The following is a 48,040-nucleotide window of genomic DNA, read 5'->3' as shown; positions in this document are numbered from 1 at the left end:
GGCCGGGGCCGCTGTCGGAACGGCCGTCGGGGGCGGAGCCGCCGTCGGGGCAGAGGCCGGTGTGGGGACGACCGTAGGGGCCGGAGCCGGGGCCGGTGGGGCCGGCGGCTGGGCCGGCTGCCTCGGGAGCGGGGGCGCGAGCTGGAAGCTGCCCGTGGCGGACAGCGACGGCCGCTGCGGGGCGCCGGCGCTCGGCACGCCGTATGGGCCCGGAGCGCCCCCGCCGGGGGCGCCCAGGGGGCCGTCAGGACCGAAGCCCGGGGGCAGCGGGCCGAGATGGTCGAAGACCTCCACCCGCTCCTGCTCCGCGCTGCCCTCCGGCAGCAGCTCCGCCGCCGCGGCGAGCGCCTTGCGCGCGCCCGTGGCCGTACGGAACCGGGCCTGCGGGTCCGGCTGGAGCAGGGTCGCCAGCACCTGCCACAGCGGCTCCGGCACCTCGGGCGGCGCACTCGGTACGCCGTGCGCCACGAAGTGCTCCACGAGCTCCTGGGAGTCGGGTTTGCGACCGGTCAGCAGATAAAGAGCGACGAGCCCGACCGCGTACAGATCTGCGGGGAAGTCCGGCTCGGCGCCCAGCATCTGCTCGGGGGCGAAGTAGCCGGGCGTACCCACGATGTAGTGGGTCTCGGTGAGCCGGGGCTCACCCTTCCGCATGGATATGCCGAAGTCGGAGAGGCGCAGATGCGGTCGCCCGGTGCCGGTGGCCTCCAGCAGGATGTTGGCCGGCTTGATGTCGCGGTGGACCACGCCCTCGGCGTGCACCGCCGTCAGACCGGACAGCAGCTGGTCGAGCAGGGTGTGGACGAAGCGGGGCGGCAGGGGCCCGTAGTCCCCGATGAGATGGGCCAGCGAGCCGCCGCTCACCAGGTCCATGGTGAACAGCACCTTGTCGTCGTCGGCGGCCCAGCTGGCCGGGGCGAGCACATGCGGGTGGTCGATCCGCAGGGCCTGCTCGCGGACGAAGCGGAGCAGGGTGTGCGCGTCGCTCTGCAACAGCACCTTGGCGGCCACGTAGCGGCGCCGCCGGTGGTCCCAGGAGCGCCAGACGGCGCCCGCTCCGCCGCGCCCGATCGGATCGATCAGCTCGTACCGGCCCGCGAAGACCTCACCCATGGCGCTCGTCCGCCCCCTGCCCCGTTGTGCCGTGCTCGTACTCGTACTCGTGGTGCCGTGCTTGTGGTGCCGTGCTCGTGCTGTGCTCGTGCTGTGCCGAAGGCCGTACGCGCGCGGGCTGTTGTCTCGATACGGGCCGCGGCGCGGGTGCTCGGACGGCCCTCGTGCGCCGCGGCCCTGGTGCGTCGGCCCGCCGGGCCTCAGCCCTGGTGCGCCTCGTAGTGCGCGACGGCGTCCGCGGTGCGCCCCGCGCCGTACACCCGCAGGAACTCCGCCAGTTCGGGCTGACTGGGGGCGAGCAGATCGGCGGCCTCGATGATGTCGCCGGCCGCGGCGACGGACCGCAGCAGCGACTGGATCTCCCGCACGACCCTCCGTACGGTGGGCGCGCCCGTGCTCGACGAGGACTGGGTGGTGGAGTTCAGTACGGAGCCGCCGGAGGACCGCTTGATCTCCTCCATGCGCTCGGCGGCCTCCGCGGCGCTCACACTGCCGTCCGCCACCTGGCCGGCGAGCTCCTGGAGCGCCTGGACCCGCTGCACCACGGCAGGGTTGCCGATCTTCGCCCGCTGGCCGCTCATGAGCTGGGACAGCATGGGAGCGGAGAGCCCGAGGACGGCGGCGAGCCGCGCCTGATTGAGCCCGAGGTCGTCGATCAGCCGGCGGAAGAGCGCTCCCAGAGGCTCGCCGTACCAGCTCCGTTGCAGCTCCCGGGCCCGGGCGGTGGCTTCCTGCTGTGTTGCGTCCATGACGACTCCCCTTCGCTGCTGCGAACCTCGCGCGCCATCCTACGGAGAGTGATGGGCTATAGGGACCCCCAACCTTTTGCGACAGCCCCCGGGGGAACCGGTACTCTGGTCTGCGGCAGTCCCGGCGAAGAAGATCGCCGGCACGAGCCCACCCTCGGGGCCTTAGCTCAGTTGGTAGAGCGCTGTCTTTGCATGGCAGATGTCAGGGGTTCGACTCCCCTAGGCTCCACAAGACCAGACCCCCTGGCCTGCGGAAACGCGGCCAGGGGGTCTTTTTGTGCCGGTTTCCACGCTGCTCGGCCCGGTGCGGACAGGGCGTATACAGGGCTGTATACTCGACCCATGTCCGATGCCATGATCCGTGTGCCCGCCGAGGTGCGAGACCGCCTGGCGGTCATCGCGGAGTCGCGGGGAACGTCGATTCGTTCGCTGGTGCAGGAGTTCGCGGAGACGACGCTGACCGATGAGGAGCGGCGCGAGCGGGCGGAGCGGACGCGGTCCTACCTCGCGGAGCACTTCGGGGTCGAGGTGAGCGACGAGGAGAGCGCGGCAATGGGTCGCAGGCTTCGGGAAGCCTACGCGCAGCCTTCGCGGGACGCCGCCGCGTGATCCAGCACCATCTCGTGCTGGACACGCCGACCATGCTGGCGCTGGCGGGGAACCGGCAGGTGTCGGCGCTGGTGCATCGGGCTCACTTCGAGCCGGAGACCAGGCTGTGGGCGCCGGTTCTGTCGGTCCTGGAGGCGGATGCAGAGCATCCGGGGATGGCCGAGCACATTGGCCAGCTCGACGTCATCCACGCCGTCGACCTCGACTACTCGGACGTGCTCGCGATCGCGGAACTGCGTCGGGACGGGGTGCCGGCGGGCATCGCTGCGGCGATTCACGCGGCGCGACACCTGCCGGAGTGGGGAACGGACGGGCTGGTCGCCACCGTCGCCCCGAAGGCGTACGAGGGGCATGACGTCCCCGTCCTCGACCTCAACCGTTGATCGGTCGTTTCCGGCCCGCCGGTGCGCCTTCCGCGGGGCTCCCGCAATGGCACGTGGCCCCACCCTTGGAGGTGGGGCCACGTGGGGCTGGCCGGGTGCCATGTGCCGGCCCGGTCCAGGCCGTGCGGCTGGTGCCTGGACTCGTCCCATAGGGGCGGGAACCTCCCGCCCCGGTTGCTTTTCTTCCGTGTCAGGCAGAGAAGAAACGCATACGGATTCGCCGGGAGCGGATCAGTTGTGAACGGTGCCCAGGAGCGGCAGCGCGGGGGCCGACGAGCTGTCGTGGACCTTGGACTTCTTACGGATCTGGTTGCACTGGAACGTACGCGCCTCGTCCAGGACCTCGATCGTCAGGATGTCGATGTCCTGGAGGGTCGGGCAGAGGTCGCGGATGAGCTCGAAATTCTGCGAGTAGTGGCCGTGCACCTCGTCGTTGGCCGCTGCGGGACTGACGGCCATACCCGTCGCCGCAAGAGTCAGCATCGACCCGGCCAGTACCTTCTTGGCGTTCATTTGCTGATCGCTCCCTCGTAGAGGACATAGCACCCCATGCGGGTGCGGACATCGGACCTAACTCTTCATCGGCTCCGAGGTTGCGCCACAGAAGAACGGTTCACCCGGTTGTCGCCCCGCACCGCCTGCCATTTGGCCGCACCGGAACCTTCATAAAGCCATACCGGGTGCGGTAACCGAGTGATTGTGAGCCTTCTGGAGGAACCCGGGAAGGAGCGGCCCGTTCTTGTTGGTGCTGGCGCACTCACCGGGAGATGCCCACAGACGCAAGGAAGGTCCACACCATGGGTGTGAAGAAGCTTGTCGCCGGTTCCATGCTGACGCTGACCGCTACCGGCATGACCGTGACGCCGGCTATGGCCAACGACGAGGCCCACGGCCACTACTCGCAGAACATCGAAATCATTCGGGACATCTGCCCGACCATCCAGGACATCGACATCCTCACCATCGAGGTCCTGGACGAGGCCCGCACCTTCCAGTGCAACGAGATCCGCGAGAAGTCGAAGGTCAGTGACGACTCCGGCGCTCCGGCGCTGCCGCTCCTCGGCCAGGTGGTGCGCCGGTAGAACTCCCTCATCGAGGGGATGGGCCCCGAGCCGGCGATCACCGCCGCTCGGGGCCCATCGGCTTTTCCGCTCCATTTCTCCGGACGTATCCGGGGAAATGTGTTGCTGCAAAGGGGTGAACGCGTATTTCCGATCGAAACCAAGGCGGCGGGCCCGAAGTTAGAGAAACCGTCGACGCTCACCACTAAGCGTCGCAGCTACCGGACGCAAGGAAGGCGCTTTCCCGTGAACCGAAAGAAGATTCTCGCCGGCTCGATGCTGACGCTGGCCGCTACCGGCATGACGGCCACGCCGGCTATGGCCAACGATGAGGTGCACGGTCACTACTCGCAGAACATCGAGATCATCCGCGATGTTTGCCCGACCATCCAGGACGTCGACATCCTCACCATCGAGCTCCTGGACCAGGCTCGTGCGTTCCAGTGCAACGAGATCCGCGAGAAGTCGAAGGTCAGTGACGACTCGGGCGCTCCGGCGCTGCCCATCCTCGGCGCGGTCATCGACTGAGTCCCGTCGCTCCGGCGGTAGATGAGGCACTACGGCGAACGCCGGGGCCGCTGTCCCATTCAGCGGCCCCGGCGTTCCGCTTTTCCGCGGGCTTTTCCGTGGCCCACGGAACGCCGTTCACCGACGGACCCGGGACCTCACCCGTCGACGTTCCCGAACGGCACAGGCCCCGCACGGCACACGCCCCGCACGGCACAAGCCCGGAACGGCACAAGCCCCACGACACAATGAGAGACCCCTGCCCTAAGGGCAGGGGTCTCATCACGTGGCCGCGATCGTTCAGCGCTTGCCGTAGTGCTTGCCGGTGCCGTAGTGCTTCCCGGCGAGGAACGCGCCGTGGTGGCCGGCGCCGCTGTAGATGCCGGTGCCCGAGGCGGTTCTGAGGTCCTGGTGCTTGCCACCGCCCCAGGCGGCGCCGGCGATGTAGCCGCGCTCCTTGTAGCCGCGCTCCTTGTGGTCGCAGGCGTGGGCGGCGGTGGAGGCGGCACCGACCGCCATGAACGCCGCGACGGCAGCCGCGCAGGCAAGGCTCTTCTTGAACATGTTCTTCTCCCGAGTCGTACGCCGTGCCTCCCCGTACGTGGGGAGGCATCTGCGGCGATCGTCTCCCGCGCCCCCTGCGGGCGACGTCAACGGCGTACGCGTCTCACTCTTTCGAGAGTGCTCCTGTGGCCCGTTTGGTTGTGGTTGTTACGCCGCAGGGGACTGGCGCGATCGCAGCGACTTCGCCGCCTCGCGGCGCTCGGGGGACGTGATGTCGACGGGGGTGCCGGCGCCGTGGGCGGGGCTCTCGGACCAGGCGCGCAGGGTGGCCGCCACCGTCGCCAGGCGGGCGTCGCCGGGCTTGACGTCGATGGAGAACAGGGCCTCGTCCGGCTTGCGGTCGTCGCCGCCCCAGCGCACGACGCCCCGGAGTTCGGCGAGGATGTCGCGGATCACCACCAGCTGGAGCGGGGTGAAGCCGCCGCGGGCGCCGGAGGGGTAGTGGCCGGGGCGGATCTGCACGGCCGTGCCGGACGCCTGGTTGGACTCCGGCAGACCCTTGCGCACGGTGCCCGGGGAGCGCCAGCCGACCACGTCGCCCCGGCGGAGCTCCTCCACCTCGTAGTGGAAACGGCGGATGACATGGACGAGGACGGTCTCGACATCGCCCATGCGCACCGCGACGCCGGCCAGCGGGGTGCCGGGCACGGGGCGGGTGAAGATCGAGCCGCCGTCGTCGGCGACCCGCTCCATCTCCCAGCCGTTGTGCGAGGGCGTGCCGGTCAGCACGCGCTTCTGGCGCTCCTGGGCCCGCCGTACGGCCTCTCTGACCTCCGCCGGAATCGGGTCCTGACCGGCCGCGTGCGCCCGGCCGGTCAGGAACTGGGAGGCGGGGAGCGAGACGGCGATCGCCGCACCGGTGATCACGGCGGCGCGGGCGAGCACCGTACGGCGGGACAGGTGTGAGGCGCGCGGGGCTTCCGAGGCGCCGGGGGCCTGCGAGGCGCCCGGGGTCTGCGAGCCCTGCGCGAGGGACGGGCCCTGCGCGGCGGACGGGTTCTGCGGAGTCTGCGACGTGTTCAACTGGAGCTCTCTTTCCTGAGATGTGCCCGGGTGCGGTACTCCGATGCGAGGCCCGCGAGGACGCCGAGCGCGACGGCGGCCAGCGCCAGCCCCACCCAGGCGGGGTTGACGTAGCCGGGGACGGCGGTGGTGGCGTGGAGGACGTCGCCGTCCGCCCGGCAGCCGAGGCGCGGGGGGAGGTACGAGACCTCGTAGCCGTCGACGGCCGCCGCCCGCTCCGGCCCCAGCGCGGCCCGGCACGCCTGGGCGAGCATGGACTCGTCCATGACCAGGTGGCCGGCGCCCCACACGTACACGGCGGCCGACGCCGCGGCGGCGAGGCCGGCGAGGCCGCGGAGCACGGGCCCCGCCCCGGAGCGCCGGACGCCGTGCCGGGCGAGGGTGGAGCAGCCGTACACCGCGAACGCGCCGGCGACGGCCAGCCCGATCAGGGGGACCAGCAGGGTCAGGAGGACGTTCGGCCCGCTGTTGCTCATCGGGCCGCGCTCACAGGTTGCGGACGATGCCGTTGTACTTCTCGAAGGTGTGGTAGAGCGCCATCCGCTTGCCGGCGTGCTCCTCCGCCTCGTTGCCCCAGCCCTGGTAGCGGCGGAGCACCTCGAAGACCTCCAGCTCGGTGTAGTCCAGGCGCATGGACCGCAGGGTGGTCTCGCCCGCGGGCGGGTTGCTGCCACCGGGCTTGCCGGCCGCGCCCCACAGGTGGATCAGCGCCACGGTCCGGACCGCGTGCGCGTGGTCCTTGTTGACCTTCTGCCACATGGTCCAGATGTCGGCGTCCTTGGCCGGGTCGAGCTTCGTGCCGGAGACGTGGCCCTTGTCGATGCAGTGGTTCCAGGCGCGGATGCCGACCTCGCCGCTGATCTGCGCGATGCCCGTGGACGAGTCGCGCTTCGGCGTCATGCCGCCGCCGACGCCGGTGTGGTAGTACGCCACCGCGTGGTCGACGGCCTGGTCGACGAGGTCGTAGTGGCGCATCTCCCAGTACGTGGAGGTCTGGATGAGGGCCTTCCGCATGGCGTACTGGTTCGACAGCTGGGTGATGAGCTGGTCCTGGGCGAGGACCGTCTCGAAGCACTGGGTGTGGGTGAAGATCCGGTTGCCGCCGTCGTTCGGGAAGCCGATCGACTGCATGTACTTGCCGATGTCGTCGTGCAGGGCGTTCAGGAAGCGGCCGTCGAAGCGCACGTCGGGGACCATGCCGCGCGGCTTGTTGAAAGAGTTCTCGCCGATGTCCCGCCCGGAGGCGATGTTGTTGTCGATCTCGATCGCCCCGTCGCCGGAGCCGACCCAGCGGGTGACGATCTGGTCGTAGGCCCAGTCGGCGGGCAGCGGGTAGCCGTAGTTGCCGGAGAACCCGGAGGACATGTCGGAGACGAAGCTGGCCGTGGAGTGCCCGGCCTCGCCGACGCGGGTGCAGACGTTGCGGGGGCCGTAGACCCCGATGCGATACGGGTTCCCGGAATTCGCCATCGCGTCCTGGATGCCCTTGAAGTGGGGCAGGACGTTATTGGTTATCTCATGGTCCAGGGCGTCGAAGTCGACGGCGAAGAAGATGCGCGCGCCGTTCTTGAATCCGTGGTCCTGGGCGGCGTTGACGGCGGCCAGGCCGGCGGCGTTTCCCGCGGCGTAGCCGAAGTCCGAGGCGTCGCGGCCGTAGGTCTGGTAAATCGGGAAGCAGCGCAGCCCGTTCTCGGCGATGACCTGGAGCTCGCCGGGCTGAATGGCCTTTTCCGGCAGCTTGGTGGCGCTGGGGTTGGTGAGATAGCGGCCGACGTAGGTGATGCCCTCCGCCTTCAGGGCCTTGGCGCGCGCCGGGGTGATCTTGGTGACGCCGTCGCAGGCCTCGCCCTTGCGCGACTGATCGCCGTAGGAGACGAGGAGGGAGGCCCACGTCTGGAAGTCGCCGTTGCCGGTCACCGGGAGCTTGGTGAACGACTGGAAGGCGCGTACGGCGTCGGCGACCTCGCCGTTGAAGGTGCCGGCGAAGGAGATGGGCCGCTTGTTGAGAATCATGGCCGCGGAGAACAGGGACACCCAGGTGCCGCGCGACTGGAGGTAGAGGGTGTGCTCGCGCAGGCCCGCCTGGGTCCCGGGGCCGAACACGCCGTTCGCGGTGCCGTCGGCCATGCCCAGCTCGTACTGGATCGCCAGCAGCATGGACTTGGAGACATCGCGGGAATTGTGGCCGTCGCACGGGATGATGGCGAAGTCCCGGCGGTTCACATAGCGGCCGTTGAGCCAGCGCTGCACCTCGCGAATGCTCTCCGCGCCGCCGTTGACGGTGACATAGGCGTCCATGTTGAGCAGACCCTTGAAGACCTTGGGCGTCAGATCGCCGCCGGGAAAGGCGAGATCGACGCCCATGTCCCGCTTCAGGGCGCTGATCGAGGACGCCACGCGGGAGTTGTACTTCCCGTCGATGTCGCCGCCGTCGTAGCCCTTGCAGTACAGGGCCGACTGAATGATCATGCAGAAATTGGCCGACGGCACGGTGGAGGCGTTGAGCTTCGGGAATTTGGTGGTCAGCGCGGCGAGCGTGCCGGGGCCGAAGCTGTTCGACAGCGGGGAGATGCCCAGCTCGTACTGGAGCGCACGGGTCAGGGCGTACATGGTGTCCCAGCCCGTTTTCCCGTTCTCGTCCACCTTCATGCCGATGGCGGCGCCATAGGTGGTGTTCACGAATCGCTGTGCGCGTCTTACCTGCTCATCGGCCACGGGACATGCCTCTTTCGTTATGTGCTCGCTCGGTGTCGCTCGGTGCGTACGCGGTGCGGGGTGTGCGCGGTGCGCGGTGCTCGCGGTGCGTGGTGCGCGGTGCTCGTACGAGGGCGGGCCGGGCTGCGGTGCTGCGGCCGAGGTACGGCTGCTGAACCCTATGCACTGGGCAAAGGTTCGATAAAGATGCTTTTTTCGGCGCCGATGGCCGGGTGGCGCAAAAACGGCCCGGCGGCCGACGCCTTTGCGCCGACACGCCGGACCGCGTGAACTGGGCCTATACAAAAGGCCGAAGAGAAAAAACGTCGTGAATGCGGACCTCCGGTTATGAGCGGAATGGCTGATTCTCGTAGGCTCCGAAGCGACTGGAGGGACGGGATCGCGTCAGTGGGCGGGCGAGGGCGAGCACTACGTTGTGGCCGCCGAAGGCGAAGGAGTGGGAGAGGACCGCGTCCACCCGTGCCTCCCGGGGCGCGCCCGCGACCACGTCCAGGCCCAGGGCCCGGTCCGGGCTCTCCTGGTTCGCCGTGGGCGGGATCACGTCGTGCGTGAGGGCCTGGACGGCGGCCACCGCCTCGATCGCGCCCGACGCCCCCAGGGTGTGCCCGGTGAGGGACTTGGTGGCCGTGACCGGAACGCGGCCGGCGGCCTCGCCCAGCGCGCGGTGCAGCGCCCGGGCCTCCGCCTCGTCGTTGAAGGTCGTGCCCGTGCCATGGGCGTTGACGTGCGAGACGTCCCCGGGGGCGAGCCCGGCCATGTCCAGCGCCGCCGTGATCGCCCGGGCGGCCCCTGCCCCGTCCGGACGCGGAGCGGTGACGTGGAAGGCGTCCGAGGACCGCCCGTAGCCGAGGAACTCGGCGAGCGGCACGGCGCCCCGGGCGGCCGCGTGGCCGGCCTCCTCCAGGACCAGGACCGCCGCGCCCTCTCCGAGGACGAAGCCGTCCCGGTCGGCAGCGAAGGGGCGGCCGGCCCGCTCCGGCTCGTCGTTGCGAGTCGACAGTGCCCGGATCTTGGCGAACCCGGCCACCATCGGCCCCACGAGCGGCGCCTCGGTGCCTCCGGCCAGGACGACGTCGGCCTCGCCGGTGACGATCATCTGGTGGGCCGCGACCAGGGAGTCCGCGCCCGAGGCACAGGCGCTCACGGAGGCGACGCAGGGGCCGGTGAGCCCATACCGGATGCCGATCCAGGCCGCGGAGCTGTTGACCATCGACGCGGGGATGAAGCGGGCGGACGGCCCCGAGCGGCCGCCGCTGTCGTAGAGGACACGCAGATTGCGCTCGGTGGTCTCCGAGCCGCCCGCGCCCGAGCCGATGGACACGCCGATCCGGGACGGGTCCTCGGCCGCCAGGTCCAGTCCGCTGTCCACGAGGGCCAGTTCGGCCGCCGCGGCGGCGAGCCGCGTGGTCCGGTCGGTGGCCCGGACCTCCCGCGGGGAGAGCTCCAGCTCCGGCGGCAGGTCGACCTCGGCGGCGATCCGGACCGGCAGCCCGGAGGCGTCGAAGCGGCTGATGGTCCGCACGCCGCCGCGGCCCTCCAGCTGGCCGGCGTGGAACCGTTTGGCCCCCACGCCCACGGCGGTCACCGGGCCGAGCCCGGTCACGACGACCCGGCGCTCCCTCACGCGGCCGCCTCGGCGTCGCCCCGGCCGGCCGCGTCCGCTCCGGCCCGGTCCGCGGTGCCCGTCCCGGCGGCGGGGTCCTCGCCGGCGCCGGCGCCCCGCTCCTCCAGGTAGGACACCACGTCCGCCAGCGACTTCAGCCGCTCTGCGGCGCTGTCGCTCACCTCCACCTGGAGCTCCCCCTCCATGAGGGAGACCAGTTCCACCATGTCGAGCGAGTCGAGCTCCAGATCCTCCTTGAAGCGGGCCTGCGGGGTGATCTCCTCGGGAAGCAGGCCGAGCCGGTCCACCAGATAGTTCACGATCTGCTGCTGAAGAACGGTGCTCACCGTGGTGTCCTTCCAGGGTCGGTCGAGACGGTCGATGCGGTTGATGCGGGCGCCGTGTTCGTCGCGGTCGCCGCGGTCGGGTCGAAGAAGTCGTGGAAGCCGTGGGAAGCCATGGGAAGCGATGCCGGGCCCGGGCCCGTACGGCGTGCTCACGAGGCCGCCGGCCGCCAGGCCCCCAGGTCCGCGTGGAGCGCCAGCCCCGCGCAGACGGCGGCGACACTGTCGGCGAAGCGGTCCGCCTCCGCCGTCTCCAGCACGAGCGGCGGCTGAATCCTCAGCACCCGGTTCTGGTTGGCGGTGACGAAGGTGAGTATCCGGTGGTCGCGGGCGAGGCTGCCGACGAAGCGCAGGCACATCAGGTCGCCGAGGGTGGTTTCCAGCGTCCGGCCGGCGTGGGACAGCGCGCCGCGCAGGTCGTCGGGCAGCCAGTCCACCAGCGCGCGGAGATCGCCGGGAAAGCGGGTGAGCACCTCCTCGGAGAAGGCCGCGGCCGCGCCCGAGAAGTCGCCGTCGAACTCGACGGCGGTCATCAGCCCGACGCCCCGCACCTCCTTGACGAAGCCGTACGGGGCCGTGACCTCGCGCAGCCGGGCGCGCAGGTGCTCCCCGACCTTGCGGGCGTGCTCCGGGAGGTTCCGCCCGGTCAGCACGTCCAGCGTGGCCAGCCCCGCGACGGCCGCGAAGTTGCCGCCGCCGAACGTCGAGGAGTGCAGCATGGCGCGGTCGGAGCTGCCGTACGCCGCGTCCCACAGCTCCGACCGGCACAGCGTGGCCCCGATCGGCACCAGCCCGCCGGAGAGCGATTTGGCCAGGCACAGGATGTCGGGCTCCAGGCCGTCGTGGTCGGCGGCGAACAGCGCCCCGGTGCGGCCCAGCCCGGTCTGGATCTCGTCCAGGACGAACGCCGCCCCCGCCCGCCGGCACAGCTCCCGCGCGGCCCGCAGATAGCCCTCCGGGGGCAGGACGACCCCGCCCTCGCCCTGCACCGGCTCCACGATGAACGCGGCGGCGCCCGTGATCTCCCGCTCCAGGGCCGACAGATCCCCGTACGGGACCGCCGCCGTGTCCGGGAGCAGGGGCGCGAACCGGGCGCGGTGCCCCTGCCGGCCGGTCACCGACAGCGCGCCCAGCGTCTTGCCGTGGTAGCTGTTCTCGGCGTACACGAGCCGGGTGCGGCCGGTGCCGGCGCGGGCCAGCTTGAGCGCCGCCTCCACCGCCTCCGTGCCGGAGTTGCTGAAGAAGACCCGCTCCAGCCGGCCGGGGGAGACGGCGCTGAGCCGCTCGGCGAGCTCGGCGGCCCGCGTCGGCATGGAGACGTACTGGACGAAGGTGGGCGTGCCGGCGTCGAGGAACGCGCGCAGCCGGGCGGTGACCTCGGGGTGGTTGTGGCCGAGGTTGAGGCATCCGTAGCCGGCCACGAAGTCGAGGTACTCGGTGCCGTCGGCCGTGGTCAGCGTGGTGCCGCGGCCGCCGGTGAACACCCGGTCCAGGCCGTGGGCGGCGAACAGCCGGGCCATCGGCGGGTTGATGTGCCGGGCGAAGCGGCGCGGGGTGAGGCCGGTCTCGGCTGTCGGTGACGCGCCGGCCCCGGCGGCGAGCGGCTCCCCGGACCCGGCGCCCTCGGCGTCGACCGGCTCACCGGCCCCGGCGGCGAGCGATGCGCCGGCCGGGCCGCCGGAACCGCTGCCCGCCGCGGTCCGCCGCCCCCGGTGGTATCCGCTCAGCCGCTCGATGTCCGCTTCGGCCAGCACGCGCCCGTACGACGCCGGCGGCGTGGGAAGGAAGCCGTGGCGGGCGGCCAGCGCGCCGATGGTGCGCACCCGCTCCAGGTCCAGTTCCCGCCCGAGCGAGAACGACTCGGCGCGGCCCTCCAGGGCGAGCACGATCGTCTCCGCGAGGCAGCCGTTGAGCTGCTGGGCCGGGCTCGGCAGCGTGCCGTCGCCGATCCGCACCCCGGCCACGGCGCTCACCAGGCCGCCGTCGATCACCACGACGTCGCTGCCGGGCCGCGGCGGGCCGGTGACGTCGCGCGGCAGCGCCACGTCGATCACCACCGAGCCCGGCCGCAGCGCCTCCGGGTCGATCACACCGCCCACCGAGGAGGCGGTGACGAACAGCAGGGTGCCCGCCGCGCAGTCGGCGACGTCGTCGACGAGCCGCACCCGCTCGCGGTGGTCCGGGTCGAGATGGCGCAGCAGCCCCTCGGTGGAGCGGGCGGCGCGCCGGCACACCAGGTCGAGCGCGAAGCCGTCGGCCAGCAGCAGCCGGGCGACGGCCAGCCCGATGGAGCCGGGGTAGCCGACGACGGCGACCCGGGTCCGCTCGGGCACCAGGTCGAGCAGCCGCACGGCGTGCCACAACTCCTGGTGGGCGGCGTACACCGTCAGGGAGTTGCCGCTGGTGACCGGCACCCCGACGCGCCCGGCCGTCCAGACGCCGCGGTCGCCGACGATAGAGGTGGCTCCGCCCAGGCCCACGAGCCGGGCGCTCGCCTCCTCGCGCAGCGCGGTGACCTCCTCGACGACGAGATGGCGCGCGGTGGTGGGGCGTCGCAGCAACTGCTCGGCGGTGTAGGGAAGCTGGCGCACCTCTCCGGTGCACACGGCGCCGGTGAGCGAGGTGACCGAGGACAGCAGGGGTACGGGGACGTGGTGGCGGGTGGTCGGGGGCGGCGTGGCGCCCCGGTGGTCGTCGTACAGGCGGGTCAGCAGGTCGAGGCCGCGGACCTGATTGCGGTGCCCGGGGCTGATCGGATGGGCGAGGAAGCCGAAGGTCACGGACAACAGAAGGACTCCGTTCGGGACGGACGTGAGGAGACGCGGTGGGGCGGTGGGGCGGCGGCACGGTGGCGCGGCTCAGCCGCCCCCGGGGGCTTCCCGGTGCGCGTGGGCCATGGCGAAGGTCAGCTCGGGCAGTTCGTCGCGCTGCCAGCCGAGCGAGGACAGCAGGCTCAGCCCGTCGCCCTCGTTGTTGTGGGAGAGCGGGACCGAGCAGATCGTGACGGTGGACCCCTCCCGCAGCCAGCCGCGCAGATCGGCGCGCCCCGCGTCGGTGAGATGGCGGTGCCGCACGGTGAGCGGGCCGTGGACGCGGGTCCACTCCGGCTCCAGGAGGTGCAGCACCTGTGTCTGCCGGCTGGCCTCCGCCCCCGTACGGCCCTCGTGGTACGTGCGGATGACGGAGTGGCCGCCGTCGATCAGCCGGAAGACGGTCACATTGCGGCGCAGCGGCCGGCCGTGCAGCGCGGACTGCTGGATCAGCGTGGGCAGGATGTCGGGCACCAGGGCGGACGCGCCGTCCCCGACGAAGGCGAGGACGTTGTCGTCGCGGGTGAGCGCGAGGGCGGGGACGGCCTGCAGCGCGTCGCCCATCAGCGCCCTGCCGTACCAGCCGGAGAACCCGGGGCCGGTCCTGGGCAGGTTGCGGATGGCGGACAGGCCGCCGCGGCCGACGTCGAACACCCCGGTATAGGTGTAACCGTCGGCGGTGATGAGCTCGTCCAGGACGTCGTGGAGCCGGCGGAAGAAGTAGTTGGCGCTCATCGGCAGCACCGGCAGCCGGTGCAGGACGTCCGAGACGCTGTCCCGGGCCCGCACGATGGCCTCCCGGCGGCCCGCGAGCACCCGCGGGTCGACGTCCAGGCCCTCCCGTACGGCCCTGAGGAACGCGAGCGCGTCGGCGTGCACGGGGTGGTCGGCGAACGGGGCCAGGTGCTCCCGCTCGTGGGTGATCTGCACGATGCGCAGCCGGCGGGCGAGCACCCGGGGCGAGAACGGTGTGGCGGCCTCGCCGATCCGGCTCTTGAGGAAGAACAGCGCCTGCTCGGTGCGGGGGCGCAGCCGGCCGCCCTCGTGCAGATAGGAGTGGACCCGGGCGGAGAAGGCGTACATGCCCAGCGTGCCGAGGTACTCCGGGACCACCGAACCGCGGCGGTGGCGGGCGACGGTGCCCGGCCGGGTCAGCGAGTCGGCCAGGCCGATGCCGGCCCGTGCGGCGATGTCGTGGACCAGGTCGGACTCCTCGGCGCCGAGGTGGCCGCACTGCCAGAGCAGCCGTGCGGGCTCGTTGTTGACGAGCCGGCGCACGGGCTCCAAGGCGCTCTCGGTTACCTGGACGGGGGTGTGGCGGGGCCGGACGTCCTCGGGCCGGTTGAGCGCTGCCGCGCCGCCCGCTGCCGCGCCGCCCGTCGCCGCCTCGCCCCTCGCTGCCTCGGCCGCCGTGCCGATCGCCGTGTCGAGCACGGCCGGCGTGGCGAGCAGCACGACGGGACCGCGCCCGGCGTGGTAGGCGGCGTACGCCTCCTTGAGGCCTTCCGCGAGGCGGCCGGGGTCGTCGAGGTGGACGCACGGGACGCCCCGGGCGGCGAACACGGCGCGGGCGTCCTCGGCGGCGTGCGTGGTGCCCTGGAAGGGGAACCAGGCGTTCGACGGCGTCTCGGCGCACAGGATGAAGCCGCGGGCCCGTGCGTCCCGCAGGTTGGCCAGCGTGCCGCGGAACTCGTCGACCATGCCGCTGGTGACGACGATCAGGAACGGTGCCCCGTCCAGTTGCCAGCGGGCCAGCGCGCCGCAGGCCAGGCTGTGTTCGCTGGGGCCGCGCAGCACCGGGTTGCCGGAGGCGGTGGCCAACCGGTCGAGGTCGGCGATGGTGCCGGAGACCACCGAGCCGGTGTAGTAGTGCAACCCCCACCGGTCGCCGCCGGGTTGCCGGCCGAGGAAGGCGTGCAGCGCGGCGGCGAGCACCGAGCGGCCGGTCCGGGTGGCGGCGCGCAGGGCGGAGCCGCCGTGTCGCAGTTGGACGTGGTCGGTGAACGCGCAGATGACGTCGGCGGAGAGCACCCAGTCGTCGGCCGGCAGCCGGCGCACGGAGAAGGGGCGGGCCACCAGCACCTGTACGGCGTCGGGCGTGGGGTGCGCGGCCGACGCGGGGTCGGTGTAGGCGAGGGTGCCGTGGGCGGAGAGCGTGACCCTCAGGGGCTCGGGAAGCTCCTCCGCGAGAGCGGCGAGGGCCTCCGGGAGCGAGCGGTCGAAGGGGTCGGCGCTCAGCCCGGCCCCCTCCACGTCGACGAGCACCAGCGGCACGGAGGCGCCCGCGTCCGGTGGCGGCAGGGCGCGCACGGCACGTCCGGCGGCCCGGGCGGTGTCCGCGGTGACGAGGTGGACGACGGCCGCCGGGAGCGCCCGGTCGAGAAAGCGCAAAGACTTCCCCAAAATCTGCGCATAGCTTTCCCGGGGGCCGGCCGGATTCTTTTCGCCGGCCCCTTCGAGATCTCCTTCAACAGGCCCTTCGAAATCCCCCACGAGGTGTCGCGACGAGCCGTTCGTCAGGTCGGCGAGCGCGCGGGCAACCGCCGCGTGGAAGGCGGGGTGCTTGCCGATGGAAAGAATGATGAAATGGTGATCCGGGCCTTGTGGAGCGTGGGCGGGCACGGTGTGTCGCCTCCGTTCTACCGGATAGGTAAAATGCCATGAAAAGCCTTTCGAGCGTGCCGCGGCGGACCTGCGAAGGCGAAGCGTGAAAACGCCTGGAACGCCGCGGAGAGCGCGTCGGGGCATGGCGGGTCCGACGCGTGGCGCTCATGGAAAGGGTGGCTCGGCCAATGGTCCGCCTGGGGTGCCGCGCTGTGCGCACAACGGTGGGCGCACGCGTCTGGGCTGCGGATTCACAACAAATGGCCGGCATTCGGCCGATGGCCGAGAAGCGTCCGCCGGGTGCCCCGGCGGGTGAAAGCGTGTGATCTAGTCGATGCTGTGGTGCATATGTCCCCCGTTGGTCACCCGTGCGTCCCCCGTGATCGGTCCATGCTTTTCGGGCGTGGTCCTGCGCACCCTGGTTCATCGCCATCATTCAGGGTTGGTCGCGGCCCAGTCAAGAAAAAATTGGCACCCGGCGGGTGACGAGGGTCACGCATGCGCCGTTTTAAGCCGTCGTAATCGTGTCGTCGAATCGCGCCGTCGAATGATCGATTTACGTGCCGGTAGCGCGGAATTAATCGATCCATGATTGATTCGCCTGGCGTACCGGCCGCTTTATTGTTCTCATGGGGTCATGAAGGAGTTAACAGAAGTGAGCGAGCCGCGCGGGGGCCGGGTGCTGGTCCTCGGCGGATACGGCGCCGTGGGCCGGCACACCGCCCGCGCGCTGGCCGAACGGCTGCCCGGAAAGGTGGTCGTGGCCGGCCGGGACGGCGGGCGGGCCGCGCGGCTGGCCGCCGACAGCGGCGGGGCGCTGCTGGCGGCACGGGTCGATCTCGGCGATCCGGCGTCACTGCGCCGGGCGCTGGAGGGGGTGTCCCTCGTGATCCTCGCGGTGGAGCCGCGCACCCCCGAGGAGCACCCGGCCGGGCTGCTGTTCGACCACGGCGTCGACCTGGTCGACGTCACGGCCACCCACCGGATGGTCGCGGAGGTGGAGGGGCACGACGGCCGGGCGCGGGCCCGGGGGGCCGCCGCGGTGCTCAGCGTCGGGGTCGCCCCGGGGCTGACCAATCTCCTGGCCCGCCGGGTGCATGACGACCTCGGTGGCGCCGACCGCATCGACCTCTCCGTGCTGCTGGGCACCGGGGAGGCCCACGGCCGGGACGCGGTGCGCTGGACCGTGGGCCGGCTGGCCGACGTGGGAGCGGGGCCGGACCGCCCGCTGCGGATCGGCATGGGCCCCGTCCGGGGCCCGCGCACCCTGCACCCGTTCCCCTTCTCCGACCAGTACACGCTGCGCCGCACCCTCGGCGTGCCCCGGGTCACCACCCGGCTGGGGCTGGACTCCGGCCCGCTCACCGGCCTGCTCTTCGGGCTGCGCCGGGCCGGTGCGTTCGCGGCCGCGCGGTCGGCTGGGCTGGAGGACGCCCTCGTCGCCGGCTTCGGCCGATTCCACACCGGCGGGGAGGAGTTCGTGGTCCGGGCCGACGCCCACCACCGCGGCCGGCACGCCGCGCGGGCCCTGACCGCGAGTTCTCAGTCCCGCTTCACGGGCCTGGTGGCGGCCGAGGTGGCGGCTCGGGTGTACGGGGGCGGGCTGCCCGCCGGGGTGCACCACATCGAGGAGTCCGACGTGTTCGCCGACCTCCCGGAGGTGCTCGCCAAGGGCGGCCTGCGATCCTGGACCGTCGCGGCCGGAGCGCCGGCCCGCACCGCGCCCGCCGGGTGACCCGAGCCCGGCCCGGGGCCCCGTACGGCACCCGGGCCGGGCAGCGCACCGGATCAACGGACGGCCCCCCGCTGCCCCGCCTCGCGCGAGCCCTCCTCGTACGGGCCCTCCTCGTGCGGGCCCGCCCCGCCCGAGCCCTGCTCGTACGGGTCGCCTGCGAACGGACCTGCCCCGCCCCGCCGTTCGGCGGCCTTCTCCAGGGTCACCCCCACCGTCCCCCCGGAGGCCCGCAGCCGCGCGGCGAGCCGCTCGCCCTCCATGTCCACGTCGGGCACGACCCGGTCCAGGGAGCGCGGGAACCACCACGCAGCCCGCCCCAGCAGCGCCATCACCGCCGGCACCAGCGTCATCCTGACGACGAACGCGTCGATGATCACGCCCACCGCCAGCGCGAAGCCGATGGGCTGCACGATCGGGTCCGGGCCGAAGGCGAAGCCCGCGAAGACCGAGATCATGATCAGGGCGGCCGCCGTCACCACGCGCGCGCCGTTGCTGAAGCCGGTGATCACCGCCTGCTTCGGCTTCGCGCCCCGGGCGCTCTCCTCCTTCATCCGGGAGACCAGGAAGAGCTCGTAGTCCATGGCCAGGCCGAAGAGCACGCCGATCAGCAGGATCGGCAGGAAGCTCACCACCGGCCCCACCTTCGGCACCGGGACGATGTCGGTGAGCCAGCCCCACTGGTAGACGGCGACCACCGCGCCGGTGGAGGCGGCGATGCTCAGCAGGAAGCCGGCGACGGCCTTGAGGGGCACCAGCAGCGAGCGGAAGGCGAGCGCCAGCAGCAGCAGCGAGATCCCGACGATCACGGCGACGAACGGCGGCAGCGCCTCGCCGAGCTTCCGCGACACATCGATGTTGGCCGCCGTGGTGCCGGTGACCGTGAGGTCCACCCCGGACGCCGCGAGCTCCCCGCGCTGGTCCCTGATGTCCGCCACCAGATCCTCGGTCGCCCGCGAGTCGGGCCCGCCGGCCGGAATGACGGGGATCGCCGCGAGCGTGCCGCTCCTGTCGAACGAGGGTGGCAGCAGGGTGGCGACCCCGGGCAGCCGGCCCAGCCGGTCCGCGACCTGCCGCACGGCCTGCCCGGCCTGTTCGGGTCCCGCCTCGGCGGCGTCGGCCACGGCCACCAGCGGACCGTTGAAACCCGCCCCGAACCCCTCGCTGACCAGGTCGTACGCCCTGCGCGCGGTGGTGCTTTCGGCGTACGAGCCATTGCCGGGCAGCCCCAGCCGCAGATCCTTGGCGGGCACGGCCACCGCGCCGATGCCCACCAGGCACACGAGCAGCGCGATCACCGGGCGCCGGACCACCTGGCGCACCCAGCGCTCGCCCATCGCCGGCCCGCCCCGCGCGCGCCGGGCCCCGCGCCGCCCCGGCCCCAGCCCCGGCACGCGCAGCCGGTCGACCGAGCGGCCGGCCAGGCCGAGCAGCGCGGGCAGCAGGGTGACGGCGACCAGCATGGCGATGATCACCGCTCCGGCGGCGGAGAGCCCCATCACGGTGAGGAACGGCACCCCGGCCACGGCCAGCCCGGCCAGCGCCACCACCACGGTCGTACCGGCGAAGATCACCGCGCTGCCGGCGGTGCCGTTCGCCCGTGCGGCGGCCTCCCGCGGCTCCATTCCCTGGGCGAGGTTCTGCCGGTGCCGGGAGACGATGAACAGCGCGTAGTCGATGCCGACCGCCATCCCGATCATCAGTGCGAGCACGGGCGCGGTGGAGATGATGTCGTACGCGCCGGTGAGCGCGAGCAGCCCGGCCATGCCGACGCCGACCCCGACGAGGGCGGTGGCCATGGAGAGCCCGGCGGCCACCAGCGATCCGAAGGTGATCAGCAGCACGAGCACGGCGACGCCGACGCCGATGGCCTCCCCGCCCTCCACTTCCACGGTCGGGGTGTAGGCGTCGCCACCGAACTCGACCTGCAGGCCGGCCGCGCGGGCGGTGCCGCCGGCCTCGCGCACGGCGTCCCGCGGCCCCTCCCCGAGGTCGGTCAGCTTCTCGTCGAAGACGACCTGGGCGAAGGCGATCCGGCCGTCCTCGGAGACCGCCCCGGCGCCGAACGGCTCGACGACCGCGACGACGCCCTTCGCCCCGCTGATGGCCGCGGCGGCGGACTCGATCGCCGCCCGCCGCTCGGGGGTGGCCACCTGCTCGCCGGCCGGCGCGGCGAACACCACCTGGGCGGAGGCGTTGGCGTACTCCGGCAGCCGGTCCGCGATGCGGTCCAGCGTGGTCTGGGCCTCGGTGCCCGGCACCCGGAACTCGTCGGTGGTCTTCCCGGCGAAGGCCGCCGCGGCCCCGCCCACCGCGATCAGCAGCACGAGCCAGACGGCCAGCACCGTCCCGCGGCGCCGGTGGCACCACCGGGCCAGTCGATAGAGAAGTACGGCCATCAGGGTGCCTCCCGTGGGCGCCAGCTGTCTCCGACCCTCCCCATGCTTGACTTGGTCGACTGACAAAGTCAAGTGATTCGGTCGCTTGAGAAAGCCGCTCGACCGAGTCGATACTCTGGTGCCATGGCCCATGTCCCCGCCGCCGAGCGGCGCCCCCAACTCGTCCAGGCGGCAATCGAGCTGATGGCCCGCGAGGGGGTCGACGCCGGGAGCACCCGCGCCATCGCGGCCGAGCTGGGCGTCGCCCAGGCGACGGTGCACTACACCTTCGGCACCAAGCGCGATCTGTACCGGGCCGTCATCGAGCAGCTGACCTTCGAGCTGGTGGAGCGGGTACGGGGGGCGGCCCCGGCCGGCGGCGACTTCGAGGAGTCGCTGCGGCTGATGGCCCGGGCGCTGTGGCGGGGGCTGCGTGAACAGCCGGGGCGGTACCTCCTGTTCATCGAGCTCACCACGTACGCGCTGCGCAACCCCGAGCTGACCGAGGTGCTCCGCCGCCATCAGCGCGATCTGGAGGCGACGGCGGCGGGGCTGATCGCGGAGGTCGCCGAGCGGGCCGAACGGCCGCTGGCCACGGAGCCGCCGGCCCTCGCCCGCTTCTTTCTGGAGGGCTTCGACGGGCTGGCGCTGCGCCACCTGGTGACCGGGGACGACGTCTCCGCGACGGATCTGGAGCGGCTGATCTGGGCGACGCTCGTGCTGGCGGGGGCGACGTCTCCGATCGGCGATCCCGTCAGTACTCCCGCACCAGGAGCTTGAGGCCGGGGCAGCCGAACAGCGAGGCGAACCGCCGGCCGCGGTACTCGGCGCGCACCTCGAAGCCGTTGCGCTCCCAGGCGCGTTGGGCGCGGGCATTGCCGTCCAGGCAGAGGATCTGCGCGTGTTCGTGCCCGCGCCGCCGCCCCAGCTCCAGGGCGTGGGCGAACAGGGCGTCGGTGACGCCCGTGCCCCGGTGCCGGGGGGCGACGGCCACGTTCTCGATGCCCCAGGAGTCGGGGTAGTCAGCCGGCACGCAGGACTGGAAGACGCGCCGGCGCTCGCCGACGCGCTCGGCCGCGGTGAGTTCGGAGCGGGTGTCGGACCGGCGGCCGGCTGAGGCGCGGTCGCCGCCGGCCGCGGCCAGTTCGGCGTACTGCTCGACGAGCGCGGCGTTGCCCTCGGTCGCCGGGTCGAACGCGGTGAGCGCGCCCGCCCGCTCGCCGGCCACCTCGGCCACCCAGAAGCGGGACAGATGGCACCAGTGCGGCCGGGGCGAGCGGGCGAGTGCGCGCAGGACCCCGCGGACCCGGTCCGGCGGCTCGTCGAGCAGCACCTCCCAGCATCCGCGGCTCAGATGGGAGCGGGCCGCCGTCTCCATGGTCCGGACGAGGAAGTCGAGGTCGCCCTCGTCGGCTCGGCGCACCGTGACGACCGGGGGCGGGGCTGTGCGACCACGCATGGGACACCTCCGGGACCGGACTGTACGGGAGGTGGTCGCCCGACCATGTCACCCGAACAAGCCAGCGTGCGGCGCCCCGGGGCCGCCGCGCGGCTTTCGGGCCGCGGGGCGGACGGCGGGCTGCGGCCGGGACACCCGGGGTGTCCGGGCTACGGCCGGGGTCCCGGGGTGCCGCCGGCCTCCACCGTGGGGTGCGGCGCGGAGCCCGCCGGGGGGCTCGCCGCCGGCGCGGGCGAGGGCTCGGGCGCCGGCTCGGACAGGACCAGGGTCAGCAGCCCCGGGAAGCGGGCGTCGAACTCCTCGCGGCGGAGGCGGTTGTAGCGCTTCGCGCCGCGGTCGCGCTGCTCGATCAGGCCCGCGGCGCGCAGCACCGCGAAGTGGTGGCTGAGGGCCGCCTTGCGCACCGGTACGTCGAAGGTGCCGCACGCCCGCTCCCAGTCGCCCGCCGCCGCGATCTCGCGGATGAGCGTCTGGCGCACGGGGTCGGAGAGCGCGGCCAGCGCGCTCGTCAGGGTCACATCCCGCGGGTGCGTGTGCTCCGGCGGCGTGCGGTGCCGCGGCGGCGCGGCGGCCGGGCGCGTGGTCATGACGGACTCCCCGCTCTCCCTTGTTGAGTGTTCGATCATTTGCGTACACTCCTCGGTGTTCGCCTTACGTCGAACAGTCTATGTGGACCCGGGGAGACCCATGCCTCCGTACGAACCCTCCGCCCCTCGCCGCCTGCCGACCCTGCTGGCCGCCTGTCTCGGCTTCGTCGTCGTGATCCTCGATGTCAGCGTGGTCAATGTGGCGACCGACGCGCTCGGCCGGGAGTTCGGTGGCAGCCTCACCGGGCTCGAGTGGGTGATCAACGGCTATACGCTCACCTTCGCCGCCTTCCTGCTCACCGCCGGCGCGCTCGGTGACCGGTTCGACCCCCGCCGGGTCTTCGTGGCCGGATTCGCGCTCTTCGCCCTCGCCTCGCTGGCCTGTGGCGCGGCCACCGGGCTCCCGCCGCTGATCGCCGCGCGGATCGCCCAGGGGGTGGGGGCCGCGCTGATCGTGCCGGCCTCGCTCTCGATCGTGAACAGCGCCTTTCCGGACGCGGTCGAGCGCACCCGCGCGGTGAGCCTGTGGGCCGCCGCGGGCGGCGCCTCCCTCGCGCTCGGCCCGGTGGTGGGCGGCGTGCTGATCTCGCAGTTCGGCTGGCGCTCGATCTTCCTGGTCAATGTGCCGATCGCCGTCGCCGGCATCTGGCTCACCCGGGCCGGTGCGCCGCGCACGGCAGCGGCTCGTACGGGTTCGGGCGCGCCCGCGGCTCGTACGGGTTCCGGCGCGCCGGCCGCTCGTACGACTCCGGGCGTCGGCGCCCCCGCCGCGCCCCGCCGCTCCCTCGACGTGCCCGGTCAGGTGCTCGCCGTCGTGGGCCTGGGCGCGCTGACGGCCGCCGTCATCGAGGCCAACGGCCTCGGCTGGACCTCCCCGTTGGTCCTCGGCTGCCTGGCCGTCTTCGCGCTCGCCCTGGCCGGCTTCGTCCTCGTGGAGCGGCGGGGCAGCGACCCGATGCTGCCGCTGGCGCTCTTCCGCCGCCGGGCCTTCGGCTGCACCGCGCTCATCGGGCTGACGCTCAACTTCTCCTTCTACGGCCTGATCTTCGTCCTCAGCCTCTACTTCCAGCAGATACGCGGCTACTCACCGCTCGCCACCGGACTCGCCTTCCTGCCCATGACCGCGACCATCATGGCCGCCAATCTCGCCGCCGGTCCCCTGGCACGGCGCTTCGGCGCGCGGGCGGTGCTGATCGGGGGTCACCTGCTGGCCGCCGCCGGCTATCTCGTCATGCTGGCGGCCGTCGGCTCCGGGTCGTATCCGCTGCTCGTCGCCCCGTTGCTGGCCATCGGCGGCGGGCTGGGACTGGTGGTGCCGGCCATGACCAACGCGCTGCTGGGCGCGGTCGACCCCGCGCACGCCGGGATCGGCTCGGGCGTGCTGAACGCCTCGCGGCAGGTCGGCGGGCTGCTCGGGGTGGCGGTCATGGGCCTGCTGGTCGGCGGGTCGTTCCTGCCGGGGCTGCGCACGGCGCTCCTGCTGGCCGGGGTGCTGCTGGCGGTCGGCGCGCTGCTGAGCGCGCGGGGCGTCGGGCGTCAGCCGAGCGCGGCCCGGCCGGTGCCGGCCGCCCCGGCGGCCTCGGACCTCGCGGCCACCCCGGCTGCCGCCGCCCCTGCAACCCCCGCCGCCGCCGTACGCAGTGTCAGCGCGGCCAGTGCCTCCGGCGCGCCGGACTGACCCCGGATGCCCGGGAACGCGTTGATGTCGACGATCAGCGGGGTGCCGGCCGGGTCCAGGACGTCGACGCCGTAGACGTCGAGGGCGAAGACCTCGCCCACCCGGTGGACGAGGTCCACCAGCGCGGCGGGCAGCTCGTCCAGCGGTACGGTCCGGGCTGGCCCGGGGGCGCCCGAGGCCGTCGCCAGCTCCGAGCGGCGCTCCGCGGCGAACACGCGCTCCCCGACGGCCCACAGCTTGAGGTCCCAGCCGTTGTTGGGGACGAAGTCCTGGACGACCACGGGCTCGTCGGGCCACGCCGCCAGCAGCGGGCGCAGCGCGGCCGGGCCGTCGACGCGGGCGACCAGGTCACCGCGCCGGCTGTGCCGGCTCTTCACCACCACCGGTCGCCGCACGGGCACCGCCGCGCAGTCCGTCAGCGTGGCGAAGGTCTCCGTCGCCGCGAAGGGCAGCCCGGCCGCGCGGGCGACCTCGGCCATGGCCGTGCGGTCCTGGCACAGCTCGGTGGCCGCCGCCGAGTTGAGCACGGGCACGCCCCGCCGCTCCAGCCGGCGGGCGAGCGCCAGGGCGCGCGGCGTACGGGCCTTGAGCAGGCAGACGTCCGGCGGCGGGCCGTCGTCCATAAGGGCCGTGAGGTGCTCGTCGGCCGCCGTCGGGTCCAGCCACCGCACCGTGTGGCGCGCGGCCAGCAGTTCGGTGGTGGCCGCCAGCAGCGGGTGGTCCGGCTTCGGCGTCAGCAGACAGATTTTCGCGCCGCCCGACCCCGACCCCGATCCCGTACCCGCACCCGCGCCCGTACCCGAGCCCGTGACGTCCCCGCGCACGGCCGTCAGCCCCGTCCCACGGGGGCGGCGTACGGCAGCAGTCCGGCCCGCGGCCGGGGGAGCGCCCTCGGGGTGGTGCCCGTACGGGCCAGGTGGAGCACCGCGCGCGCCACCCGCGCCACCGCGTCCGGCACCTGACGGAAGCTCGGGAAGTCGTTGATGTCGACGACGACGGGGCCGTCGGGCCCCAGCAGGACGTCGATGCCGTACAGATCGAGCCCGAACACCTGGCCGATCTCCTCGGCGATCCGAGCCACCTCGGCGGGCAGCGGCACCCGGCGCTCGCGCACCGTCCGGCCGGGGTGGAGGGGCGAGCAGCGCTCGGTGGCGTACAGCTGCCCCGCGACGCTGTAGACCTTGAGGTCGGTCCCCGAGTTGGGGACGTAGGGCTGGGCGATGAGCATGCCCTCGGTGGTCGGCTCCCCCGCGAGGCAGGCCAGCCGGTCCGGCGTCGGCACCAGGCGCACCGCCCGCCCCGAACTGCCGTCGGCCGGCTTGACCACCAGGGGGAAGTCGGCCTCGGGTATCTCCGCGAACCGCTCCGGGCGGGTCGCCGCGTAGGTGACGGGGACCGGCAGGCCGTGGCTGCGGGCGATGGCGGCGGCGAGCGCCTTGTCCCGTACGCCCCGTATGGAGCGGGCGTCGTTGACGGTGGTCAGGCCGACGGCCGCGGCGGCCTCCAGCAGGGTGAGCCCCGGCCCGCCGGACACGGTCTTGAGCACCCAGGCGTCGTGGCTGCCCGCGTGCACGGCTTCGGACATCCGGAGCAGCGAGCCGCCGGGGCGGACGACGTCCACCCGGTGGCCCCAGGCGGCGAGTTGGCGGATGACGTCGAGCGGCATGCCGTCGTGCCGGTAGTGCTCCTCCACCAGGAAGCAGAGTTTCATCGGTGTGCCCCGTCTCGGCCGGACATCCGCCGTTTGGTCCGGCAGAGTTCTGACGGCTCAGGATGTCATGGGGCACGGGGCGAAGATCGCCCGGGTTGTGGGCCTCGCGGGGGTTCCGTACGGGCGGCGAAACGGCCTTCCGCCCGCCGGGGGCGGGCGAAAGGCCGTTCAACAACCGTCTTCCGGGGGCCGGTCACGCCGTGTCGGGCCGTGCGAGCCCGCGGCGTCACTTCTCCTCGTCGCGGTCCTTCCCCTCGGCCTCGGCCTCCGCCTGCTTGGCCTGCACCTCGGGGTCGAGCACCGCCTCGCCCGTGCCGTCGACGGCGGTGAGCGGGGCGCGCTCGCCGACCTCCGTGGCGGCCGGCGGCTCCACCAGCCAGTCCGGGTTGGTCTGCTTGTCCCACCACTTCCAGGCGGCGTAGGCGGCGCCGGCCACCACGCCCACCAGGACGACCTTCTTGGCCGCGCGGCCGGCCCGGCCGCGCCGGTTCCGGCGCCGCACCAGCTTCTCGATCTCGCGCATGCTCACCTCGCCGCGCAGCGCGGCCAGCGCGGCGGCACTGCGCGCCACCGCTTCCCCGCGCACCGGCTCGGCCTTGGCGCGGACGTCGGCGACCGCGTGCTCCACCCGGGGCACGGTGTAGTCGGCGGCCTGCCGGGCGGCCCTGCGGCAGCGCACGGCGGTGCGCCGGGCGGCGGCGTCGACCTGGGGCGGCAGGGCGCCGCGGGCCTGGGCGATCCGGGGATGGAGGTGCGCGTCGTACTGGTGACGGGCCTGCTCGGCGGCCAGTTCGGCCGCGTGCGACACCTTGGGTGCCAGCCGGGCGCGGGCCTCGTGTGCGTAGTGCACGGTCGCGTCCTTGGCCGTGCCGGCGTAGGGCGCCACGACTTCCGCGGCGTGCAGCACGCTGTCCTTGGCGGTTCCGGTCGCGGCGCGCACGCTGTCCATGCGGGTCACGTGATCTCCTCCTCCTCGGCGGCGTACGGTATTCGCCTTTCCACCCTTTTCGAGATCATGCCCGCTCGGGACGGCCACGGCATGTGCGGACGGGCATCCGGGTGGCGCGTGGGGCCTTCCGTCGGGGATGTCCCCGAATGAGCGGACGTTTCGGGAGTGCGATGCTGACAATGCCATGGTTCGCCGCTCCGCGTGCGGGTTCGCCGGTACTCGGCGCGCAACCGTCCGTGCGAGGATCGGAAGAGTCAGTGAAGACTTATGGAAGGTAGATCGTGGCTGAGCAGCTCTACGCCACCCTGAAGACCAACCAGGGCGACATCAACGTCCGGCTCCTGCCGGACCACGCGCCCAAGACGGTCAAGAACTTCGTCGAGCTCGCCAAGGGCGAGCGGGAGTGGACGCACCCGGAGACGGGCAAGAAGACCACGGACAAGCTCTACGACGGCACCGTCTTCCACCGCGTGATCCAGGGCTTCATGATCCAGGGCGGCGACCCGCTGGGCAACGGCACCGGTGGCCCGGGGTACGAGTTCGCGGACGAGTTCCACCCCGACCTGGCGTTCACCAAGCCGTACCTGCTGGCCATGGCGAACGCCGGCCCGGGCACCAACGGCTCGCAGTTCTTCATCACCGTCTCGCCGACCGCCTGGCTGACCGGCAAGCACACCATCTTCGGCGAGGTCGTCGACGACGCCAGCAAGAAGGTCGTGGACGCCATCGCCGCCACGAAGACCAACCCGCGCACCGACCGCCCGGTCAACGACGTGGTGATCGAGTCCGTCGTGGTGGAGACCCGCTGACGACCGGTCCCGCACCGACGGGAACGACCTGTCCCGCACCGACGGGAACGACCTGTCCCGCACCGACGGGAACGACCTGTCCCGTGCCGACGGGAACAACCGGCCCCGCTCGTCCGTAAGGGAGAGCGGGGCGGTTCCGCCATGTGGCGCGGGCGGCCGACGGGGGACATCAGACGCGGACGGAGACAGGACATGGACCAGGCGCCGGGAAGCCCTCAGACTCCCGCGGCGGCGGGCGGCCCGCCCAGGTGCTACCGCCACTCCGACCGCGAGACCGGCATCACCTGCACCCGCTGCGAGCGCCCGATCTGCCACGAGTGCATGGTCGACGCCTCGGTGGGGTTCCACTGCCCGGAGTGCGTGCGCGGCGGCCCGGCGGGCGGCGGTGGGCCCGCGCGGCGGGCGGCCCGGCCGCGGACCCTCGCGGGCGGCGCCGTGGCGGCCGACCCCCGGCTGGTCACCAAGGTCCTGCTGGGCCTCAATCTGGCGATCTGGCTGGCCGTGCTGTCGGCCGGCCAGGAGCTGGTCCAGGCGCTGGAGCTGATCGGCCGGGTCCGCTTCGATCTGTTCGGGCCGATCGAGGGCGTGGCCGAGGGGCAGTGGTACCGGCTGCTGACCGCCGCGTTCCTGCACGAGCAGCCCTGGCACATCGGCCTCAACATGCTGTCGCTGTGGTGGCTCGGGCCACCGCTGGAGCAGGCGCTGGGCCGGCTCCGCTTCGTGGCCCTCTATCTGTTGTCCGCGCTCGGCGGCAGCGCGCTGTCCTATCTGCTGGCCGCGCAGAACCAGGCCTCGCTGGGCGCCTCCGGGGCGATCTTCGGGCTGCTGGGCGCCACGGCCGTGCTGATGCGCCGGCTCAACTACGATCTGCGGCCGGTCGCCGCGCTGCTGGTGATCAACCTGATCATCACCTTCGCCTGGCGGGACACCATCGCCTGGCAGGCCCACATAGGGGGTCTGGTGGTGGGCGCCGTGGTGGCCTACGGGCTGGTGCACGCGCCGCGTCGGCGGCAGGCCCTGGTGCAGGGCCTGACCTGTGCGGGGACGCTCGTCGCGCTGCTCGTGGTGGTGTGGGTACGCACCGTTCAGCTGCTCGGCTGAAGGCCCTCGGGCCGGCTCCGGCTTGACTTGTCCACAGCAGGTCGCGGAGTGCGCACATCCCGCCGCCGGACCGGGCGTGGGCCATGGCTTTCCGCGTTTTCGCTGGAAGGAGGGGGTGACGGGCACTACGCCAGGTGCGCGGCCAGTCACACCGGCGTCAACCGGTCATGCGTTATCCACAGATCTTCGGATTCTTTTCCCCATGTGGACAGCCCTGTGGATAACTTCTCTACGCGCTGTGCGGCTCAGGGCATGGCTCGGGGGCTCCGGGGGTGCCGGAGCCTTCCGTGCGCACCGGGCGAGGGACCGTTACTTCCACTGCGTGGAGACGACGAACCCCACCGCGATGAACCCGAAGCCGACCACGATGTTCCACTGCTTCCAGGACTCGACCGGCAGGCTGCTGTCCGTCACGTAATACATCACGATCCAGGCGAGCCCGATCAGGAACATCGCCAGCATCAGAGGGGCGACCCAGCGACGGCCGCTGTCCAGCTTGATGGCCGTGCCGGCCTGCTTGGCCGGCGGCGGCGTGAAGTCGGCCTTCTTGCGGATACGTGACTTCGGCACGAGGGACTCTCCTGTCGATGCGCTGCGTGACCGCGCAAGTGTTCTCGGACTGGCCCGGGGCGGGGGGCGATGGGGAGCGCACCTCTCCCCCAGGCGTCCGTTAGCGTAGTGCTTCCGTGGCTCGGAAGGAGATAAGGGTACGGTGAGCAATTCCGCGGACACCCCCGCCGGGGCGGCCCCTCCGTCCGTTCCGCGGCTCGCGCCCCTTCCGCGCCCTGCGCCCCGTACGGCTGCTCAGCGCGGCGATCTTCGCGCTGGCCGGGCTGATCTTCTGGATGAGCTTCAACACCGCCCAGGGCACCAATCTGCGCACCGACGACTCGATGCTCCGGCTCTCCGACCTCATCCAGGAGCGCAGCAGGAAGAACGCGGACCTGAACGAGTCGGCCGCCGCCATGCGCTCCCAGGTCGACACCCTGGCCCAGCGCGACGACGGCAGCACGGAGGCCGAGGACCGCCGGCTCAAGGCCCTCCAGACGGCCGCCGGCACCCAGCCGCTCAGCGGCTCCGGCCTGACCGTCACCCTCACCGACGCGCCGCCGGGCGCCACCGCCCGCATCCCCGGCGTCCCCGAGCCGCAGCCCGACGACCTCGTCATCCACCAGCAGGACCTGCAGGCCGTGGTCAACGCGCTCTGGCAGGGCGGCGCCGAGGGCATCCGGGTCATGGACCAGCGGCTGATCTCCACCAGCGCGGTCCGCTGCGTGGGCAACACCCTGCTGCTCCAGGGGCGGGTCTACTCCCCGCCGTACAAGGTGACGGCCGTCGGCGACACCCGCAGGCTGCGCCAGTCCCTGGACGGCTCCCCGACCATCCAGAACTATCTGCGGTACGTGAACGCGTACGGGCTGGGCTGGAAAGTCGACCAGCACGACGCGGTGACTCTGCCCGGCTACTCCGGCACAGTGGATCTCCACTACGCGAAGCCGGCGGCGTAGCGCGGCGGGTCCCGGGCGGCCCGCCGCGCCGAACCGGGGGAGGGGCGGCGGACGTGACCGGGACCGTGCGGACGATCGTCAGGACGCTCAGCGAACTGTGCCTCACGGCGGGGGCGCTCATCGTGCTCTTCGTCGTCCACGTGCTCTTCTGGACCGGTGTGCGGGCCGACGCCGCGATGGAGCGCCAGCTGGAGCGGCTCAGGGAGCACTCCGCGGCCGCCCCCCGGAACGCCGGCGGCCCGGGCGGCCCCGATGGCCCCGGCGCGTCGGCCGCGCCGTACGCCCCCGGGGCGCCCTTCGCCCTCATGCGCGTGCCCCGCCTCGGCGCGGACTGGGTCAAGCCCGTCCTGGAGGGCACCGACCCCGGCACCCTGCGGAAGGGCCTCGGCCACTACCCCCGTACCGCCCGGCTCGGGGAGACGGGGAACTTCGCGGTCGCCGGGCACCGCCGCACCCACGGCGACCCCTTCAAGGACTTCCCCCGGCTGCGCCCCGGCGACGCGGTGGTGCTCGGCGACGGCGTCACCTGGTACACGTACCGCCTGATCCGCGCCCCGTACCGCACCCTGCCCACGGACACCGGGGTGGTCGACCCCGTGCCGCGCGGCTCCGGGGTCACCGCCCCCGGCCGCTATCTGACGCTGACCACCTGCGACCCCGAGTGGGGCCACAGCCACCGGCTGATCGCCTGGGCCAGGCTGGCCGCCACCGAGCCGGTCGGGGCGGGCGAACCGGCCGCTCTGCGCGAACGACCCGCGGACTGACCCCCACGCCCCGCCCGCGGCCCCTTACTCTGTTCGTGCGCGCGCGGCGCGCGCCGACCGGAAGGGACAGAAGGACGACGGCATGTACGGCTGGATCTGGCGGCATCTGCCGGGCAACGCGTGGGTACGGGCGCTGATCTCGCTCGTGCTCGTCCTCGCCCTGGTCTACGTGCTCTTCCAGTACGTCTTTCCCTGGGCGGAGCCACTGCTTCCGTTCAACGATGTGACGGTCGACAACGGTGGAGGACCCCCAGCCCGATGAGCGCACGCATCCTCGTCGTCGACAACTACGACAGCTTCGTGTTCAACCTCGTCCAGTACCTCTATCAGCTCGGAGCCGAGTGCGAGGTGCTCCGCAACGACGAGGTGGAGCTCCGGCACGCCCAGGACGGCTTCGACGGCGTGCTGCTCTCGCCCGGCCCCGGCACGCCCGAGGAGGCCGGGGTCTGCGTCGACATGGTGCGCCACTGTGCCTCGACCGGCGTGCCCGTGTTCGGCGTCTGCCTCGGCCTGCAGTCCATCGCCGTGGCCTACGGGGGCGTCGTGGGCCGGGCGCCGGAGCTGCTGCACGGCAAGACCTCCCTGGTCAGCCACGCCGACGAGGGCGTCTTCCAGGGTCTGCCGACGCCGCTGACCGCCACCCGCTACCACTCCCTCGCCGTCGAGCGGGACACCGTACCCGCCGAGCTGGAGATCACCGCCTGGACGGACAACGGGCTGGTCATGGGGCTGCGCCACCGCGATCTCCCGGTGGAGGGCGTGCAGTTCCACCCCGAGTCGGTGCTCACCGAGGGCGGCCACCGCATGCTCGCCAACTGGCTCGTCGCCTGCGGCGACGCCGGCGCCGTCGCGCGCTCGTCCGGGCTGGCCCCGGTGGTCGGCAAGGCCGGGGCGTGACGAGCCCCCTGCCGGGGGCCTCGCCGGCCGCCGCGCCCTTCGGGCGCGGACCGCTCCCGCCCGTGGCCGGGGCCCGGCGCAGGGGCGCGCACGCCCGGGGCCGGCACCGCCGCGCACGCCGGCGGGAGTCGCCCGCGGTGGTGGTCAGCAGGCTGCTGGGCGAGGCGTTCATCACCGTGGGCGTGGTGATGCTCCTCTTCGTCGCCTACCAGCTGTGGTGGACGAATGTGATGGCGCGCCAGCAGGCCGGCGGCGCCGCCAGCAGCCTGGAGCAGCGCTGGGGCCAGGGCGGCGGCAAGGACCGGGACGCGGGCGTGTTCTCCCCCGGCGAGGGCTTCGCGATCATGTACATCCCCAAGCTCGATGTGAAGGTGCCCATCGCCGAGGGGATCGACAAGCACAAGGTGCTCGACCGGGGCATGGCCGGCCACTACGCCGAGGGCAAGCTGAGGACGGCGATGCCCTGGGACCCCCGGGGCAACTTCGCGGTCGCGGGCCACCGCAACACGCACGGCGAGCCGTTCCGCTACATCAACCGGCTGCGGCCGGGGGACCAGATCATCGTCGAGACGAGCAGCACCTTCTACATCTACGAGATGGCGCGCATCCTGCCGCAGACGCCGCCGTCGAACGTGGCGGTGCTCGGCGCGGTGCCGGCGGGCTCCGGGTTCACCGGGCCGGGCCGCTACATCACGCTGACGACGTGCACACCGGAGTTCACCAGCACGTATCGGATGATCGTCTGGGGAAGGATGGTCGACGAGCGGCCGCGCTCCGAGGGGAAGCCGGACGCGCTGATGGGGTGAGCGCACGGCGCTCACGGGCGGGACACCACGGACGGGACACAACGGGTGACAGTGAGGACCGGGCAGCGGCGGGACGCCGAGGAGCCGGGGCCGGGCGCGCCGCCGCGCTCGCGCCTGCGGGGGCGGCTGGCGACGGCCATCGGCGTCTTCGGCGAGCTGCTGATAACCGCCGGACTGGTGCTGGCGCTGTTCGTCGTCTACTCGCTGTGGTGGACCAACGTCCTCGCCGACCGGGAGGCCCGCGCCCAGGGTGACGGGGTGCGGCAGACCTGGGCGGCCAGCGGCCCCGGGGCGCTGGACACCAGGAATGGCATCGGCTTCCTCCATGTGCCGGCCATGGGCAACGGCGAGGTGCTGGTGGCCGAGGGGACCGGCAGCGACCGGCTCAACCACGGCGTGGCCGGCTACTACACCGAGCCGGTCCGCTCCGCGATGCCCTGGGACAAGCAGGGCAACGTCACCCTGGCCGCGCACCGCGACGGCCACGGCGCCAAGTTCCACAACATCCACAAGCTGCGCCGGGGCGACCCGATCGTCTTCGAGACCCGGGACACCTGGTACGTCTACACGGTCTACGCCACGCTGCCGGAGACCTCGAAGTACAACGTGGACGTGCTGGACCCGATCCCCGAGGAGTCCGGGAAGACGGCGCCGGGGCGCTATCTGACGCTGACCACCTGTACGCCGGTCTACACCTCGCTGCACCGCTACGTCGTCTGGGCGGAGCTGGCGCGCACCGAGAAGGTCGACGCGGCCCGCACCCCGCCGAAGGAGCTGCGCGGGGCGTAGCGGTCACCCGCGGCCCGTACGAAGGCGACGGCCGCGCGGTCAGGCCCCGTACGACGACGGCCCCCACGGTTCCTGCGAACCGTGGGGGCCGTCGTGTCGTGCCGGTTCGGGCGCGGGGCCCGCGGGGGCGTCAGTGGCGCCGGCCCCACATGCCGCCGAAGAAGCCGTCGTCGTCCCCGTCGTTGTTGTTGCCCTGGCCGTTGTTGCCCTGGCCGTTGCCGGGCGCCGTGGTGAGGCTGACGGAGTCGCCCTTCTTCACCGGCGTCCCGGCGGCCGGGTTGGTGATCACCACGATCGCGTTGTCGTCCTGGGCCGGGCCGATGCTGCCGATGGTCAGCCCAGCGTCCTGGAGCGTCTTCTTGGCGTCCTTGAGCTTCTGCTGGATCACGCTCGGCATCGCGAACTGCTGGTTCGGCTTGGCCACGGTCAGCCGGACCGTGGAGCCGGGCGCCACCTGGCTGTTGCCGGCCGGGGTCTGCGCCACCACGGTGTTCTCCGGCACGTCGTCGCGCGGCGAGTCCTGCGTGGTCACCTGCAGACCCAGCCCGGTGAGCTGGCTCTTGGCCTGGTCCAGGGGCTTGTTGGTGACATCGGGGACGCCCACCTTGGGCGACTCCTTGGCCACCGACAGGGTGATCTTCGTGCCCTTGGCGCGCTCCGTGCCGGGCGCGGGCGACTGCTCGGCGACGGTGCCCGGGGTCCGCTCGGAGACCACCGAGGTGGTCTCGATGTTGGTGAAGCCCTTCTCCTGGAGCAGTTGCTTGGCCGCGTCCTGCTTCATGCCCCGGACGTCGGGCACGGCGATCTGCTGGGCGCCCTTGGAGACCACCACGTTCACCGTGCCGTCCCGCGCGACCTCGTTGCCGGCCGGCGGGTTCTGGCTGCAGATCTTGCCCTTGTCCTGGTCGCAGAACTCCTGGCCGCTCTCCTGGACCTTGAAGTTGCCGTTGTCGCCCTGTTTCCGGGCGGCGTCCAGGGTGACGCCCACCAGGTTGGGCACCTTGACCGTGGCCGCGGTCCGGTCGCCGCCGAACAGCTCACGGCCGATGAAGATCGCCCCGACCAGCACCAGCAGACCGGCCACGACCAGCAGGATCGTGGAGGTGCTGCCCTTGCGGCCGCTGCCCCCGCGCCGCCGGTCCGGGCGGTCGTCGTAGCCGTAGCCGCCGTCGTCGTCGCGCATCGGCGGCAGCATCGTGGTCTGGCCCGCGGCGTGGTGGTGGTCCTGGGGGCGCAGCGCGGTGGTGGGCTGGTCCTCGCCGTAACCGCCGTAGCCGGCGGCGCCCAGCCCCGCGGCGGCGGCGACCGGCTGGCCGTCCAGGGCCGCCTCGATGTCGGCGCGCATCTCGTCGGCCGACTGGTAGCGGTAGTCCGGGTCCTTCACCAGCGCCTTGAGGACGATCGCGTCCATCTCCGGAGTGATCTCCGGATCGAAGTTGCTGGGCGGCTGGGGCTCCTCCCGGACGTGCTGGTACGCGACGGCCACCGGCGAGTCGCCCACGAACGGCGGGCGCACGGTGAGCAGCTCGTAGAGCAGACAGCCGGTGGAGTACAGGTCGGAGCGGGCGTCGACCTGCTCGCCCTTGGCCTGCTCGGGCGAGAGGTACTGGGCGGTGCCGATCACGGCCGCGGTCTGCGTCATGGTCATGCCGGAGTCGCCCATCGCGCGGGCGATGCCGAAGTCCATGACCTTGACCTGCCCGGTGCGCGTCAGCATGACGTTCGCGGGCTTGATGTCGCGGTGGACGATGTTGTTGCGGTGCGAGTACTCCAGCGCCTGGAGGATGCCGATGGTCATCTCCAGCGAGCGCTCGGGCAGCAGCTTGCGCCCGGAGTGCAGCAGCTCACGCAGGGTGGAGCCGTCGACGTACTCCATCACGATGTAGGGGATGGAGACCCCGTCGACATAGTCCTCGCCGGTGTCGTAGACCGCGACGATCGCCGGGTGGTTGAGCGAGGCCGCCGACTGGGCCTCGCGCCGGAACCGGGCCTGGAAGGACGGGTCGCGAGCGAGATCCACCCGCAGCGTCTTCACAGCCACGGTGCGGCCGAGGCGGGTGTCATGGGCGAGGTACACCTCGGCCATGCCACCGCGGCCGAGCACCGAGCCCAGCTCGTACCGGCCGCCGAGGCGACGCGGCTCTTCCATAGCTTCCAGCCCTTCCGTTTTCCCGACCGCACCGGTGTGGGGTCCGGCGGTGCGCTGCTCGGGCATACCGTACCCGGCGCGCCGTGCGTGACCCGGCTGTGACCGTCACCCGATATCCGACCGGTATCACTAGTCGCACGGATGTGCATCCATCGTGCACGGCCTGTGTGCGGGTCGGATCGCTCACGGGGTGATCGGAGTCACTTCGCGCCGTTCAGTACCGCCTCCATCACCTTCTTGGCGATCGGCGCGGCCAGCCCACCACCGGAGATGTCGTCCCGGGCGGCCTCGGAGTCCTCGACCACCACGGCGACGGCCACGGGTGAGCCCTTGGCCGTCTTCGCGTACGAGATGAACCACGCGTACGGCTTCTCGCTGTTGTTGACGCCGTGCTGCGCGGTGCCGGTCTTGCCGCCGACGGTGACCCCGTTGATCCGCGCCTTGGTGCCGGTGCCCTCGTTGACCACCGTCTCCATGATCGACTGGAGCTTCTGGGCGTTGCCGGGCGACAGCGGGCGGCTCATCTCCCGCGGCGAGTGCTGCTCCACCACGCTGAGGTTGGGCGCCTGCAGCTGATCCACCATGTACGGCTCCATCAGCTTGCCGTCGTTGGCGATCGCGGCGGTGACCATGGCCATCTGCAGCGGCGTGGCCGAGGTGTTGAACTGGCCGATCGCGGACATCGCGTTGCCCGGCCGGTCCATGTTCTTGGAGTAGTTCGAGGCGCTGACGCGCACCGGGACGAACAGCTCGTGGTCGCCGCCGGAGTTGTTGAAGCCGAACTTCTCGGCCGTCTCGCGCATCTTGTCCTTGCCCAGGTCGTCCCCGAGCTTGCCGAACACGGTGTTGCAGGACACCCGCAGCGCCTCCCGGAGGGTGGCGTTCTCGCACGGGATGTTGCCCTCGTTCTCCAGGTTCTTGGTGGACAGCGGCAGCTTCCACGGCAGCGGCGAGTCGGTCTTCGCGTCGACGTCGGTGACCTTGCCGTTCTCCAGCGCCGCGGCGGCGGTGACCACCTTGAAGGTGGAACCGGGCGGGTACGTCTCGCGCAGCGCCCGGTTGAGCATCGGCTTGGACTTGTCGTCGTTCAGCCGCACCCAGGCCGCGGTGTCCTTGTTGGAGTTCCCGGCGAACTCGGAGGGGTCGTAGCTCGGCGTGGAGGCCAGGGCGAGGATCGCGCCGGTCTTGGGGTCCAGGGCGGCCACCGCGCCCTTCTTGTCGCCCAGGCCCTTGAACGCGGCCTCCTGCGCGGCGGCGTTCAGGGTGGTGACCACCCGGCCGCCCTTGCGCTCCTTGCCGGTGAGCATGTCGATCGTGCGGTTGAAGAACAGCCGGTCGTCGTTGCCGGTGAGGAACTGGTCGTAGATCGATTCCAGCTGGTTGGCGTCGAACGCCTGCGAGGCGTAGCCGGTGACCGGGGCCCACATCGGGCCGTTGACGTAGGTCCGCTTGTACTTGTAGTCGGTGCCCGAGGTCTCGGCGTGCCCGGTGATCGCCTCGCTGCCCACGATGATGTCGCCGCGCGGCTGCTGGTAGCGGGCGATGGCGACCCGGCGGTTGTGCGAGTCGTTGGCCAGCGCGTCCGCCTGGAAGAACTGCACCCAGTTGATGCGGATCAGCAGGGCGAGGACGAGCAGCCCGGTGAAGATCGCCACACGGCGCAGGGGCTTGTTCACGGCCGGACCACCTGGGTCATCTCGGCGTCGGGTGACGGTGCGGGGGCGGGGGCCGGCCGGCGCGCGGTGTCGCTGATCCGCAGCAGGATGGCCACCAGGGCCCAGTTGGCGATCACGGAGGAACCACCCTGGGCGAGGAACGGCATGGTCATACCGGTCAGCGGGATCAGACCGGTGACACCGCCGGCGACGACGAACACCTGGAGCGCGAAGGCGCCGGCGAGGCCGACCGCGAGCAGCTTGCCGAACGGGTCGCGGGCGGCGAGCGCGGTGCGCATGCCCCGCTCGATCAGCAGGCCGTAGAGCACCAGGACCGCCATCATGCCGGTCAGGCCCAGCTCCTCGCCGACGGTGGCGAGGATGTAGTCGGACTTGGCGCCGAGGCCGCCGATGAGCCGGGAGTAGCCCTGGCCGAGGCCGGAGCCGAGCATCCCGCCGGAGCCGAAGGCGTAGTACACCTGGGCGGTCTCGGTGACCCCGCCGTTGGAGAGCGCCAGCGGGTCGAGCCAGTTGTCGACGCGGCTGCCCACGTGCGGGCTGAACGAGGCCACGACCACCGCGCCGCCGACCGACAGCAGCAGACCGAAGACGATCCAGCTGGTGCGCTCGGTGGCGACGTAGAGCATCACCACGAAGAGGCCGAAGAACAGCAGCGAGGTGCCCAGGTCGGTCTCGAAGACCAGGATCATCATCGACACGGCCCAGATCACCAGGATCGGGCCGAGGTCGCGGCCGCGCGGCAGGTACAGGCCCATGAAGCGCCGGCTGGCCAGCGCCAGGGCGTCCCGCTTGACCATCAGATAGCCGGCGAAGAACACCGTGATGATGATCTTCGCGAACTCGCCGGGCTGGAGGCCGCCGACGCCCGGGATGGTGATCCAGATCTTGGCGCCGTTCACGGCCGGGAAGAACATCGGGGAGATCAGCAGCACCAGCGCGGTCACCATGGAGATATAGGTGTAGCGCTGGAGCACCCGGTGGTCCTTGAGGAACACCAGGACCGCGATGAACAGGGCGATGCCGAGCGTCGACCACATCAGCTGGCCGGCCGCCTTCGGCCCGTCCACCAGGCGCTCCTGGTCGAGCCGCCAGATCAGGACCAGACCCATGCCGTTGAGCAGGGTGGCGATCGGCAGCATCAGCGGGTCGGCGTACGGGGCCCATTTCCGTACGACGAGGTGCGCGATGCCCGCCAGCAGGCCCAGGCCGATGCCGTAGCTCAGCAGGCCGCCCGGGATCGAGCCCTCCTTGGCCAGTCCGACGTTGGCGTAGGCGAAGACCGGGATGACGACGGCGAAGACGAGCAGGGCGAGCTCGGTGTTGCGCCGGCTGGGCGCGCCCATCATGCCGATGGTGGTCGTGTTGGAAGTACTGCTCATCGTTGGACGGCCCCCTACGGCTGCTACTGCTGGGTGCTCTCGCACTGCTTGGCCAGCTTCTGCTCTTCCTCCGAAAGGCTGGGGCCGGGCGTCGGAGCGGCTGCGCTGCCTGCGGTGGCTGTGCTGTTCCTGTCGGTCTTGTCGTTCTTGTCGGCGGACTTGCCGTCCGCGGCCTTGTTGTCGCCGGCGCGGCCCACCGGCTCGTTGCCGGCCTGCCCGCCCGCCTGCTGCTCGGCCTTGGCCCGGTCGCGCTCCGCCGCCTGGACGGCCTCGCGCTTCTCGCAGGCGCCGGCCTGCTTGCCCAGCTCGGCGACCTTGTCGCGGGCCTGCCCCAGGCTGTTGACCGTGATGGTCTCCTTGACCTGGTTCCGCTGGTAGGTGGGCAGGTACTTGAGTTCGATCTCGGGGTGGTCCTCGTGGACCTTGTTCAGGCTGAACCACGCCAGGTCCTGGCTGATGCCCTGGTAGAGCGCCACATGCTCCCCTTTGGCACCGACGTAGTACTGGTTCTGGGTCCAGCGGTAGCCGCCGTACAGACCGCCGCCGACCGCGCCGAGGACCAGCACCAGCAGCAGCGAGCGCTTGATCCACACACCGCGCCGGCGGCGCGGCTTGACGAAGTCGGTGTCGGCGTACGCGCTGAAGCCGCCCTCGGGCAGCCCGCCGATGCCGGGCTCCCCGCTGCCGGGCGGGCCGAAGCCGCCGGCCGGCTCGGCCCCGGGGGCCTGCGGGGGCACCGCGCGGCCCAGCTCGGCCGCCCGGCCGGCCGGGGTCTGCATGGCGCGGTGGTCCCCGAGCGGCACCTGGTTCTCCGCGACCGCGCCGACGACCACCGGGGTGTCGTTGAACTGCACGGCCAGGGTGTCGCCGTCGTCGACGTCCAGGACGTCCGCGACGATGCAGGTGATGTTGTCGGGGCCGCCGCCGCGCAGCGCGAGCTGGATGAGCTCCTGGACCGTCTCGTGCGGGCCCTGGTAGCTGGCGAGGGTCTCCTCGAGCGTCTGGTGGCTGACGACCCCGGAGAGGCCGTCGGAGCAGATCAGATAGCGGTCGCCGGCGCGGACCTCACGGATGGAGAGGTCCGGCTCCACGTGGTCGCCGGAGCCCAGCGCGCGCATCAGCAGCGAGCGCTGCGGGTGCGTGGTGGCCTCCTCCTCGGTGATCCGGCCCTCGTCGACCAGCCGCTGCACCCAGGTGTGGTCCTGGGTGATCTGGGTGAGCCGGCCGTCGCGCAGCAGATACGCGCGGGAGTCGCCGACGTGGACCAGGCCCAGGCGCTGGCCGGTCCACAGCAGGGCGGTGAGCGTGGTGCCCATGCCCTCCAGCTGCGGGTCCTCCTCGACCATGACGCGCAACTGGTCGTTGGCGCGCTGCACGGCCGTGCCGAGCGAGGTGAGGATGTCCGAGCCGGGCACGTCGTCGTCGAGCTGGACGATCGTGGAGATCACCTCGGAGCTCGCGACCTCGCCGGCCGCCTGGCCGCCCATGCCGTCGGCGATGGCGAGCAAGCGGGGGCCGGCGTAGCCGGAGTCCTCGTTGCCCTCCCGGATCATTCCCTTGTGCGATCCGGCGGCGAAGCGCAGTGACAGACTCATGCGCACCTCGCCAGTCGGCTCCGGGTACAGCCCCTTACCCACCACGCTGCCCACCCTCCGGTCGTCATGGTCGTACTACTTCCGCAGCTCGATGACGGTCTTGCCGATGCGGATCGGCGAGCCGAGCGGAATCGGGGTAGGGGTGGTGAGCCGGGTGCGGTCGAGATAGGTGCCGTTGGTGGACCCGAGGTCCTCGACGATCCACTGGCCGTCGCGGTCCGGGTAGATCCGGGCGTGACGGCTGGAGGCGTAGTCGTCGTCCAGCACGATGGTCGAGTCGTGGGCCCGGCCCAGGGTGATCGTCTGGCCCTGGAGGGCCACCGTGGTGCCCGCGAGGGTGCCCTCGGAGACCACGAGCTTGGTGGGGGCGCCGCGCCGCTGGCGGCCGGCGGCCCGACCACCGGCCGCGGGCTGCTGCCGCTGCTGGGGCGGCTGCTGCCGGCCCTGCGGGGGGCGGTCCTGCCCGGCACCGCGCCGGGCGGCGCGCTGGGTGACCCGCGTGCCGAACAGATCGCTGCGGATGACCTGTACGGCCACGATGACGAACAGCCACAGTACGGCGAGAAAACCCAACCGCATGACCGTCAGGGTCAGCTCTGACATTGCCCCCGCTTCACCCTTCGGCTTGCCGGTAAACGATGGTGGTGCTGCCCACGACGATCCGCGAGCCGTCGCGGAGCGTAGCGCGGGTGGTGTGCTGCCCGTCCACCACGATGCCGTTGGTCGACCCCAGATCCTGGATCGTCGAGGGCGATCCGACCCGGATCTCGCAGTGCCGACGGGAGACACCGGGGTCGTCGATCCGCACATCGGCGTCGGTGCTGCGGCCCAGCACCATCGTCGGCCGGGAGATCTGGTGGCGGTTGCCGTTGATCTCGATCCAGCGGCGGGTCTGACCGCCCGGCAGCGGCCCGGCGCTCGGGCCGGGCGGCCGGGTGGCCGGGGAGGGGCCCACGCCGGGCGGCGGGGCGGCGGGCATGGGGGGCGCGCCCGCGGGTTGCGCGGGGTAGCCACCCGGGTGCGGGGCGGCGGTGGTCCGCCGGCCCTGCGGCTGCTGCGACTCGCTGCTCGCGAGGGTACGGCTGCGTACGCGGTACAGGCCCGTGTCGAGATCGTCCGCCTTCTCCAGGTGCACCTTGATCGGCCCCATGAAGGTGTAGCGCTGCTGCTTGGCGTAGTCGCGCACCATCCCGGCGAGCTCGTCACCGAGCTGTCCGGCGTAGGGGCTGAGCCGCTCGAAGTCCGGAGCGCTGAGCTCGACGATGAAGTCGTTGGGGACGACCGTCCGCTCCCGGTTCCAGATCGTGGCGTTGTTGTCGCACTCGCGCTGGAGCGCGCCAGCGATCTCGACGGGCTGCACCTCGGACTTGAACACCTTGGCGAAGGTGCCGTTGACGAGACCTTCGAGTCGCTGCTCGAAACGCTTCAGTACTCCCACGGGGCACCTCCTTCCTTGATGCTTTCCTCGAAGTGGTCCTGGTACTGCTTCCGTACTGCTTACTGATCGTATCCACGAGCGGCAAACACGGCTGGTTCCCTTTCCAGCCCCGGCCGTCGAGTGTCGCCCCTCACAGGATCGTAGAGGCGGCCTCATGACAGTGTCCCGCAACCGGAGCGGTAGCCGACCGGCCGGGTGCGGAGCGGGGCCGGCGGGGCGCCGCGCGCCCTCCCGGGGTGCCCGGGGAAACGGCGTGTGAACCCACCCCCGGGGGCGTGCTAATGTTCTGCATGTCGGAAGGCGCTCCACCGGGAGCCGGACCGGATCGGTCCGGATCTCACAGGGAGCAACCAACGGCGACACCCATGCGCGGGTGGCGGAATAGGCAGACGCGCTGGATTCAGGTTCCAGTGCCCGAAAGGGCGTGGGGGTTCAACTCCCCCCTCGCGCACTCATGAGGTACCGATGCGGGCCTCTTCACGGTGACAGCAGTCACGTGAAGGGGTCCGTTTCGCTTTTCCGTACGGCGTCCTTCCGGGCGGCGGTCGCAGGCGTGCCGGTCGTACGCGTGCCGGTCGTACGCGTGCCGCTCCTTTGTACGGGGCCGTGGCCGGGCGGCGATCCCTGGTGCGGCTCCGGTGCCGGACCGGCAGGACCGGCCGGGCCGGCCCCCGTGGTGGTGGCGGCCGGCCCGTGCGCCGTGCCCGGGGGCTACTCCTCGCCGATCATGCGCCGGGTGAGCCGCACCTGGGCCTCGGAGAGGGCGACCACCAGCCGGGGGCCGATGAACAGGGCCGCGACCCCGCCCGCGAAGTGCAGGGACACCGCGCCGAGCGGGGTCGGGCCGCCCCAGGCCGGGTTGGGGTAGGGCGCCCAGCCCCAGATCGGATACGTGAGATTGCGCGCACAGACGATGATCACGCCCGCGGCCAGGGCGAAGGCCAGGCTGCTCAGCAGCAGGTTCGCGAAGAAGTAGCCCACCGTCCGGCCGGGCCTGCGGGCGCGGCGCGGCTCGATGCGGACCCCCAGGAACCACCGGGCGCGCGCCCGTTCGAAGGCGTTGCTCAGGAACACGGCGGCCACGGTGACGGCGAACGCGAGGGCGATGCCCAGCTGGGGCAGATCGTTCTCCTCGGCGAGCCGCATGGCGTTCACGGCGGCGAAGAACCAGGCCAGGCCGAGCGGCGCCAGCAGGGCGTGCAGCATGTGCCGCCAGGTGCGGCCGCGGAACGGCGTGCGCAGCAGCTCCGCGGCGGCGCCGCGGGTGCCGCCGCCCTGCGCGGCCGGGGTGGTCCGGGGGGCCATCATCTGATCATCTCCCGTAGGGGTCGGGTGCGAAAGGGGAGCGCGGCTAGGTGACGCTCCCCGCGGTCGGGCCGGTCGGGACGGCCTCGGCTGGGACGGCCTGCTCGGTCGATCCGGCCTGGCCGGTCGGTGCGGGCGTACGGGCCATGGCGGGGGCCATGGCCGGGGCGGACCCGGCGCGGCGGCGGCGCAGCCGGTCGCGCGTCCAGGCGGCGGCGCCCAGCGTGACGGTCGCCACGGTCGAGCCGATGACCTGCACCCGCGCCGAGTCGTCGGTGAGCATCAGCACCAGCACGGCCGCCACCCCCGCCAGCGCCAGCCAGGTGACGTACGGGAAGCCCCACATCCGTACGGTCAGCGCCTCGGGGCGCTCCCGCTCCAGTCGGCGGCGCAGCCGCAGTTGGGACGCCGCCACCAGCAGCCACACCACGAGCAGGACGGCGCCCACCGAGTTGAGCAGGTAGAGGAAGACCGTGTCCGGCCACAGCAGATTGAGCAGCACGGAGAGGAAGCCGAAGGCCACGGACGCCAGCACCGCGCGCCAGGGCACCCCGCCGCGGCTGACGGACAGCAGCGCCGCGGGCGCCTCGCCGCGCTCGGCGAGCGAGAAGATCATGCGGGAGGCGCCGTAGAGGTTGGCGTTGATGGCGGACAGCAGCGCCACCACCACGACCACGCTCATGATCCGGCCCGCCGCGGGGATGCCGATGTGGTCCAGCACCGCCACGTACGGGCTGGTGCCGATGGCCGAGTCGTCCCAGGGCAGCAGCGTGACCACGACGGCCAGCGAGCCCACGTAGAACAGCAGGATGCGCCACACCGCGCTGCGCACCGCGCGCCCCACGGCCCGCGCCGGGTCCTCGGACTCGGCGGCGGCGATGGTGAGGACCTCCAGGCCGCCGAAGGCGAAGGTGACGGCGAGCACGCCGGCGACCACTCCGCTCCAGCCGTGCGGCAGGAAGCCGCCGTGGCCGGTGAGGTTGTCCAGGCCCGTCGGCTCCGTGCCGGGCAGCACGCCGAGGACGGCGAGCAGGCCCAGGACGAGGAAGCAGACGATCGCCCCGACCTTCAGGGCCGCCGCCCAGAACTCGAACTCGCCGAAGTTGCGCACGGAGGCGAGGTTGGTGGCGCTGAAGAAGGTGATGAACAGCAGCACCCATGCCCACTGGGGCACCGCGGGCACCCAGGTGGCGGTGATCGCGGCCGCTCCGGTCGCCTCGACCGAGAGCACGACCACGAGCATCAGCCAGTAGAGCCAGCCGACGGTGAAGCCCGCCCAGCGGCCGAACGCCTGCTCGGCGTGGACCGAGAACGAGCCGGGGGTGGGGATCGCCGCCGACATCTCGCCGAGCATCTGGAGCACCAGCAGCGCCAGGGTGCCGGCGATGAGATACGAGATGAGGATGCCGGGGCCGGCCAGCGCGACGCCCGCGCCGGAGCCGACGAACAGCCCCGCGCCGATCACACCGCCGAGGCCCAGCATGGTCAGATGGCGCTGCTTGAGCGCGGTGGACAGGGGGCGTTCGCCCTCCGCCCGGGACGCGGAGCGCGGCGGCGGGGCGTGCCGCCCGCTGCCGACGGTCGCGGCGGGAAGAGTCACTCAGGTCTCCTGCGGGTGTCGGACCGGCGACGGGGAGGCGGCGTTCGATCGCGGCGGTCTCCCGGTGTCGTCGACCGGCGGTGGACGACGGGCACGGCGAACCTAAGGACGGGGGTTTTTGCCTCGTTATCGAAGTCCTTATGCGGGGTGTCCGGGGCGAGGTCGGCAAGGGGGCCCGGTGGCTTCGAGGGGGCCCGGGTGCGGGAGCGCCCGCCGGGCCGGCTCAGCCGGCCAGGCGCAGGGGGCGGGGCCGCTCCGAGCCCTCCGCGCGCAGCAGCGCGAGGTGCTCGGACGGGGTGATCTGCGGCAGCGCCAGCGACCACAGGGGCGCGATCCACCGCTCGGGCGCGCACTCCGCCTCCGGGCCGCGGTCCGGGCCCGAGCCCGGCCTCGATCCCGCTCCCGGGCCCGGTCCGGGGCCGGCGGGGGCGCCGTCGCGGGAGAACAGCTCCGTGCCGGCGACGATGTAGAGGGCGAGCGCGGCGACGGACGGGATGTCCGGCTCCGGCCGCAGGCTGCCGTCGAGGCGGGCCCGCTCCAGCAGCGTCCGTACGGCCTCCCCCCAGACGCGATAGCAGTCGTGGCCCGGCGAGTCGGGCAGGCCGGCCTCCCGGGTGAGCCGCACGGCGGCCCGTACGGCGGGGTCCGTGCGCAGGGCGCGGGCCAGCAGATGGGTGACGTCGATGACCGTCTGCAGGGCGGGGACCGGGGGCACGGCCGCGGTGTGGCGGCGGGCGAGCTCCTCGACGGCGGCGCGGGTGGCGGTGCCGGCGGCGCACCGCACGGCCTCGGCCAGCTCGGCCTTGGTGGCGAAGTGGAAGTACAGGGCGCCCTTGGTGACCCCGGCCGCGGAGCTGATCAGGGCCAGGGTGGCGCGCTCGTAGCCGATCCGGTCGTAGACCTCGGCCGCGGCCCGGATGAGGGCGTTACGGGTGCGTTCGGCCCGCTCCTGTCTCTCCTGCTTTTCCTGTCGTGCCCGGTCTGTCACGTGCCACCTCGGTGATCCCTGTGGATGCGCTGCGATCGGCCGTCAGCGGCCTGCGATCGGACCGAGGGGGCCCGTGCGGTGACGGAACCCACTGTCAGGGGATCGCTGAACACGAGATTAAAACCAGCCGGACGGTTTTTGCAACAGGGCCCGATCCCAGTGCTGGCCCGCCATCCTGGGGATTTCGGGGGTTCGGGCGGGGTGTGGGGCGCCCTCGTGTGCCCGCGAATGGCTTTGACAAACCGTCTGGCTGGTTTTTAACTTGACTCGCCCGCAATCCGGGCGAGAGCTCCGGGCCCGCGACGGACCGCGCCTCGTCCGGGGCGCCGGGCGCGACCGGCAGCACCCTGCCCGCGCCCGCGCCCCGGGCGCCGTCCGCGGCGGCCCGCACAACGAAAGAAGCACCGTGAGCAGACCAGCCGTTCTCATCGCCGAGGGAGTTCGCCGCGAAGGGCTCCTGCACATCGCCGCGGACGTCCTCGGGCCCGACCGCGCCCTGGGGGTGTGGGGGCCCGCGGGCGGCGATGGGCCGGGGCGGCCCGACGTGCCGGTCATGCCCGGCGCCGCGTCCGGCGCCACCTGCGGTGACGCGCCGGGGGCCCACGGGGCGCCGGGCGGCGGGGACGCCGTGGAAGCGCTGATCGTCGACCCCGGCACCCGGGTCGACGCGGCCGCGATCGAGGCGTTCCCCCGGCTGCGGGTGATCGCCGTGGCCGGTGAGCGGACGGCCAATGTGGACCTCGCGGCCGCCACCCGGGCCGGGGCGACGGTGGTGCGCTCGCCGCTGCCGGCGGGTGCGGCGGCCGAGGCGGCCGCCGCGCTGCTGCTGGCGGTGGCCCGGCACGCGCCGGGGGCCCGGCCCCTGGCCGGGGCCGGGGCCCGGTCCCGGTCGCTGGCGGCGCCGGCGGGGATCGGAACCAGCCAGTCCGGTACGGGATGTGGGGCCGAGGAGGAGTGGACCGGTGGCGGCCGAGGGGTCGAACTCGCCGGGAAGACCCTCGGGATCATCGGCTTCGGCGCCGTCGGGGAGTCGCTCGCGCCGCGGATGAGCGCGTTCGGGATGCGGGTGCTGGCGTACGAGCCGGATGGCGCGCCGCGGGGGGCGCGGCCCGTTCCCGGGTCCGTCGCGGAGTCCGCTTCGGAGCCCGCTGCCGGGGATGCGGGCCCGATGGATTCGGCCACGGCGGCCGGGCGGGCCGTACGGGCCGGGGCCGAGGCCGTGGGCCTCGACGAGCTGCTCCAGCGGGCCGACCTCATCGCCGTGCTGCCCACGGAGCCGGGGCTCGTGCCCGGGCTCCTCGGCGAGCGGGAGCTGCGGCAGGTGACGGCGGGCGCGCGGCTCGTCGACACGGCGCGCGGCGGGGTCGTGGACGAGGCCGCGCTGCTCGACGCGGTGCGGCGGGGGCGGATCGCGGCGGTCGGCGTCCCGGTCCCGGACGGTGGCGTCGGTGTCCCCTCTGTCCCCGGTGGCGCGGAGGCGGATGGTCAGGGCGTCGGCGCGGGTGCCGACGCCGATGGGTGGTCCTGGCGGGAGTCCGCGCTGCTGCGGCACCCCGCGGTCGTCGTCGCGCCCGGGGCGGACACCGCCACGACCGAGGCGCTGCGGGACGCCACGGCGTTCGCCGCCCGGGCGGTGGCGCGGGCGCTCGACGGCGAGCCGGTCACCGGCGCGGTGAACGCGCCGGTGGGAGAGGTGCCGGAGGAGGCACGGCCCTGGCTCGCCCTCGCCGATCGCCTCGGCCGCCTCGTCGCCGGCCTCGCCGGGCCCGGGCCGCTGCGCCGGCTCGACGTCGCGGCCGAGGGCGGCCCCGCGGCGGCGGGGGCCGCGGCCGTGCGGCTCGCCGCGCTGACCGGCGCGCTGCGGGCCGAGACGGGGAGTGAGCTCACGCCCGTGGCGGCGCTCGCCCTCGCCGAGCGCCGCGCGCATCTCGCGGAGGGCGCCGGGGCCGCCGGCGGGGTGGTGCCGGTGACGCGGCGCCCGGACGCCGAGGGGGCGGCCGTGCCGCGGCCCACAGCGGAGGCGGCCGTGCCGTGGCCCGCCGGGGAGTCGGCCGTGCTGCGGCTGACCGCCGTCGCCGACGGCGCGCCCGTGTCCGTCGCGGCCACCGTCGACGAGGGCCGGCCGGCGCACCGGCTGGTGGAAATCGACGGCCACGCCGCCGATCTCGTACTCGACCGTCACCTGGTCGTGCTGCGCCGCGCCGACGCTCCGGGCGTGCTCGGCACCGCCGCGGCCGTCCTCGCCGACGCCGGCGTGGACATCTGCGCGATGCAGGTGATGCGGGGGGCCGGCGGGACGTGCCTGGTGGCCCTGAGCGTGGCGAGCGCCGTGAGCGATACGGCGCTCGCCGACGTCGTGGCCGCCGTCGACGCCGAGCGGGGGTGGGCGCTCGATCTCGGGGAGAGCCCGTCCCGGCCCGAGCGCGACAGCGGCGGCGGAGGTTCCGATGGCTGACGCGGACGGCGGAAGTCGTACGGGCCCCGGCCGCCGGCCGGAGCTCGTCGCAGGTCAGCGAAGCACCACACAACGGGGAGACAGCATGGCAGGCCAGATGTACCGGAGTTGCGCGGATTCCTCCCACGGGGAGGGCGGTTCGCTCCGGGAGGCGGGCGGTTTCGCGCCCGGGGGCGGGGTGCCCGGCGGTTCGGTGTCCGCG

General features: G+C 72.7%; 40 protein-coding genes, 2 tRNA genes and 3 pseudogenes. 18 read left to right on the top strand and 27 right to left on the bottom strand.

Annotated features, from left to right (window positions below; genetic code table 11):
- Nucleotides 1-1,113, bottom strand: a 1,113-nt coding sequence (locus tag ACSNOD_RS03775) for a serine/threonine-protein kinase (RefSeq protein ID WP_436765265.1), incomplete at its 3' end; no start/stop codon positions are given.
- Nucleotides 1,114-1,313: 200 nt separating this feature from the next.
- On the bottom strand, nucleotides 1,314-1,862 hold the full coding sequence (locus tag ACSNOD_RS03770) for a helix-turn-helix domain-containing protein (protein ID WP_436765264.1): 549 nt from the start codon (nucleotides 1,860-1,862) through the stop codon (nucleotides 1,314-1,316).
- A gap of 156 nt (nucleotides 1,863-2,018) precedes the next feature.
- On the opposite strand from ACSNOD_RS03770, the gene ACSNOD_RS03765 reads away from it, so the two are divergent.
- The 3 genes from ACSNOD_RS03765 (at nucleotide 2,019) to ACSNOD_RS03755 (ending at nucleotide 2,854) form a co-directional block, all read left to right on the top strand.
- A tRNA-Ala gene (locus ACSNOD_RS03765) sits at nucleotides 2,019-2,091 on the top strand.
- A gap of 113 nt (nucleotides 2,092-2,204) precedes the next feature.
- Complete coding sequence (locus ACSNOD_RS03760) at nucleotides 2,205-2,471, top strand: hypothetical protein (RefSeq protein WP_436765263.1); 267 nt, start codon at nucleotides 2,205-2,207, stop codon at nucleotides 2,469-2,471.
- Nucleotides 2,468-2,854, top strand: a complete 387-nt coding sequence (locus ACSNOD_RS03755) for a hypothetical protein (RefSeq protein WP_436765262.1) — start codon at nucleotides 2,468-2,470, stop codon at nucleotides 2,852-2,854. The genes ACSNOD_RS03760 and ACSNOD_RS03755 overlap by 4 nt, the downstream gene beginning before the upstream one ends.
- Before the next feature lie 231 nt (nucleotides 2,855-3,085).
- On the opposite strand, the gene ACSNOD_RS03750 is transcribed toward ACSNOD_RS03755, so the two are convergent.
- The gene (locus ACSNOD_RS03750; protein ID WP_436765261.1) at nucleotides 3,086-3,367 is read right to left on the bottom strand and encodes a hypothetical protein; all 282 of its coding nucleotides are present in this window, start codon (nucleotides 3,365-3,367) and stop codon (nucleotides 3,086-3,088) included.
- A gap of 284 nt (nucleotides 3,368-3,651) precedes the next feature.
- On the opposite strand from ACSNOD_RS03750, the gene ACSNOD_RS03745 reads away from it, so the two are divergent.
- Together ACSNOD_RS03745 and ACSNOD_RS03740 are read left to right on the top strand one after the other, a co-directional pair.
- The gene (locus ACSNOD_RS03745) at nucleotides 3,652-3,936 is read left to right on the top strand and encodes a hypothetical protein (RefSeq protein ID WP_436765260.1); all 285 of its coding nucleotides are present in this window, start codon (nucleotides 3,652-3,654) and stop codon (nucleotides 3,934-3,936) included.
- 225 nt (nucleotides 3,937-4,161) lie between these two features.
- Complete coding sequence (locus ACSNOD_RS03740; RefSeq protein ID WP_436765259.1) at nucleotides 4,162-4,443, top strand: hypothetical protein; 282 nt, start codon at nucleotides 4,162-4,164, stop codon at nucleotides 4,441-4,443.
- Between the two features lie 279 nt (nucleotides 4,444-4,722).
- Here the strand turns inward: ACSNOD_RS03740 and ACSNOD_RS03735 are convergent, their stop codons facing one another.
- From ACSNOD_RS03735 to ACSNOD_RS03700, 8 genes are all read right to left on the bottom strand, one after another.
- Complete coding sequence (locus ACSNOD_RS03735; protein WP_436765258.1) at nucleotides 4,723-4,986, bottom strand: hypothetical protein; 264 nt, start codon at nucleotides 4,984-4,986, stop codon at nucleotides 4,723-4,725.
- A gap of 147 nt (nucleotides 4,987-5,133) precedes the next feature.
- Entirely contained in the window at nucleotides 5,134-5,886 is a 753-nt protein-coding gene (locus tag ACSNOD_RS03730; RefSeq protein ID WP_436765271.1) for a hypothetical protein, read from the bottom strand.
- A gap of 119 nt (nucleotides 5,887-6,005) precedes the next feature.
- The gene (locus ACSNOD_RS03725) at nucleotides 6,006-6,485 is read right to left on the bottom strand and encodes a hypothetical protein (RefSeq protein WP_436765257.1); all 480 of its coding nucleotides are present in this window, start codon (nucleotides 6,483-6,485) and stop codon (nucleotides 6,006-6,008) included.
- A 10-nt stretch (nucleotides 6,486-6,495) separates the two neighbouring features.
- Complete coding sequence (locus ACSNOD_RS03720) at nucleotides 6,496-8,724, bottom strand: glycoside hydrolase domain-containing protein (protein ID WP_436765256.1); 2,229 nt, start codon at nucleotides 8,722-8,724, stop codon at nucleotides 6,496-6,498.
- A gap of 325 nt (nucleotides 8,725-9,049) precedes the next feature.
- Nucleotides 9,050-10,348: a beta-ketoacyl-[acyl-carrier-protein] synthase family protein gene (locus ACSNOD_RS03715; RefSeq protein WP_436765255.1), complete on the bottom strand. Its 1,299-nt coding sequence runs from the start codon at nucleotides 10,346-10,348 to the stop codon at nucleotides 9,050-9,052.
- Nucleotides 10,345-10,674, bottom strand: a complete 330-nt coding sequence (locus ACSNOD_RS03710) for an acyl carrier protein (protein ID WP_436765254.1) — start codon at nucleotides 10,672-10,674, stop codon at nucleotides 10,345-10,347. Before ACSNOD_RS03710 ends, ACSNOD_RS03715 begins: the two co-directional genes overlap by 4 nt.
- Before the next feature lie 149 nt (nucleotides 10,675-10,823).
- Nucleotides 10,824-13,451, bottom strand: coding sequence for an aminotransferase class III-fold pyridoxal phosphate-dependent enzyme (locus ACSNOD_RS03705; protein WP_436765270.1), 2,628 nt, complete (start codon nucleotides 13,449-13,451; stop codon nucleotides 10,824-10,826).
- Between the two features lie 78 nt (nucleotides 13,452-13,529).
- Nucleotides 13,530-15,884: a hypothetical protein gene (locus ACSNOD_RS03700; protein ID WP_436765253.1), complete on the bottom strand. Its 2,355-nt coding sequence runs from the start codon at nucleotides 15,882-15,884 to the stop codon at nucleotides 13,530-13,532.
- A gap of 856 nt (nucleotides 15,885-16,740) precedes the next feature.
- On the opposite strand from ACSNOD_RS03700, the gene ACSNOD_RS03695 reads away from it, so the two are divergent.
- Complete coding sequence (locus tag ACSNOD_RS03695; protein ID WP_436765252.1) at nucleotides 16,741-17,820, top strand: saccharopine dehydrogenase NADP-binding domain-containing protein; 1,080 nt, start codon at nucleotides 16,741-16,743, stop codon at nucleotides 17,818-17,820.
- A 53-nt stretch (nucleotides 17,821-17,873) separates the two neighbouring features.
- Here the strand turns inward: ACSNOD_RS03695 and ACSNOD_RS03690 are convergent, their stop codons facing one another.
- The gene (locus ACSNOD_RS03690; protein WP_436765251.1) at nucleotides 17,874-20,216 is read right to left on the bottom strand and encodes an MMPL family transporter; all 2,343 of its coding nucleotides are present in this window, start codon (nucleotides 20,214-20,216) and stop codon (nucleotides 17,874-17,876) included.
- 123 nt (nucleotides 20,217-20,339) lie between these two features.
- Here ACSNOD_RS03690 and ACSNOD_RS03685 point away from each other — a divergent pair, with 123 nt between their 5' ends.
- Nucleotides 20,340-20,975 (top strand): TetR/AcrR family transcriptional regulator, encoded by a 636-nt coding sequence (locus ACSNOD_RS03685; protein ID WP_436765250.1) that lies wholly within the window; start codon nucleotides 20,340-20,342, stop codon nucleotides 20,973-20,975.
- On the opposite strand, the gene ACSNOD_RS03680 is transcribed toward ACSNOD_RS03685, so the two are convergent.
- Entirely contained in the window at nucleotides 20,950-21,654 is a 705-nt protein-coding gene (locus ACSNOD_RS03680) for a GNAT family N-acetyltransferase (RefSeq protein ID WP_436765249.1), read from the bottom strand. The two genes, ACSNOD_RS03685 and ACSNOD_RS03680, sit on opposite strands and share 26 nt — an antisense overlap.
- A 257-nt stretch (nucleotides 21,655-21,911) precedes the next feature.
- A pseudogene (locus ACSNOD_RS03675) lies at nucleotides 21,912-22,241 on the bottom strand (ArsR/SmtB family transcription factor); the annotation flags it as partial.
- Here ACSNOD_RS03675 and ACSNOD_RS03670 point away from each other — a divergent pair.
- Nucleotides 22,240-23,778 (top strand): annotated as a pseudogene (locus ACSNOD_RS03670) (MFS transporter); the annotation flags it as partial. The pseudogenes ACSNOD_RS03675 and ACSNOD_RS03670 overlap by 2 nt on opposite strands.
- Here ACSNOD_RS03670 and ACSNOD_RS03665 read toward each other — a convergent pair.
- The 3 genes from ACSNOD_RS03665 to ACSNOD_RS03655 form a co-directional block, all read right to left on the bottom strand.
- Entirely contained in the window at nucleotides 23,778-24,665 is an 888-nt protein-coding gene (locus ACSNOD_RS03665) for an ATP-grasp domain-containing protein (RefSeq protein ID WP_436765269.1), read from the bottom strand. The pseudogene ACSNOD_RS03670 and the gene ACSNOD_RS03665 sit on opposite strands and share 1 nt — an antisense overlap.
- An 83-nt stretch (nucleotides 24,666-24,748) precedes the next feature.
- Entirely contained in the window at nucleotides 24,749-25,630 is an 882-nt protein-coding gene (locus ACSNOD_RS03660; protein ID WP_436765248.1) for an ATP-grasp domain-containing protein, read from the bottom strand.
- Between the two features lie 226 nt (nucleotides 25,631-25,856).
- The gene (locus ACSNOD_RS03655; protein ID WP_436765247.1) at nucleotides 25,857-26,588 is read right to left on the bottom strand and encodes a DUF5324 family protein; all 732 of its coding nucleotides are present in this window, start codon (nucleotides 26,586-26,588) and stop codon (nucleotides 25,857-25,859) included.
- Between the two features lie 272 nt (nucleotides 26,589-26,860).
- Between ACSNOD_RS03655 and ACSNOD_RS03650 the strand changes: the two genes are divergently transcribed.
- Nucleotides 26,861-27,388 carry a peptidylprolyl isomerase gene (locus ACSNOD_RS03650; protein WP_436765246.1) on the top strand — a complete coding sequence of 176 codons (528 nt, stop codon included), beginning with the start codon at nucleotides 26,861-26,863 and terminating at the stop codon, nucleotides 27,386-27,388.
- Nucleotides 27,389-27,580: 192 nt separating this feature from the next.
- Nucleotides 27,581-28,489, top strand: a complete 909-nt coding sequence (locus ACSNOD_RS03645; protein ID WP_436765245.1) for a rhomboid family intramembrane serine protease — start codon at nucleotides 27,581-27,583, stop codon at nucleotides 28,487-28,489.
- A gap of 309 nt (nucleotides 28,490-28,798) precedes the next feature.
- Here the strand turns inward: ACSNOD_RS03645 and crgA are convergent, their stop codons facing one another.
- Nucleotides 28,799-29,059, bottom strand: a complete 261-nt coding sequence (gene crgA, locus ACSNOD_RS03640; protein ID WP_436765244.1) for a cell division protein CrgA — start codon at nucleotides 29,057-29,059, stop codon at nucleotides 28,799-28,801.
- Nucleotides 29,060-29,334: 275 nt separating this feature from the next.
- Between crgA and ACSNOD_RS03635 the strand changes: the two genes are divergently transcribed.
- The 6 genes and pseudogenes from ACSNOD_RS03635 (at nucleotide 29,335) to ACSNOD_RS03610 (ending at nucleotide 33,253) form a co-directional block, all read left to right on the top strand.
- Nucleotides 29,335-29,997 carry a DUF881 domain-containing protein gene (locus tag ACSNOD_RS03635; protein ID WP_436765243.1) on the top strand — a complete coding sequence of 221 codons (663 nt, stop codon included), beginning with the start codon at nucleotides 29,335-29,337 and terminating at the stop codon, nucleotides 29,995-29,997.
- A gap of 65 nt (nucleotides 29,998-30,062) precedes the next feature.
- Nucleotides 30,063-30,761: a class E sortase gene (locus ACSNOD_RS03630; RefSeq protein ID WP_436765268.1), complete on the top strand. Its 699-nt coding sequence runs from the start codon at nucleotides 30,063-30,065 to the stop codon at nucleotides 30,759-30,761.
- An 82-nt stretch (nucleotides 30,762-30,843) separates the two neighbouring features.
- Complete coding sequence (locus tag ACSNOD_RS03625) at nucleotides 30,844-31,023, top strand: hypothetical protein (protein ID WP_436765242.1); 180 nt, start codon at nucleotides 30,844-30,846, stop codon at nucleotides 31,021-31,023.
- On the top strand, nucleotides 31,020-31,658 hold the full coding sequence (locus ACSNOD_RS03620) for an aminodeoxychorismate/anthranilate synthase component II (protein WP_436765241.1): 639 nt from the start codon (nucleotides 31,020-31,022) through the stop codon (nucleotides 31,656-31,658). Before ACSNOD_RS03625 ends, ACSNOD_RS03620 begins: the two co-directional genes overlap by 4 nt.
- Nucleotides 31,598-32,464 (top strand): annotated as a pseudogene (locus tag ACSNOD_RS03615) (class E sortase); the annotation flags it as partial. The gene ACSNOD_RS03620 and the pseudogene ACSNOD_RS03615, both read left to right, overlap by 61 nt.
- Nucleotides 32,465-32,515: 51 nt before the next feature.
- Nucleotides 32,516-33,253 carry a class E sortase gene (locus ACSNOD_RS03610; protein ID WP_436765267.1) on the top strand — a complete coding sequence of 246 codons (738 nt, stop codon included), beginning with the start codon at nucleotides 32,516-32,518 and terminating at the stop codon, nucleotides 33,251-33,253.
- A 130-nt stretch (nucleotides 33,254-33,383) separates the two neighbouring features.
- Here ACSNOD_RS03610 and pknB read toward each other — a convergent pair whose 3' ends face one another.
- From pknB to ACSNOD_RS03580, 6 genes are all read right to left on the bottom strand, one after another.
- Entirely contained in the window at nucleotides 33,384-35,402 is a 2,019-nt protein-coding gene (pknB, locus tag ACSNOD_RS03605; protein ID WP_436765240.1) for a Stk1 family PASTA domain-containing Ser/Thr kinase, read from the bottom strand.
- 200 nt (nucleotides 35,403-35,602) lie between these two features.
- The gene (locus ACSNOD_RS03600; RefSeq protein WP_436765239.1) at nucleotides 35,603-37,078 is read right to left on the bottom strand and encodes a peptidoglycan D,D-transpeptidase FtsI family protein; all 1,476 of its coding nucleotides are present in this window, start codon (nucleotides 37,076-37,078) and stop codon (nucleotides 35,603-35,605) included.
- Complete coding sequence (locus ACSNOD_RS03595; RefSeq protein WP_436765238.1) at nucleotides 37,075-38,457, bottom strand: FtsW/RodA/SpoVE family cell cycle protein; 1,383 nt, start codon at nucleotides 38,455-38,457, stop codon at nucleotides 37,075-37,077. The genes ACSNOD_RS03600 and ACSNOD_RS03595 overlap by 4 nt, the downstream gene beginning before the upstream one ends.
- A 23-nt stretch (nucleotides 38,458-38,480) precedes the next feature.
- Nucleotides 38,481-40,052, bottom strand: coding sequence for a Stp1/IreP family PP2C-type Ser/Thr phosphatase (locus ACSNOD_RS03590; RefSeq protein ID WP_436765237.1), 1,572 nt, complete (start codon nucleotides 40,050-40,052; stop codon nucleotides 38,481-38,483).
- A 75-nt stretch (nucleotides 40,053-40,127) separates the two neighbouring features.
- A complete protein-coding gene (locus tag ACSNOD_RS03585) occupies nucleotides 40,128-40,655 on the bottom strand; it encodes an FHA domain-containing protein FhaB/FipA (protein WP_436765236.1) in 528 nt (175 codons plus the stop codon).
- Nucleotides 40,656-40,665: 10 nt separating this feature from the next.
- Nucleotides 40,666-41,490 carry an FhaA domain-containing protein gene (locus ACSNOD_RS03580; RefSeq protein WP_436765235.1) on the bottom strand — a complete coding sequence of 275 codons (825 nt, stop codon included), beginning with the start codon at nucleotides 41,488-41,490 and terminating at the stop codon, nucleotides 40,666-40,668.
- Between the two features lie 367 nt (nucleotides 41,491-41,857).
- On the opposite strand from ACSNOD_RS03580, the gene ACSNOD_RS03575 reads away from it, so the two are divergent.
- A tRNA-Leu gene (locus ACSNOD_RS03575) sits at nucleotides 41,858-41,941 on the top strand.
- Nucleotides 41,942-42,201: 260 nt separating this feature from the next.
- Here the strand turns inward: ACSNOD_RS03575 and ACSNOD_RS03570 are convergent.
- From ACSNOD_RS03570 to ACSNOD_RS03560, 3 genes are all read right to left on the bottom strand, one after another.
- Nucleotides 42,202-42,798, bottom strand: coding sequence for a hypothetical protein (locus tag ACSNOD_RS03570; RefSeq protein WP_436765234.1), 597 nt, complete (start codon nucleotides 42,796-42,798; stop codon nucleotides 42,202-42,204).
- A gap of 43 nt (nucleotides 42,799-42,841) precedes the next feature.
- Nucleotides 42,842-44,278, bottom strand: coding sequence for an amino acid permease (locus ACSNOD_RS03565; protein WP_436765266.1), 1,437 nt, complete (start codon nucleotides 44,276-44,278; stop codon nucleotides 42,842-42,844).
- Nucleotides 44,279-44,618: 340 nt separating this feature from the next.
- Nucleotides 44,619-45,383 (bottom strand): ScbR family autoregulator-binding transcription factor, encoded by a 765-nt coding sequence (locus tag ACSNOD_RS03560; protein WP_436765233.1) that lies wholly within the window; start codon nucleotides 45,381-45,383, stop codon nucleotides 44,619-44,621.
- A gap of 406 nt (nucleotides 45,384-45,789) precedes the next feature.
- Here ACSNOD_RS03560 and ACSNOD_RS03555 point away from each other — a divergent pair, with 406 nt between their 5' ends.
- The gene (locus tag ACSNOD_RS03555; protein ID WP_436765232.1) at nucleotides 45,790-47,838 is read left to right on the top strand and encodes an NAD(P)-dependent oxidoreductase; all 2,049 of its coding nucleotides are present in this window, start codon (nucleotides 45,790-45,792) and stop codon (nucleotides 47,836-47,838) included.
- Nucleotides 47,839-48,040: the final 202 nt, after the last annotated feature.

Origin of the sequence: Streptomyces sp. URMC 123 (genome assembly GCF_051386515.1) — a bacterium.
GTDB lineage: Bacteria > Actinomycetota > Actinomycetes > Streptomycetales > Streptomycetaceae > Streptomyces.
This window is presented reverse-complemented; position numbering and strand designations above follow the sequence as displayed.

Coding starts and splice junctions, on each gene's coding strand:
- ACSNOD_RS03570 (WP_436765234.1), bottom strand. CDS start 42,798: ATGATGGCCCCCCGGACCACCCCGGCCGCGCAGGGCGGCGGCACCCGC.
- ACSNOD_RS03590 (WP_436765237.1), bottom strand. CDS start 40,052: ATGAGTCTGTCACTGCGCTTCGCCGCCGGATCGCACAAGGGAATGATC.
- ACSNOD_RS03750 (WP_436765261.1), bottom strand. CDS start 3,367: ATGAACGCCAAGAAGGTACTGGCCGGGTCGATGCTGACTCTTGCGGCG.
- pknB (WP_436765240.1), bottom strand. CDS start 35,402: ATGGAAGAGCCGCGTCGCCTCGGCGGCCGGTACGAGCTGGGCTCGGTG.
- ACSNOD_RS03620 (WP_436765241.1), top strand. CDS start 31,020: ATGAGCGCACGCATCCTCGTCGTCGACAACTACGACAGCTTCGTGTTC.
- ACSNOD_RS03565 (WP_436765266.1), bottom strand. CDS start 44,278: ATGCTGGGCCTCGGCGGTGTGATCGGCGCGGGGCTGTTCGTCGGCTCC.
- ACSNOD_RS03685 (WP_436765250.1), top strand. CDS start 20,340: ATGGCCCATGTCCCCGCCGCCGAGCGGCGCCCCCAACTCGTCCAGGCG.
- ACSNOD_RS03745 (WP_436765260.1), top strand. CDS start 3,652: ATGGGTGTGAAGAAGCTTGTCGCCGGTTCCATGCTGACGCTGACCGCT.
- ACSNOD_RS03735 (WP_436765258.1), bottom strand. CDS start 4,986: ATGTTCAAGAAGAGCCTTGCCTGCGCGGCTGCCGTCGCGGCGTTCATG.
- ACSNOD_RS03770 (WP_436765264.1), bottom strand. CDS start 1,862: ATGGACGCAACACAGCAGGAAGCCACCGCCCGGGCCCGGGAGCTGCAA.
- ACSNOD_RS03725 (WP_436765257.1), bottom strand. CDS start 6,485: ATGAGCAACAGCGGGCCGAACGTCCTCCTGACCCTGCTGGTCCCCCTG.
- ACSNOD_RS03680 (WP_436765249.1), bottom strand. CDS start 21,654: ATGCGTGGTCGCACAGCCCCGCCCCCGGTCGTCACGGTGCGCCGAGCC.
- ACSNOD_RS03645 (WP_436765245.1), top strand. CDS start 27,581: ATGGACCAGGCGCCGGGAAGCCCTCAGACTCCCGCGGCGGCGGGCGGC.
- ACSNOD_RS03635 (WP_436765243.1), top strand. CDS start 29,335: ATGAGCTTCAACACCGCCCAGGGCACCAATCTGCGCACCGACGACTCG.
- ACSNOD_RS03585 (WP_436765236.1), bottom strand. CDS start 40,655: ATGTCAGAGCTGACCCTGACGGTCATGCGGTTGGGTTTTCTCGCCGTA.
- ACSNOD_RS03760 (WP_436765263.1), top strand. CDS start 2,205: ATGTCCGATGCCATGATCCGTGTGCCCGCCGAGGTGCGAGACCGCCTG.
- ACSNOD_RS03595 (WP_436765238.1), bottom strand. CDS start 38,457: ATGAGCAGTACTTCCAACACGACCACCATCGGCATGATGGGCGCGCCC.
- ACSNOD_RS03660 (WP_436765248.1), bottom strand. CDS start 25,630: ATGAAACTCTGCTTCCTGGTGGAGGAGCACTACCGGCACGACGGCATG.
- ACSNOD_RS03625 (WP_436765242.1), top strand. CDS start 30,844: ATGTACGGCTGGATCTGGCGGCATCTGCCGGGCAACGCGTGGGTACGG.
- ACSNOD_RS03690 (WP_436765251.1), bottom strand. CDS start 20,216: ATGGCCGTACTTCTCTATCGACTGGCCCGGTGGTGCCACCGGCGCCGC.